The organism is Microbacterium sp. Ld4, assembly GCF_045066555.1.
Lineage (GTDB): Bacteria > Actinomycetota > Actinomycetes > Actinomycetales > Microbacteriaceae > Microbacterium.
Genome location: NZ_JBISHE010000011.1, coordinates 444,561 through 502,231, shown reverse-complemented (window position 1 = coordinate 502,231; position 57,671 = coordinate 444,561). Strand labels below are relative to the sequence as shown.

At 71.3% G+C, this 57,671-nt stretch carries 50 protein-coding genes (2 of these 50 cut by a window edge); 24 read left to right on the top strand and 26 right to left on the bottom strand.

Features of this window, described 5'->3' with window-relative positions:
* From ACJJV7_RS09750 to ACJJV7_RS09725, 6 genes are all read left to right on the top strand, one after another.
* A protein-coding gene (locus tag ACJJV7_RS09750) for an Ltp family lipoprotein (protein WP_405375272.1) crosses the window boundary here: on the top strand, positions 1-24 show its 3' end. It extends 798 nt beyond the left edge of the window; the window shows 24 of its 822 coding nt (coding positions 799-822); the start codon falls outside the window, past its left edge; it ends in the stop codon at positions 22-24.
* A gap of 336 nt (positions 25-360) precedes the next feature.
* Positions 361-930 carry a dihydrofolate reductase family protein gene (locus ACJJV7_RS09745; RefSeq protein WP_405375274.1) on the top strand — a complete coding sequence of 190 codons (570 nt, stop codon included), beginning with the start codon at positions 361-363 and terminating at the stop codon, positions 928-930.
* A gap of 281 nt (positions 931-1,211) precedes the next feature.
* Positions 1,212-1,526 carry a DUF2277 domain-containing protein gene (locus ACJJV7_RS09740; RefSeq protein ID WP_405375276.1) on the top strand — a complete coding sequence of 105 codons (315 nt, stop codon included), beginning with the start codon at positions 1,212-1,214 and terminating at the stop codon, positions 1,524-1,526.
* A gap of 63 nt (positions 1,527-1,589) precedes the next feature.
* Positions 1,590-2,015 (top strand): MarR family winged helix-turn-helix transcriptional regulator, encoded by a 426-nt coding sequence (locus ACJJV7_RS09735; RefSeq protein ID WP_405375278.1) that lies wholly within the window; start codon positions 1,590-1,592, stop codon positions 2,013-2,015.
* Between the two features lie 5 nt (positions 2,016-2,020).
* On the top strand, positions 2,021-2,401 hold the full coding sequence (locus ACJJV7_RS09730) for a hypothetical protein (RefSeq protein WP_405376170.1): 381 nt from the start codon (positions 2,021-2,023) through the stop codon (positions 2,399-2,401).
* A 29-nt stretch (positions 2,402-2,430) separates the two neighbouring features.
* Complete coding sequence (locus ACJJV7_RS09725) at positions 2,431-2,892, top strand: DUF3817 domain-containing protein (RefSeq protein ID WP_405375280.1); 462 nt, start codon at positions 2,431-2,433, stop codon at positions 2,890-2,892.
* Between the two features lie 15 nt (positions 2,893-2,907).
* Here ACJJV7_RS09725 and ACJJV7_RS09720 read toward each other — a convergent pair whose 3' ends face one another.
* On the bottom strand, positions 2,908-4,035 hold the full coding sequence (locus ACJJV7_RS09720; RefSeq protein WP_405375282.1) for a class I SAM-dependent methyltransferase: 1,128 nt from the start codon (positions 4,033-4,035) through the stop codon (positions 2,908-2,910).
* A gap of 53 nt (positions 4,036-4,088) precedes the next feature.
* Between ACJJV7_RS09720 and ACJJV7_RS09715 the strand changes: the two genes are divergently transcribed.
* Positions 4,089-4,469: a hypothetical protein gene (locus ACJJV7_RS09715; protein ID WP_405375284.1), complete on the top strand. Its 381-nt coding sequence runs from the start codon at positions 4,089-4,091 to the stop codon at positions 4,467-4,469.
* A gap of 64 nt (positions 4,470-4,533) precedes the next feature.
* Here the strand turns inward: ACJJV7_RS09715 and ACJJV7_RS09710 are convergent, their stop codons facing one another.
* The 9 genes from ACJJV7_RS09710 to ACJJV7_RS09670 form a co-directional block, all read right to left on the bottom strand.
* Entirely contained in the window at positions 4,534-5,802 is a 1,269-nt protein-coding gene (locus ACJJV7_RS09710) for a sugar ABC transporter permease (RefSeq protein ID WP_405375286.1), read from the bottom strand.
* The gene (locus ACJJV7_RS09705; RefSeq protein WP_405375288.1) at positions 5,799-6,587 is read right to left on the bottom strand and encodes an ATP-binding cassette domain-containing protein; all 789 of its coding nucleotides are present in this window, start codon (positions 6,585-6,587) and stop codon (positions 5,799-5,801) included. The genes ACJJV7_RS09710 and ACJJV7_RS09705 overlap by 4 nt, the downstream gene beginning before the upstream one ends.
* A gap of 85 nt (positions 6,588-6,672) precedes the next feature.
* Positions 6,673-7,767 (bottom strand): sugar ABC transporter substrate-binding protein, encoded by a 1,095-nt coding sequence (locus ACJJV7_RS09700; RefSeq protein ID WP_405375290.1) that lies wholly within the window; start codon positions 7,765-7,767, stop codon positions 6,673-6,675.
* 103 nt (positions 7,768-7,870) lie between these two features.
* Positions 7,871-9,022: an ABC transporter permease subunit gene (locus ACJJV7_RS09695; protein WP_405376172.1), complete on the bottom strand. Its 1,152-nt coding sequence runs from the start codon at positions 9,020-9,022 to the stop codon at positions 7,871-7,873.
* Positions 9,023-9,039: 17 nt separating this feature from the next.
* The gene (locus ACJJV7_RS09690; protein WP_405375292.1) at positions 9,040-9,903 is read right to left on the bottom strand and encodes an ATP-binding cassette domain-containing protein; all 864 of its coding nucleotides are present in this window, start codon (positions 9,901-9,903) and stop codon (positions 9,040-9,042) included.
* A gap of 7 nt (positions 9,904-9,910) precedes the next feature.
* Positions 9,911-10,957 carry a substrate-binding domain-containing protein gene (locus ACJJV7_RS09685; protein ID WP_405375294.1) on the bottom strand — a complete coding sequence of 349 codons (1,047 nt, stop codon included), beginning with the start codon at positions 10,955-10,957 and terminating at the stop codon, positions 9,911-9,913.
* Complete coding sequence (locus ACJJV7_RS09680; protein WP_405375295.1) at positions 10,954-12,135, bottom strand: ROK family transcriptional regulator; 1,182 nt, start codon at positions 12,133-12,135, stop codon at positions 10,954-10,956. The genes ACJJV7_RS09685 and ACJJV7_RS09680 overlap by 4 nt, the downstream gene beginning before the upstream one ends.
* Before the next feature lie 28 nt (positions 12,136-12,163).
* Positions 12,164-13,033, bottom strand: coding sequence for an NYN domain-containing protein (locus ACJJV7_RS09675; protein WP_405375297.1), 870 nt, complete (start codon positions 13,031-13,033; stop codon positions 12,164-12,166).
* Positions 13,034-13,045: 12 nt separating this feature from the next.
* A complete protein-coding gene (locus ACJJV7_RS09670) occupies positions 13,046-14,023 on the bottom strand; it encodes a Gfo/Idh/MocA family protein (RefSeq protein ID WP_405375299.1) in 978 nt (325 codons plus the stop codon).
* A 55-nt stretch (positions 14,024-14,078) separates the two neighbouring features.
* On the opposite strand from ACJJV7_RS09670, the gene ACJJV7_RS09665 reads away from it, so the two are divergent.
* Positions 14,079-15,413, top strand: a complete 1,335-nt coding sequence (locus tag ACJJV7_RS09665; RefSeq protein WP_405375301.1) for a M20/M25/M40 family metallo-hydrolase — start codon at positions 14,079-14,081, stop codon at positions 15,411-15,413.
* 17 nt (positions 15,414-15,430) lie between these two features.
* Here ACJJV7_RS09665 and ACJJV7_RS09660 read toward each other — a convergent pair whose 3' ends face one another.
* Positions 15,431-15,934 carry a hypothetical protein gene (locus ACJJV7_RS09660; RefSeq protein WP_405375302.1) on the bottom strand — a complete coding sequence of 168 codons (504 nt, stop codon included), beginning with the start codon at positions 15,932-15,934 and terminating at the stop codon, positions 15,431-15,433.
* Between the two features lie 165 nt (positions 15,935-16,099).
* Here ACJJV7_RS09660 and ACJJV7_RS09655 point away from each other — a divergent pair, with 165 nt between their 5' ends.
* The 6 genes from ACJJV7_RS09655 (at position 16,100) to ACJJV7_RS09630 (ending at position 22,188) form a co-directional block, all read left to right on the top strand.
* Entirely contained in the window at positions 16,100-17,110 is a 1,011-nt protein-coding gene (locus ACJJV7_RS09655) for a LacI family DNA-binding transcriptional regulator (RefSeq protein ID WP_405375304.1), read from the top strand.
* A 148-nt stretch (positions 17,111-17,258) separates the two neighbouring features.
* Entirely contained in the window at positions 17,259-17,972 is a 714-nt protein-coding gene (locus ACJJV7_RS09650; RefSeq protein ID WP_405375306.1) for a class II aldolase/adducin family protein, read from the top strand.
* An 80-nt stretch (positions 17,973-18,052) separates the two neighbouring features.
* Entirely contained in the window at positions 18,053-19,177 is a 1,125-nt protein-coding gene (gene chvE / locus ACJJV7_RS09645; protein WP_405375308.1) for a multiple monosaccharide ABC transporter substrate-binding protein, read from the top strand.
* Between the two features lie 104 nt (positions 19,178-19,281).
* Positions 19,282-20,811, top strand: coding sequence for a multiple monosaccharide ABC transporter ATP-binding protein (gene mmsA / locus ACJJV7_RS09640; RefSeq protein ID WP_405375310.1), 1,530 nt, complete (start codon positions 19,282-19,284; stop codon positions 20,809-20,811).
* Positions 20,812-20,828: 17 nt separating this feature from the next.
* Positions 20,829-22,061 (top strand): multiple monosaccharide ABC transporter permease, encoded by a 1,233-nt coding sequence (mmsB, locus tag ACJJV7_RS09635; protein WP_405375312.1) that lies wholly within the window; start codon positions 20,829-20,831, stop codon positions 22,059-22,061.
* A 1-nt stretch (position 22,062) separates the two neighbouring features.
* Entirely contained in the window at positions 22,063-22,188 is a 126-nt protein-coding gene (locus ACJJV7_RS09630) for a hypothetical protein (protein WP_405375313.1), read from the top strand.
* 38 nt (positions 22,189-22,226) lie between these two features.
* On the opposite strand, the gene hrpA is transcribed toward ACJJV7_RS09630, so the two are convergent.
* From hrpA to ACJJV7_RS09585, 9 genes are all read right to left on the bottom strand, one after another.
* A complete protein-coding gene (gene hrpA, locus ACJJV7_RS09625; protein ID WP_405375314.1) occupies positions 22,227-26,123 on the bottom strand; it encodes an ATP-dependent RNA helicase HrpA in 3,897 nt (1,298 codons plus the stop codon).
* Positions 26,124-26,202: 79 nt separating this feature from the next.
* Entirely contained in the window at positions 26,203-26,961 is a 759-nt protein-coding gene (locus ACJJV7_RS09620) for a hypothetical protein (protein ID WP_405375315.1), read from the bottom strand.
* Between the two features lie 2 nt (positions 26,962-26,963).
* On the bottom strand, positions 26,964-27,542 hold the full coding sequence (locus tag ACJJV7_RS09615; protein WP_405375316.1) for a hypothetical protein: 579 nt from the start codon (positions 27,540-27,542) through the stop codon (positions 26,964-26,966).
* Positions 27,535-28,392, bottom strand: a complete 858-nt coding sequence (locus tag ACJJV7_RS09610) for a PP2C family protein-serine/threonine phosphatase (protein WP_405375318.1) — start codon at positions 28,390-28,392, stop codon at positions 27,535-27,537. The genes ACJJV7_RS09615 and ACJJV7_RS09610 overlap by 8 nt, the downstream gene beginning before the upstream one ends.
* Positions 28,389-28,676, bottom strand: a complete 288-nt coding sequence (locus ACJJV7_RS09605; protein WP_405467847.1) for an FHA domain-containing protein — start codon at positions 28,674-28,676, stop codon at positions 28,389-28,391. The genes ACJJV7_RS09610 and ACJJV7_RS09605 overlap by 4 nt, the downstream gene beginning before the upstream one ends.
* Complete coding sequence (locus tag ACJJV7_RS09600; RefSeq protein ID WP_405467845.1) at positions 28,673-34,801, bottom strand: Ig-like domain-containing protein; 6,129 nt, start codon at positions 34,799-34,801, stop codon at positions 28,673-28,675. Before ACJJV7_RS09600 ends, ACJJV7_RS09605 begins: the two co-directional genes overlap by 4 nt.
* Positions 34,802-34,832: 31 nt before the next feature.
* Positions 34,833-35,978 carry a serine/threonine-protein kinase gene (locus ACJJV7_RS09595; protein ID WP_405375326.1) on the bottom strand — a complete coding sequence of 382 codons (1,146 nt, stop codon included), beginning with the start codon at positions 35,976-35,978 and terminating at the stop codon, positions 34,833-34,835.
* A gap of 8 nt (positions 35,979-35,986) precedes the next feature.
* Entirely contained in the window at positions 35,987-37,132 is a 1,146-nt protein-coding gene (locus ACJJV7_RS09590) for an FHA domain-containing protein (protein WP_405375328.1), read from the bottom strand.
* A gap of 39 nt (positions 37,133-37,171) precedes the next feature.
* The gene (locus ACJJV7_RS09585) at positions 37,172-38,758 is read right to left on the bottom strand and encodes a dolichyl-phosphate-mannose--protein mannosyltransferase (RefSeq protein WP_405375330.1); all 1,587 of its coding nucleotides are present in this window, start codon (positions 38,756-38,758) and stop codon (positions 37,172-37,174) included.
* Between the two features lie 39 nt (positions 38,759-38,797).
* Between ACJJV7_RS09585 and rsmI the strand changes: the two genes are divergently transcribed.
* Positions 38,798-39,616, top strand: coding sequence for a 16S rRNA (cytidine(1402)-2'-O)-methyltransferase (gene rsmI / locus ACJJV7_RS09580; RefSeq protein WP_405375332.1), 819 nt, complete (start codon positions 38,798-38,800; stop codon positions 39,614-39,616).
* Positions 39,617-39,652: 36 nt separating this feature from the next.
* On the opposite strand, the gene ACJJV7_RS09575 is transcribed toward rsmI, so the two are convergent.
* The 4 genes from ACJJV7_RS09575 to ACJJV7_RS09560 form a co-directional block, all read right to left on the bottom strand.
* The gene (locus ACJJV7_RS09575; RefSeq protein WP_405375333.1) at positions 39,653-40,576 is read right to left on the bottom strand and encodes a sugar ABC transporter permease; all 924 of its coding nucleotides are present in this window, start codon (positions 40,574-40,576) and stop codon (positions 39,653-39,655) included.
* Positions 40,576-42,183 carry an ABC transporter permease subunit gene (locus ACJJV7_RS09570; protein ID WP_405375335.1) on the bottom strand — a complete coding sequence of 536 codons (1,608 nt, stop codon included), beginning with the start codon at positions 42,181-42,183 and terminating at the stop codon, positions 40,576-40,578. The genes ACJJV7_RS09575 and ACJJV7_RS09570 overlap by 1 nt, the downstream gene beginning before the upstream one ends.
* 67 nt (positions 42,184-42,250) lie before the next feature.
* The gene (locus ACJJV7_RS09565; RefSeq protein ID WP_405375337.1) at positions 42,251-43,495 is read right to left on the bottom strand and encodes an extracellular solute-binding protein; all 1,245 of its coding nucleotides are present in this window, start codon (positions 43,493-43,495) and stop codon (positions 42,251-42,253) included.
* A 139-nt stretch (positions 43,496-43,634) separates the two neighbouring features.
* On the bottom strand, positions 43,635-45,656 hold the full coding sequence (locus ACJJV7_RS09560) for a beta-galactosidase (RefSeq protein WP_405375338.1): 2,022 nt from the start codon (positions 45,654-45,656) through the stop codon (positions 43,635-43,637).
* 168 nt (positions 45,657-45,824) lie between these two features.
* Between ACJJV7_RS09560 and ACJJV7_RS09555 the strand changes: the two genes are divergently transcribed.
* Genes ACJJV7_RS09555 through ACJJV7_RS09545 form a run of 3 tightly spaced genes read left to right on the top strand, consistent with a single transcriptional unit; the run spans position 45,825 to position 49,334 of the window.
* Entirely contained in the window at positions 45,825-46,838 is a 1,014-nt protein-coding gene (locus ACJJV7_RS09555; RefSeq protein WP_405375340.1) for a LacI family DNA-binding transcriptional regulator, read from the top strand.
* A gap of 46 nt (positions 46,839-46,884) precedes the next feature.
* Entirely contained in the window at positions 46,885-48,453 is a 1,569-nt protein-coding gene (gene metG, locus ACJJV7_RS09550) for a methionine--tRNA ligase (protein WP_405375342.1), read from the top strand.
* Positions 48,450-49,334: a TatD family hydrolase gene (locus ACJJV7_RS09545; protein ID WP_405375344.1), complete on the top strand. Its 885-nt coding sequence runs from the start codon at positions 48,450-48,452 to the stop codon at positions 49,332-49,334. Before metG ends, ACJJV7_RS09545 begins: the two co-directional genes overlap by 4 nt.
* A gap of 3 nt (positions 49,335-49,337) precedes the next feature.
* Here the strand turns inward: ACJJV7_RS09545 and ACJJV7_RS09540 are convergent, their stop codons facing one another.
* Together ACJJV7_RS09540 and ACJJV7_RS09535 are read right to left on the bottom strand one after the other, a co-directional pair.
* Positions 49,338-50,345, bottom strand: a complete 1,008-nt coding sequence (locus ACJJV7_RS09540; protein WP_405375346.1) for a LacI family DNA-binding transcriptional regulator — start codon at positions 50,343-50,345, stop codon at positions 49,338-49,340.
* Positions 50,342-51,616, bottom strand: a complete 1,275-nt coding sequence (locus ACJJV7_RS09535; protein WP_405375348.1) for a glutamyl-tRNA reductase — start codon at positions 51,614-51,616, stop codon at positions 50,342-50,344. The genes ACJJV7_RS09540 and ACJJV7_RS09535 overlap by 4 nt, the downstream gene beginning before the upstream one ends.
* Positions 51,617-51,729: 113 nt before the next feature.
* Between ACJJV7_RS09535 and hemE the strand changes: the two genes are divergently transcribed.
* The 6 genes in view from hemE to ACJJV7_RS09505 are tightly spaced (each overlapping or abutting the next) and all read left to right on the top strand, a layout consistent with a single transcriptional unit that may run on beyond the window.
* On the top strand, positions 51,730-52,800 hold the full coding sequence (gene hemE, locus ACJJV7_RS09530) for a uroporphyrinogen decarboxylase (RefSeq protein ID WP_405376176.1): 1,071 nt from the start codon (positions 51,730-51,732) through the stop codon (positions 52,798-52,800).
* The gene (locus tag ACJJV7_RS09525) at positions 52,797-54,161 is read left to right on the top strand and encodes a protoporphyrinogen/coproporphyrinogen oxidase (RefSeq protein ID WP_405375350.1); all 1,365 of its coding nucleotides are present in this window, start codon (positions 52,797-52,799) and stop codon (positions 54,159-54,161) included. Before hemE ends, ACJJV7_RS09525 begins: the two co-directional genes overlap by 4 nt.
* Positions 54,151-54,837 carry a hydrogen peroxide-dependent heme synthase gene (hemQ, locus tag ACJJV7_RS09520; protein ID WP_405375352.1) on the top strand — a complete coding sequence of 229 codons (687 nt, stop codon included), beginning with the start codon at positions 54,151-54,153 and terminating at the stop codon, positions 54,835-54,837. The genes ACJJV7_RS09525 and hemQ overlap by 11 nt, the downstream gene beginning before the upstream one ends.
* On the top strand, positions 54,834-56,063 hold the full coding sequence (locus ACJJV7_RS09515) for a ferrochelatase (RefSeq protein WP_405375354.1): 1,230 nt from the start codon (positions 54,834-54,836) through the stop codon (positions 56,061-56,063). The genes hemQ and ACJJV7_RS09515 overlap by 4 nt, the downstream gene beginning before the upstream one ends.
* Complete coding sequence (gene hemC, locus ACJJV7_RS09510; RefSeq protein ID WP_405375356.1) at positions 56,060-56,974, top strand: hydroxymethylbilane synthase; 915 nt, start codon at positions 56,060-56,062, stop codon at positions 56,972-56,974. Before ACJJV7_RS09515 ends, hemC begins: the two co-directional genes overlap by 4 nt.
* Positions 56,971-57,671 carry the 5' portion of a uroporphyrinogen-III synthase gene (locus ACJJV7_RS09505; RefSeq protein ID WP_405375357.1) on the top strand. The gene runs 82 nt beyond the window's last position, so the window shows 701 of its 783 coding nt (coding positions 1-701); it begins with the start codon at positions 56,971-56,973; its stop codon lies beyond the right edge, outside the window. Before hemC ends, ACJJV7_RS09505 begins: the two co-directional genes overlap by 4 nt.

Genomic DNA, 57,671 nt, shown 5'->3' with positions numbered 1-57,671 from the left:
GGCGCCGCCGCGGTCGGCTTCTGAGCTCTTCTGCGCAAGAATCGCTGTTTACACGTTCGGGCGATCCGTTCTCTCGGATGTCCGTTCAAACTGGCGCGCGGCCGCCATTCCGCGCGCGCGTTTTTCCCACGGTGGCGTGGGTCGGGTAGATGGATGACCGGCATGCGGTCGCGAACGCGCGACCCGACCTGCGAAAGGCCCCCGGCATCCGCTCTTCTGAGCGGGTCGCCGGGGGCCTTCCGCATTCGCGGCGGGGCGCTGGTGACGCTGGCGTCGCCGCCCGACGAGCGCCATACTCGATCCCCACAGGCACCGACGCCGCGTGAACGCGGTGCGGATGGATGCCGGAGGGACGCCGTCATGGGAATGCTCCGCTACTCGATCAACGTCACGCTCGACGGCTGCTGCCACCACGAGGCGGGCCTCCCGCCCGACGAAGAGTCGATGGGTTACTGGGCGGCGGCGATGGAGCGGGCCGAGGTGCTTCTCTTCGGCCGCGTGACCTACGAGATGATGGCGTCCGCGTGGCGCCGGCCCGATTCGGGGGAGTGGCCGGACTGGATGGAGGACTGGGAGGTCCCCTTCGCCGAGAACATCGATCGGGCGAAGAAGGCGGTCGTGTCGAGCACGCTGCGCACCGCTTCGTGGAACGCCGAGCTGATTCGAGGTGACCTCGCCGACGCCGTGAGGCGACTCAAGCGGGAGTCGACCGGCGACGTGTGGGTGGGCGGCGTCACGCTGCCCACCGCCCTGGCCGGGCTGCGGCTCATCGACGAGTACGAGTTCGTGGTTCATCCCGTCATCGCCGGGCACGGCCCGACTCTCCTCGCCGGCCTGCCCGAGCGCCTCCCGCTGGAGCTCGTCGAGCGACGGGAGCTCCGCTCCGGCTCCGTCGTGACGCGGTACCGGCCCGCGGCGTCTGCGAAGTGAGCCCGAAGCCTCGGGCGTCGTCGTACGTGGAGCGGTCCGAGGAGGTGGCGAGATCGCCCTTTCGGCGCGTCTCGTTCTGTGGCACGCTCAGCGTGTCACCGACCCAGACTCCGTCGGCGATCCCAGGAGCCCCTCCGAACGGTGTGACACCCGACCGGCACCCGTTTCGGAATGGGTGGACCCTCCTGCGATGCCGGGGGGTGCTCGCAGGGGGGTCCTGTCCGCCTCGTCCTGTCCGCGTCCTCTGTCCACGCGGATCCGACGGGCGTACCCTGACCCGCATGTGTCGCAACATCGTCCCGCTGCATAACTTCGATCCGCCGGCGACCGACACCGAGTGTCACGACGCCGCCGTGCAGTTCGTCCGCAAGATCGCGGGCACAACGAAGCCGTCCCAGGCCAACCAGGCCGCCTTCGACCGCGCCGTCGAAGAGATCGCCGAGGTGACCCGGCGACTGCTCGACGACCTCGTGACGACCGCGCCGCCCAAGAACCGCGAGGACGAGGCGGCCAAGCGGCAGGCTCGCTCCGCCGACCGCTACGAGGCGATCCGCGTGTATCAGCAGCGCAGGCGCGCCGAGCGTGCGGCATCCTGATCGCCGTTCATCCGCGCGTGTGCCTGCTGACCTCGGTGCGCCGTGCCTCCTAGACTTCTTGCCGTGACCGATACCCGCTCCACCGACGCACCGCGTTTCAGCCCTGTCATCGCGCTGCTGGCGGTGTCGGCGTCGTGGGAGGCGCAGCTCGCAGCAGAACTGCGGGGTCTCGGCATCTCGACCCGGAAGTTCGGTCTCCTCGGGCACATCTACGCCGAACCGGGGATCTCGTTCTCCGAACTCGCCCGCCGATCCCGCATCACGGTGCAGTCTGCCCATGCGGCGGTGCACGCGCTCGTCGATGACGGCCTCGTTGCGGATGCCACGGCGCAGGCAGGAGCGGCCAGCGACCTGCGGGTGACGGTCGCCGGCGAGAAGGTCCTCGCCGACGCGCAAGACCGACTCGCGGCGCTCGACGCGTCGCTTGCCCGGTCGCTCCCACGAGTGGCGGAATCCCTCGACGGCATCCGAGCGGGCGTCATCGAGTGAGTGCCCTGCGCGTGGCCGCGCGGTGGGCCCTGGCGGCGCTGCTGACGGCAGCTGGCGTCGGGCACCTGACGACTCTCCGCCGCGGGTTCCGCATCGCCGTGCCCGACTGGGCAACGTCGCTCCTGCGCACCGACAAAGACACCATCGTCGTGGTGTCGGGAGTCGTGGAGATCATGCTCGGGCTCGGACTCGCGCTCCTGCCGGCGGAGAAGCGGCGCCTCGGCGTCGCCGTCGCCGCCCTTTTCGTCGCCGTCTTCCCCGGCAACATCCACCACTGGCGAACGGGTCGCGACGTTCCGGGGCTCGACACCGATGCCCGGCGGTTCGGGCGCCTCTTCCTGCAGCCGGTCCTCGTCGCCTGGGCCCTCTGGGCGACGCGGCGCTGACCGGCGTTCCCTTCAGTTACACTGAAGGCGTGTTCCACACCCCCGCACGCCTCTTCCGCATCCTCGCCATCGCCGAGGTCTTCTCCTGGACCCTCCTCATCGGCGGACTCATCATCCGAGGCGTGGGCGGTCCCGCCGTCGCCGTGACCATCGGGGGTGGCATCCACGGATTCGTCTTCCTGTCGTACGGCGCCACCGCGATCCTGGTCGCACTCAACAACCGGTGGGGGATCGGCACGGCCCTTCTCGCCGTGGCATCCGCCGTCATCCCGTATGCCACCGTGCCGGTCGAGCGGTGGCTGCACCGCACCGGGCGGCTCGACGCCGCCTGGCGCCTCGACGCGACCGACGACCCTCGCGACACGCGGCCGATCGACCGGCTGCTGCGCTGGTTTCTGCGCCACGCGGCCGTGCTCGTCGTGCTGCTGGTGCTCGCGATCGTCGCGCTCTACGTCGCCCTGCTCATCGTGGGCCCGCCGGGCGGCAAGTGACCTGGCGCACGCCGGTCAGTGCCGCGTCGACACCGAGACCGTGAACTTCGTGTCGCGCGCGGCCTGACGGGTCGGACCGACGAGGCGTTCGAGCTGGGTGCGGTACTGCAGCGCCGAGTTCCAGACGCACCACAGTTCGCCGCCGGGTCGCAGCACGCGCGCCGCGTCAGCGAACAGTCGCGGCGCGATGAGCTCGCTGATCGCGCCCCCGCTGTGGAACGGCGGGTTCAGGGCGATGAACGAGGCCGAGCCGTCGGGGCGGAGGCTCAGCGCGTCGTCGCGCACGACCTGCACCCGATCGGCCACGCCGTTCGCCGCCGCGGTGGCGAGCGACGACGCCACCGCCGCCGCAGACTGGTCCGACGCGTAGACGTGCGCCGACGGATGCCGCAGCGCAAGGTGAGCGGCGACAGCGCCGGTGCCGCTCGCGAAGTCGATCAAGGGGTCTTCGGCCGAGCCGCCGGTGATCTTCTCGGGCAGTGTGGCGATCAGCATCCGCGTGCCGATGTCGAGTCGTGCTCCGGCGAAGACGCCGCCGAACGCCCGCAGCTCGAGGTCGCCGTCCCGGCCGCGGAGAGGCACCGGATCGCGCCCGTCGTGCGGGTCGCGAGCCACGAGCACGCGCGACTTCTGCCGGGCGTGGGTGACGTCGAGGCGGGCGAAGAACTCGCCGAGCACGTCGTTCATCGCGAGCGTCATGTGCTTGATGCGTCCGCCCGCGAAGACGGTCACGTCGGGAGCCGCATGGGCGGCGATGAGTCCGGCGACCTCGCGGAGCTCGTCGAGCGACCGGGGGAGCCGGACCAGCACGACCCGCGCCCCGGCGACCGCGCTGCCCTCCAGCGGCATCGAGCGGACATCCCGGATGCCGAGCGCCTCGGCGTTCGCGGCGAGGGCGCGTTCACCGACCAGCGCATCCTGCTGCACGCGGATGTCGGCTCCGCCCTCGTGGGCGGCCGCGAGCGCCAGCGCTCCGTACGTGTCGCCGATCACCGCGATCTCGCCCGCCGAGACGGCGGCGCGTGCGGCGCGGGACTCGTCGACGATGAGGCGGTCGGCGGCATCGGAGGCCTCGAGGCCCGGGCCGACGGCATCCGGCCTGCGCGACAGCCGCTCGAACGGGAACGGCGTCGAAGAAGTCATCGTCCCAGGCTATCCGGCGCGCCGGGCCCCGCCGGCAGGGGGATACTCGAACGATGAAGACAATCGCTCGCTGGGCCCTCGCCGGCGCCATGGTGTTCGCCGGACTCGGTCATCTGTTCTGGGCTCGGAAGGAGTTCCAGGACCAGGTTCCGGATGTCGTGACCGAGGTCCTGCCGATCGACAAGGACGGCGTGGTGGTGGCCTCGGGCGCCGTGGAGATCATGCTGGGCGCCGCGCTGATCGTGCTGCCGAAGGAGCGCCGCCGGGTGGGCGCGCTGCTGGCGGCGTTCTTCATCGCGATCTTCCCCGGCAACATCGCCCAGGCGCTGGGGGAGCGCTCGGGGTTCCGCCTCGACAGCGACCGCAAGCGCTGGGGGCGCCTGCTGTTCCAGCCGGTCCTCGTCGTGTGGGCGCTCTGGAGCACCCGCGACTGAGCTGCACCACAGAAGACGGCGCCGCCCCGAAGGGTGGCGCCGTCTCTGCGTGGTCGCCGGGTGGTCAGCTCCGGGCGCCCCCGCTCCGCAGGCGCGACACGGCGTCGACGGTCGCCGCGAGGATCAGCACCCCGCCGGTCACGAGGAGGTTCACCCCGGCATCCATGCGCAGCAGGCCCAGGCCGTTGATGATCACCGCGATCACCAAAGCGCCGATCGCCGCGTGCACCAGACGGCCGCGGCCGCCGAACAAGCTGACACCGCCGACGACGGCCGCAGCGACGCCCGACAGCACGATGTCACGTCCGACGGCGCCGTCGACCGAGCCGATGCGCGTCTGGGCGAACAGCAGGGAGACGACGGCGAGCCCCGAGGCGATGACGAAGCACCACCACTTCACCCACCGGACCTTGATGCCCGAGCGGCGGGCCGCCTCGGCATTGCCCCCGATCGCGTACACGTAGCGGCCGAACCGGGTGCGATCGAGGACGAACGTGCCGACCCAGAGGATCGTGAGGACGACCGGCACGATGACCGGAACGCCCTGCACGGGGATGACCGACTGCGACCGGTCGAGGTTCAAGACCGCGACCACGGCGCCGCCGAGTGCGGCGATGACGCCGAGCTTGATGAGCACGAGCGCCAGCGGCCGGTTCGGCACCTCTGCGCGGCGTCGCCGGGCGCGGTCCCAGAACGACGTCGCCGCTGAGACGCCGACGATGACGGCCAACATCACCCAGCCGCCCCACACCGGCAGTCGGCCGTTCTGCAGCGCGATGAGCTCGGGCGCCTGGATCGGGTAGAGCCCGCCCGCCCCGATGATGAGCAGGGCGAGACCCTGATATCCGAGGAACAGGCCCAGCGTCACGACGAACGACGGGATGCCGACCCGGGCGACCAGGAATCCGATCATCGCTCCGGTCGCGAGGCCGAGACCGAATCCGGCGGCCAGCGCGAGCGGCCAGGGGATGTCGTACTTGACGTTCAGGACGACGAACAGGGCCATGCCGACACCGCCGGTGACTCCCGCGGACAGGTCGATCTCGCCGAGGAGGAGCACGAAGACGAGCGCCATGCCGAGGACGACGAGCGACGCCGACTGGTTCATGAGGTTCGCGAAGTTGACGGCGGTGAAGAAGTAGGGGCTCAGCGACCCGAAGAGGATCGCGAGGAGGACGAGGCCGCCGACGGCAGGAAGAGCGCCCATCTCTCCGCCTCGGACTCGCTGCAGCCAGGCCTTGACCTGGTCGCCGACGCCGCCTTCGACCCCGCTGCCGATGAGGTCGCTGACGACCGGGTCGGGCGCGGCGGCGGTTCGGGTGCTGGTGCTCATGCGTCTCCTCCGACGGGGATGGTCGATGTGCCGACGAGTTCGACGCCGGGAGGCACCTTGGTGCCGGTGATGTAGCCGACGATCTCGTCACGGGTGGACTCGGATGTCGCGACCTGCGCGACCATCTGGCCGAGGTAGAGCACGGCGATGTCGTCGGCGACCTCGAACACGTCGGCGAGGTTGTGGCTGATGAGGACGACCGCGACGCCCTGATCGGCCAGCCGGCGGACGAGGTTCAGCACCTGCTCGGTCTGCGCCACGCCGAGGGCGGCGGTGGGCTCGTCGAGGATCACGACGCGGGCCTTCTTGAGCACTGCGCGCGCGATCGCGACGGTCTGCCGCTGACCGCCCGACAGGCTCGAGACCTTCTGGCGGACGCTCTTGACCGTGCGCACCGAGAGCGACCTCAGGGTGTCGGACGCCTCGCGCTCCATCCGACCCTCGTCGAAGGTGCCGGCCGAGAGCTCCTCGCGCCCGAGGAACATGTTCTGGACGATGTCGAGGTTGTCGCAGAGGGCGAGGTCCTGGTAGACCACCTCGATGCCCAGCGCGCCGGCCTCCCGCGGGCTGCGGAGGGGGTGGGACTCTCCGTCGACGAGCACGTCGCCGGAGTCGTAGGGCTGCACGCCGGCGAGGCCCTTGATGAGGGTGGACTTGCCGGCGCCGTTGTCGCCGACGAGGGCGGTCACCTGGCCGGGGCGGACGCTGAGGTCCACGCCCTTGAGGACGCTGACGGGGCCGAACGACTTGGTCACGCGGCGCAGCTGGATGATGGGTTCGCTCATGCGGAGCTCCTTGCAGTCAGGGATCGGAGTCGGTTCGCAGGAGTGCGGGGATGCCGCCGGCGGCGACACCCCCGCACTCCTCAGCTCACTCGACGCCGAACTCGGCGCACTTGTCGGCGAGGCTCACGCCGTTGATGTCGCCCGAGCAGATGTCATCGGCCGACGCGTCACCGGCGGCGACGACATCCTTGACCTGCTCCGGACCGACCAGCTGCGGGGCCACGGAGATGTACGGCGTGCCGTCCTCGAGCTCCTGATCGGCCGTCGGCTTCTCGCCCGACAGCAGCGCGGTCGCGACCTCGACGGCCTTGTCGGCCTCGTCCTTCACGGGCTTGTAGACGGTCGCGGTCTGCCATCCCGTGAGGATGTTGCGGAGGCCTTCGAGGTTGGCATCCTGACCGGAGACCGCCACGCCCTCGATGCCGCGATCCTGCAGCACCTTGATGACGCCGTCGGCGTTCGTGTCGTTCGCCGCCCAGACGCCGTCGACCGTGCCGCCGTTGGCCGTCAGCGCCTGCTCGAAGTTGGTCTGGCTCTTCGCGCCGTCCCACACTCCCGGAGGCTCCGCGATCGCCTCGACGCCCGCCGCCTCCATGACCTCGACGGCGCCGGAGCGGAACATCGCGGCGTTGCCGTCGGTCGGGTCGCCGCCCATGTAGAACACCGCGGCGTCGCCGGGCTCCTTGCCGGCGGCCTTCAGGCCGTCGAGGACGGTCTGCCCCTCGAGGCGCCCGACCTCGACGTTGTCGAAGGAGACGTAGTAGTCGGCGCCTGCGAACGGACGGTCGTAGGCGATGACGGGAATGCCCTGGCCCTTCGCCTTCGTCGCGACGCCGGCAGCGGCGCCGTTGTAGTCGACGAGCAGCATGACGCCGCAGCCCTGCGTGAGCTGCTGATCGGCGATGGTCGTGTACTTCGACGTGTCGCCCTGTGCGTTCTGGATGTCGACGTCGAAGCCCGCCTCCTCGAGGCCTTCCTGCAGGTACTTGCGGTCGAAGTTCTCCCATCGGGGGGAGGAGGCGGCGTCGGGCAGGATGACGCAGGCGCGCCCGGCTTCGGCAGCGGGTTCCTCGCCTCCGCCGGTGCCGCCGGGAGCGGGGCTCGAGGTGCTGGCGCAGCCAGCGAGCAGAAGCGCAGCGGCGCCGGTCAGGGCGGCTGCAGCGGACAGGGACTTCTTCATCGGTCGCCTTTCAACAGTGAAATCGAACGGGCGCATCGTCGCGCTTGACGATGATCCTGATGTGTTCACTAATTGAAGTCAAGACATGAACATAACGCTTTCGTCACTGCTGCGAGCGGCGACCCAGAGCGTCGAGGGCCACGGCGAACACGAGGACGAGACCGGTGACCACGTATTGGACGGCCGACGTCAGGTTCAAGAGCGTGAGCCCGGAGGAGATCGCCTGGATCACGAGCACGCCGATGAGGGCGGCGAAGGCCGAGCCGCGACCGCCGAACAGCGAGGCGCCGCCGATGATGGCCGCGGCGATCGCGTTGAGGTTCGTGTCGGCGGCCCCCGAACTCTGGTTCGCGGCGGCCAGCCTCGCCGCCGCGAGCACCCCGCCCGCTGCCGCGAACGTCGAGCAGAGGACGAACACAGAGATCACGACCCGGTCGACGCGGATGCCGGCACGCCGGGCGGCCTCGATGGAGCCGCCCACGGCGTAGACCGATCGGCCCCACCGGGTGCGGGTCAGGGCCAGGTGCATGACCACCACGACGAGCACGAACATCACGAACATGATGCCCACCCCGCGCGACCGGTTGAGGTACCAGGCGGCGCCCACGAGCCCGGCGAGCAGGAGGGCGCCCTGCACCAGCACCCGCGAGGTCGTCATGCTGTCGAGATCTGCGTTCCGACGTCGCCGGGCGCGGCGGAGGAGGGTGACGGCGTACGCCAGCGCTCCGCCCACGGCGACGACGTACGAGGCCCAGGGGGGCAGGTAGAGGTGCTGCGCGAACAGCACGAGCCAGGAGTCGAACGGGAGGTTGATCGAGCCGGCGTCTCCGAGCACCCACAGCTGCACGCCGAGGAGGGCCAGCAGGCCGGCGAGCGTGACCACGAAGCTCGGCAGGCCCCACCGCGCGCGAAGGAAGCCGTAGCCGGCGCCGACGACGGCGCCGGCTACCAGAGCCGCCGCGATGGCGACCGGGACCGGCCAGCCCGACTGCACCGAGCCCACGGCCAGGATGGCCGCCGCGACCCCCGACATCGAGCCGACCGAGAGGTCGATCTCGCCGAGGAGGAGCACGAGGACGACGCCGAGCGCGATCATCCCGATCGCCGCGCACTGCATGGTGAGGTCGACCAGATTGCGGCTCGAGAGGAACACCGGATTGAGTGCCTGGAAGACGACGGCGATCACGACGAGGGCGGCGAGCACCGGCATCCGTCCGAGGTCGCGTGCCTGCAGGCGCGACCACGACCGGCCCATGATCCCGCGCTGGGCGTTCACCGGCGCGTCTCCGGAGGCCGCCGCGTGCCGGCGAGAGGGATGACCGGCGCCGCGGGTCGGTCGTCGCGCGAAGACGCCGCCCGGGGCGGCGCCGAGGGAGAGGGTGCCGGGCCGATCGCGCCGGTGATGGCCGCGATGAGGAGCTCGCTCGTGGCATCCTCGGCGTCGAAGTCGCCGTTGTTCCGGCCCAGCCGGAGCGCGACGATGCGGTCTGCGACGGCGAGCACATCGGTCAGGTTGTGGCTGATGAGGATGACGCCGTGACCCCGGTCGCGCAGCCGTTCGATGAGGTTCAGCACCTCGGCGGACTGGGTCACGCCGAGGGCCGCGGTCGGCTCGTCGAGGATGACGATCCTCGGATCGCCGATGAGGGAGCGCGCGATCGCGACCGTCTGACGCTGACCGCCCGACAGCGTCGAGACGGGCACCCGCACCGACGGCAGGGTCGCACCGAGCTCCCGCAGGAGCAGCCAGGTGCGCTGCTCCATCTCGACCTCGTCGAGCCTGCCCTGCACCGTCAGCTCTCGCCCGAGCCACAGGTTTCCGACCACATCGAGGTTCTCGCACAGCGCGAGATCCTGGAAGATCGTCGCGATCCCGAGCGCCTGGGCGTCGGCGGGATCGGTGATGTGGACGACGTCGCCGTCGAGTTCGATCGTGCCGGCGTCGAGCGGGTGCACCCCCGCGAGGATCTTGACGAGCGTCGACTTGCCGGCGCCGTTGTCGCCGACGAGGGCGACCACCTCGCCCTCGCGGACGTGGAAGTCGACCGACGTCAGCGCGCGCACGGCCCCGAAGCGCTTGTCGACGCCGCGCATCGTCAGCACGTGGTCGTGCGGTCGCCGCGGAGAGGGTGTCATCGCCATCTCACGGCAATCCGGCGGCGGCGCAGGCCGGCGCATAGGCGGGGGTGCAGATGTCCGCGACGCGCCAGAAGCCGTCCGCCACCACGGTCTCGGCGATCGTGTCGACGGTGACGGCGACCGGCTCGAGGAGCGTCGTCGGGACGCCGTCGACGACCGTCTGCCCGACCGGCTCCTCGCCGTCGGCGAGCAGAAGCGCCGCATCGGCGGCGATGGTGGCCTGCTCGCGCAGCGCCTTGTAGACGGTCATGTACTGATCGCCCGAGACGATCCGCTGCAGTGCGGCGAGTTCGGCATCCTGCCCGGTGACGACCGGGAACGGCGAGACCGCCGCCGCCCGGAGCGCGGCGATCGCGCCGCTCGCCGTGCCGTCGTTGGCGGCGTAGACGCCCACGATCTCATCGCCGTACTGCGCGATCTGTCCGGCGACCCACGCCTGCGCCTTGTCAGGGCTCCAGTCGGGCGTGTCGTATTCGGCGAGGACCCGGAGACCCGCCTCGGAGACGACCCGCTGCGCGCCGTCGCGGAATTCCGCGGCGTTGCTGTCGGTGGGAGCGCCGTGGACCATGAGGATGCCGCCGCCCGATTCACCGCGCTCGGTGAGGGCGTCGACGAGTGCATCTGCCTGCAGCTCGCCGACCCGCTCGTTGTCGAACGAGACGGCGAAGGCGGGGGCGCCGCCGCCGACGATCATGCGGTCGTAGGCGATCACCGGGACTCCCTCCGCGGTCGCGGAGGCGAGGATGGATGCCGCTGCTCGCCCGTCGACCGGATCGAGGACGAGGACGGCGGCGCCCGAGGCCAGCGCCGACTCGGCCTGCTGCTGCTGGCGCGCCGCATCCTGATCCGCGTTCATGTACAGTACGTCGCGGTCGCTCATCTCCGCGATGCGCGCCTCGAAGACGGGGCGGTCGAAGGTCTCGTACCGCGCGGTCTTCTTGTCGGGGAGGAGCAGTGCGATCGCGCCGCTCCGCTCGGCTCCGGCGTCGCATCCCGCCAGGGTCACTGCAGCGAGGGCTGCCGCGACGAGGCCGGCGATCAGCCGTCTCATGCCGAGAACGCGACCAGGTCGGAGTCGGCCGCCACGTGGTCGAGCGCAAGTGCGATCGCTCCGCGGGTCTCGGCCCACTCCTCGAACGATGCCGCCACGATCTCGGGCACGTCGTCGCCGAGGATCGCCCGCTCCAGGGCGTGGCGGAGCGGTGCGAGCAGGATCTCCCCGGCAGCGGCCAGTTCGCCCCCGACGACGATCCGCTCGGGGTCGATCAGGTTGCACAGCCCCGCGGCCGCGACGCCGATGTGCCGTCCGGCATCGGCGATGACCCGCTGAGCCGGAGCGAGCCCGTCGGCGGCGGCGGCGACGAGATCGCGGAGGCGGTGGATGCCGTCGTCCTCGGAGAAGCCGCTCAGCAGAGCGGGGCCGGCAGCCACGGTCTCGAGGCAGCCCCGGTTGCCGCAGCGGCAGCGGTCGCCCTTCTCGTCGACGGTGACGTGACCGATCTGACCGGTGCGTCCGCTCACCCCGCGGAAGAGCTCGCCGTCGACGAGGAGTCCGGCGCTGATGGAGTGCCCGACGCGAAGATAGACCGACGTGGCGGCGCCGCGTGCGGCACCTTCGCGGGCCTCGGCGAGCCCGCCGAGGTTGGCTTCGCTGTCGACGTACACGGGCCGGCCGATCCGGGCCGACAGGCTCTGCGCCAGATCGACGCCCTCCCAGCCGGGGAGGAGCCCGGGCGTCGAGATGACCGACGTGCGGGGGTCGACCGGCGCGGGGACGGCGAGTCCGACGGCGAGGAGGTCGGCGAGGCTTCCGCCGAGCCCGTCGACCATGTCGCCCAGCAGAAGGCTCAGTCGGTCGAGCTCGGCGTCGTAGCGGTGGTCGGCGGCGAGGGGGAGCGACGTCTCGGCCACAATGGTCCGGGTCGCGTCGGCGATCGCCACGTGCAGCTTGCGGGTCGAGAAGTGCGCGCCGGCGACGAGGCCGGCCTGCCGAGCCAGCGAGACGAGCGTCGCCCGGCGGCCGCTGCGCGAGGTGAACGACGTGTGCAGGACGCCCGTGGCCGTCAGCTCCTTGACGATGTTCGAGATCGTCGCGGGCGACAGTCCGGTGGTGCCGGAGAGCTCGATCTGCGTCAGGCGGCCATGGCGCTTGAGCGAATCGAGCAGGCGCGCTCGATTCGCTTCTCGCAGCGAGGACTGCGAGCCGGGCGGTGTTGACCGGCGTGGCATGCAGTCACTGTACCGGTGCGGCCGCCGACTAGGCCGCCTCTGTCTCCACGGCGCGCACACGGACGATGTTGGTCGACTCGTCGAGCTCGGCGACCTTGGGATACGCCTTCACGAAGTCGGAGAACGAGCGGTGCCCGAGGGCCTTCTCACTGAAGGACGGATCCATCCGCTTCAGGAGGTTCTTGACCGCCGACAGGTGCACCCATTCTTCGTCGGTGCGCTCGTACTCGAGGCGGAGGGCGCGCGAGAGCAGCTGCGCGGTGGGGTCGACCGCCTTGCGGCGACGACGGCCCGACGTCTGCGGGGCCTCGGTCGACGGCTCGGGCTCGGCGACGGCGACACCGGGGAGGGAGTCGTAGGCGTCGAACTGGTCGCACGCGGCGGCGAGCGACTTGGCGGTCGAGCCGGCGACGCCGACGGCGACGACGAAGCGGCCGAGGCGCTTGCAGCGCTGTGCGAGCGGCACGTAGTCGCTGTCGCCGGCGACGATCACGACGTGGCTCAGATCCTGCAGGCGGAAGAGGTCTTCGACCGTGTCGACGGCGAGGCGGATGTCGGCACCGTTCTTGGCGTACGCCGCCGCGGGGAACAGCTGGACGAGGTCGACGGCGCGGGCGACGAGCTGACTGCGGTACAGCGCGTTGACCGGTGACGACCAGTCGGCGTAGGCCCGCGTGAGGACGAGCGTGCCGAAGGATGCCGCGTAGTCCATGATCGCGCCGACGTCGATCGTCGCGGCGGCGAGGCGGGCGGCGATCTCGGGCTCGTCGGGATCGGCGGCGATCCGCGTGCGGTCCCGCGAGTAGCTGTTGCGACCGTGGACGCGGTCGTACCAGCTCATCACGATGTTATCGAAGTCGAGGTAGACCGCGACGCGGGGGCTCTGGGAATCCGGCATGGTTCCAGTCTCTCAGGTGGGGTAGACGACGCCGAGCTGAGCCCGGATCTCGTCGAGGGTCGACATGATGGCGACGCTCTCATCGAGGGGGAGCAGGTCGCTGTCGGTGGCGCCGGCCTCGATGAGCTTCTCGGCGTACGAGGCCTGGAAGTGCATGCCGCGGCCGGGCACCTCGGAGCGGAACTCCTCGACGACCGTGCCGTCGCCCGCGTGCAGGCGGAAGCTCGTCGGGGTGTACCAGACGGCGTCGATCGAGATGCGACCCTTCGTGCCGATGATCTCCGCCGTATTGGGGCCGACCGCGCGCGAAGAGGTGAGGAGCGACGAGACCGCGCCCGACTCGTGGCGGAGAGAGATCGCCGCCTCGGTGTCGGCTCCCGTCTCGCCGAGGCGGCCCACGGCCCGCACCTCGGTGGGCGCTCCGAGGATGTCCCAGGCGAACGACACCGGGTAGATGCCGAGGTCGAGCAGGGCTCCGCCGCCGAGCCCGAGGGCGTTCAGGCGGTGGGCGGGATCGGTGGGCAGGCTCTGGGTGTGGTCGGCGCTGAGCGCACGGACCTCGCCGATCGCCCCGTCGGCGATGAGCTCGCGGATGCGCGCCATGTGCGGCAGGTACCGGGTCCACATGGCCTCCATCGCCAGCAGACCGGTCGATGCGGCGCTGTCGCGGATGGCGGCGGCCTGCGCCGCGTCGAGGGTCAGCGGCTTCTCGACCAGCACGTGCGTGCCGTTCTCGAGTGCCAGGACGGCGTTGTCGCGATGCGCGCTGTGCGGCGTCGCGATGTAGACGATATCGACCTCGGGGTCGGCGACGAGGTCTTCGTACGAGCCGTGCGCGCGGGGGATGCCGTACTGGTCGGCGAATTCCTGAGCCGCCTCCACACGGCGGGATCCGACCGCCGTCACCGTCTTCCCCGCCGTCTTCAGGTCATCGGTGAACGAGTGGGCGATCCCGCCCGTGGCCAGGATTCCCCAACGGAGTGTCGTCATGACTCCGAGCGTAGCGGCGCAGCTCGCCCCGGGCCGCGGGACGTAATGTCGAAGGGTGCACCCCGAACGCGCCGTCTCCCGGTTCCAAGAGCTCCTGCGCCTTCCCACGGTGTCGCACATCGACGAGTCGCAGACGGATGCCGCGGTGTTCACCGCCTTCCGCGAGTCCGTCGCCCGGCTGTATCCCGCACTGCACGCCGCCGTCGACCGGGAGGTCGTCGACGGCCACTCCCTGCTCTACCGCTGGCGCGGAGCGGATGCCGCCGGCGCACTCGTCCTCATGGCGCACATCGACGTCGTCGACGTCGTCCCCGCGGAGTGGGATCACCCACCCTTCGCGGCCGAGGTCGTCGGCGACGGTGCGCGCGCCGCGATCCATGCCCGCGGCGCCGTCGACGACAAGGGCGCGCTCGTGGCGATCCTCGAAGCCGTCGAATCGCTCATCGAGGAGGGTTTCGTCCCGGCATCCGATGTGTACCTCGCGTTCGGTCACAACGAGGAGACCGCCGGCGGCGGTGCCCGCGCGATCGTCGCGGCGCTCGCCGAGCGGGGAGTGCGCCCGGCCCTCGTGCTCGACGAGGGCGGCGCCGTCGTGGAGAACGCCCTGCCCGGGGTGCGCGTGCCCACGGCCGTGATCGGCGTCGCCGAGCGCGGCGTGATGACACTGCAGCTCACGGCGCGGGAGCTCGGCGGCCACGCGTCGACCCCGCCGTCGCATCCGGCGACCGCCCAGCTCGCGCGGGCGGTGCTGCGACTGCACCGCCGGCCCTTCCCGACCCGGCTCGTGCCGCCGGTGCGAGCGATGCTCGAGACGGTCGCGCCGCACACCCGCGGCCCGCTGTCGACCGTCTTCCGCTCGCTGGCCGTCACCGGACCTCTGCTCGCGCGCATCCTCCCGCGGCTCGGCCCCGAGCTCAACGCCCTCGTCCGGACCACCGCCGTCGTCACCGAGCTGTCGGGCGCCGCAGGAGCGAATGTGCTCGCGACCGCCGCCCGCGCGAGCGTGAACGTGCGCCTCCTGCCGGGCGACACGGTCGCGTCGGCCTACCGCCGCATCGAGAAGGTCGTCGCCGACGACGACATCGAGATCGCCGTCATCTCCGCCTCGGAGGCGTCGCCCGTCTCGCCGTGGCGGGGGAGCGCCTGGGACCGCCTCGGCGCCGCGATCCACGACGTGCTGGGCGCGGACGTGCTCCCGACCCCCTACATCCAGCTCGGGGCGAGCGACAGCCGGTGGTTCTCGGACATCAGCGACCACGTCTATCGCTTCACGCCGTTCCACCTCACCCTCTCCGAGCGCGAGGCTCTGCACTCGCACAACGAGCGGATCCGGGTCGACGTCTGGCTGCGCGGCATCGAGTTCTACCGGGCGCTCGTCCGGGGCCGCTGAGGCGGCATCCCGCCCGGTCAGCTCCGGAGCGGCGGGGGAGTGTCGCTGAGACCGAGGATGAACTCGAGCGCCTCCCGGGCGGTCGTCTCGCGCACCGGCCCGCGCCCGACCGTCCACCCGGCGTCGGTCGCCCTGACGGAACTGCCGCGCATCGCCGCGCGCCGCTCGAACGCCATCCGCGGGAACTCCGCCAGGGCGACCGCACCGCTCGCGATCGGCGACAGGGCGACCGCGCGACCGTCCGCCAGTCGGAGGAGCGCACGCACACCATCGGTCAGCGCGCGGATCCGGCGCCGCGGTCCGGTGCGGACGGCGGTTGCCAGCTCGCCGAGGGAGAGGCCCGGGTATTCCGCAGCCAGCTTCGCCTCCGCGGCGAAGGCGAGGGATGCCGCGTCGTCCGGCTGGAGCGTGGCTGCGAGCTCGATCACGGCCGCCAGCTCGACGCGCCAGTCGCCGGTGACAGCGGATTCGTCGCCGCGCGGCCGATTGCTCAGCGGAAGATGGCGCGAGAAGTCGGACATGGCGTCAGCATAAGCGTCTGGCGGAATGTGACAAGGCGACGTCGTCACATCGGCAGCAGCACCCCGATGTGACGTCACATCCGCTCGCCCCTTCCCCTTCGGGTTCCAACCGGCATAATGGGGTTTCGATGATGTGACCGTGCACATCCCGTTCCGGGGAGTCCGATGAGCGAAGACGCCGTGGCCCGCAGGCCCAGCATCCGCGACGTCGCCCGACTCGCCGGGGTATCGCACCAGACGGTGTCGCGCGTGCTCAACGACCACCCCAGCATCCGCCCGGAGACCCGAGAGCGCGTCGAAACGGTGATGGCGGAGCTGTCGTACAGCCCGAACCGCGCCGCTCGTGCTCTCGTGACGAGTCGATCACGCACCATCGGCATCCTGGCCGCATCGGCCACGCAGTACGGCCCCGCGTCGTCGATCGCCGCCATCGAGGCGGCCGCGCGAGCACGCGGCTACTGGGTGACCACGGCCAACATCGACGCCGCCGACCCGCAGTCGATCCCCGACGGCCTCGCCCACCTCATGGCCCAGTCCGTCGAAGGACTCGTCGTGATCGCCCCGCAGGTCCGGGTGGGCCGCGCCCTCACGGCGCAGCGCGTCGACGTGCCGTACGTCACGCTCCAATCGACCGACGTCGATCCCGGTCACACCCTCTCAGTCGACCAGATCGCGGGCGCACGACTGGCGACACGGCACCTCATCGAGCTCGGGCACCGGTCGATCTACCACCTCGCGGGCCCCCAGGACTGGATCGAGGCCGAAGCGCGCATGCGCGGATTCCTCGAGGAGATGAGCGCGTGGGACATCGGGACGACCGCCCCGATCCTCGGCGACTGGTCGGCGGATTTCGGCTACTACGCCGGCCGGGAACTGCTCCGCTACCGCGACTTCACGGCGATCTTCGCGTCGAACGATCAGATGGCGCTCGGGTTGCTGCACGCCATCCGTGACGAGGGGCTGGACTGTCCGCGGGACATCAGCATCGTCGGCTTCGATGACATCCCGGATGCCGGACACTTCTGGCCTCCGCTGACCACGGTGCGGCAGGACTTCGCCGAACTCGGCCGTCGCTGCGTCGATCTGCTGCTCGACGGCAGCACGGCCGCGGCGCTCCCGGCCCTCGTTCCCGAGCTCATCGTGCGCGCGTCGACTGCCGCCGTTCCGCGGGTCTGAGCCCTCCGGGGGCGACACTCCGGGTCTCGGGTTGACAGAGACCGGGGGATGGGTCCATAGTTTCTCGATGTGAACGGTCACATCGACCTCACCCGCTTCGGGTGATCGAGGAGACCGCATCGGACAAAGGAGTCGGACAGTGGTGTCGATGGGCGACGCGGAGCGGTACGTCAGCGGGGTGAAGACCGAGGTGGCGATCGCGCGCACCCGGGCTCGCGTCGCGGCGCTCCACATCTCGCTCGCCCGCCACGGCGTCATCGTCTGGAACGTCGGGGCCGTGTCGGAGCGGGTCCCCGGATCCGACCTTTTCGTCATCAAGGCGAGCGGCATCCCCGAGGACGAGCTCGCTCCCGAGAACATGGTCCTCTGCGACGCCGACGGCTCGCCGGTTCCGGAGACCCCCGGCAGCGACCGGGCGCCGTCGAGCGACGCCACCATGCATGCCGAGCTGTACCGCGCGAGCGCCGAGATCGGCGGCATCGTCCACACCCACTCGGGCTACGCCGCCGCCTGGTCTGCGCGGGGCGAGGACGTTCCGTGCGTCACGACCGCGATGGCGGAGGAGTTCGGCGGCCCCGTTCCCGCCATCACCGCAGAGGACGACCGCCCGGCGGCCGCGATCAGCGCGGCCCTCGCCACGCAGCCGTCCCGGGCCGTTCTCGTGCGCGGTCACGGGTCGATCTCGGTCGGACCGAGCGCGAAGGCGGCCGTCAAGACCGCCATCGCCCTCGAGGACGCCGCCCGCACCGTCCAGCTCGCCCGCCAGGGCGGCGACGTCGCCCCGCTCGCCCCTGCCGCCGTGGAGCGGCGCTTCGCGGAGTCGCGAAGCCGGGACCTTCAGATCACCGACGACCGCCGGTAGCCCGATACCGGGCGCGGTCACCTCTCAAAACCGAATACCGAACACCAAGACACTGCTGTCCCCGTGAAAGGAACCCCACAGTGAAGTTCAAGAAGATTCTGTTCGCCGGCGTCGCCGCCGGTGCACTTGTGCTCACCGCATGCGCAGGAACGAGCACGCCCGGCGCCGGTGGCGAGGGTGAAGGCGATGGCGGCCTCATCGGCGTGGCCATGCCCACCAAGAGCTCCGAGCGCTGGATCCAGGACGGCGACGCCGTCAAGAAGGCCCTCGAGGACCAGGGCTACACCGTCGACCTCCAGTACGCAGAGGACGACATCCCCACCCAGGTCTCGCAGATCGAGAACATGATCACGAAGGGCGCCGAGGCGCTCATCGTCGCATCGATCGACGGCACCACCCTCACCGAAGCGCTCCAGAACGCCGCCGACGCCGACATCCCCGTCATCGCGTACGACCGCCTCATCAAGGGCACCGAGAACGTCGACTACTACGCGACGTTCGACAACGAGCTCGTCGGCAACCAGCAGGCCTGGTCCGTCCTCAACGGTCTCGGTCTGACCGACCTCGAGGGCAACCCGACCGACGGCGCCCCCGAGGGCCCCTTCAACGTCGAGCTGTTCGCCGGTTCGCTGGACGACAACAACGCGTTCTTCTTCTTCAACGGCGCGATGGACATCCTCAAGCCCTACGTCGACGACGGCACGCTCGTCATCAAGTCGGGCCAGACGTCGATCGAGCAGGCCGCCACGCTCCGCTGGGACGGCGAGACCGCTCAGAGCCGCATGGAGGACATCCTCACCGCGAACTACTCCGACGGCACGCAGGTCGACGCGATCCTCTCGCCGTACGACGGCATCTCGCGAGGCATCATCTCGGCCCTCTCCGACGCCGGCTACTCCAAGGGCGAGGACTGGCCGATCATCTCGGGCCAGGACGCCGAGGTCGACTCGGTCAAGGCGATCCTGAGCGGCGAGCAGTACGCCACGATCTTCAAGGACACGCGCGAGCTCGCGAAGGTCGCCGCCGACATGGCGGTCGCCGTCCTGAAGGACGAGACCCCCGAGGTCAACGACGAAGAGACCTACGACAACGACGTGAAGATCGTTCCCTCGTACCTCCTGGCACCCGTGCCGGTCGTCAAGGACAACGTCGAGTCGGCTCTGGTCGACACCGGCTACTGGACGGCGGCAGAGCTCGGCCTGTGAGCCGGCTCTCCCACTGACCGACCGCGTCGGCGGCGGGGCCCCGCGCCCCGCCGCCGACGCACCCCTCATCCCCCTCACATCCCCCCAACAGGAAGTCGGAGATCGTGACCGAGACCATTCTCGAGATGCGCGGCATCACCAAGACGTTCCCGGGCGTGAAAGCCCTGTCGAACGTCAACTTCGCCGTGGAGCGTGGCGAGATCCACGCCATCTGCGGCGAGAACGGCGCCGGCAAGTCGACCCTCATGAAGGTGCTGTCGGGGGTGTACCCGCACGGGACCTACGACGGCGAGATCCACTACGCCGGCGACGTCGTCGAATTCAAGAACCTGAGCGACAGCGAAGCGCGCGGCATCGTCATCATCCATCAGGAGCTCGCGCTCAGCCCCTACCTCTCGATCGCCGAGAACATCTTCCTCAACAACGAGCGCAAGGGCTTCGGCGGCCTCATCGACTGGAACCAGACGAACTACGAGGCGGCAGCCCTCCTGAAGCGCGTCGGACTCCGAGAGAACCCCACCACGAAAGTCAGCCAGATCGGTGTCGGCAAGCAGCAGCTCGTCGAGATCGCCAAGGCGCTGTCGAAGGAGGTGAAGCTCCTCATCCTCGACGAGCCGACCGCCGCGCTCAACGACGAGGACTCCGACCACCTGCTCGACCTGATCCTCAGCCTCCGCGAGGAGGGGATCACGTCGATCATCATCAGCCACAAGCTGAACGAGATCAAGAAGGTCGCCGACACCGTCACCGTCATCCGCGACGGCAAGACCATCGAGACGATCGCCAAGAACGACGTCACCGAAGACCGCATCATCAAGGACATGGTCGGCCGCGACCTCGAGCACCGGTACCCCGACCACGAACCCCACATCGGCGAAGAGCTGCTGCGGGTCGAGGACTGGACCGCGTACCACCCCCAGGACCCCTCGCGCGTCGTCGTCGACGGCGTCTCGATCACCGTCCGCGCGGGCGAGATCGTCGGCATCGCCGGCCTCATGGGCGCGGGGCGCACCGAGTTCGCGATGAGCCTGTTCGGGCACAGCTACGGCACCCGCATCTCCGGCAAGGTGTTCCTGCGCGGCAAGGAGATCCGCACCCGCACGGTCTCGGAAGCGATCGCGAACGGCCTCGCCTACGCGACCGAGGACCGCAAGACGTTCGGCCTCAACCTCATCGAGGACATCAAGCGCAACGTCTCGATGGCGTCGCTGAAGAAGCTCGAGAAGGCCGGGCTCGTCGACGACAACGAAGAGTTCAAGGTCGCCAACGAGTTCCGCAAGAGCATGAACATCAAGGCGCCCAACGTGCTGGTGCCCACCGGAAAGCTGTCGGGCGGAAACCAGCAGAAGGTCGTCCTGTCGAAGTGGATCTACTCCGACCCGGAGGTGCTCATCCTCGATGAGCCGACCCGTGGCATCGACGTCGGTGCGAAGTACGAGATCTACACGATCATCAACAAGCTGGCCGCGGCCGGTAAGGGCGTCATCGTGATCTCGTCCGAGCTCCCCGAACTCCTCGGCATCTCCGATCGGGTCTACGCCCTGTCGGAAGGCCGCATCACCGGCGAACTTCCCATCGAAGACGCCACCCCCGAACACGTCCTCAAGCTCATGACCATGGAGAAGCCCCGCTGAGCGGGCAGGAGAAATTGATGTCCAACGACGCTCTCACCCCCGAAACCGCCGCCGGCGGGGGGATCAACCCGACCGAGAACCGCTTCACGCGCTGGCTCGCCACCGTGCTGTCGGACCTCGGCAAGAACGGCATCTTCATCGCGTTGATCGCGGTGGTCGCCCTGTTCGCGATCCTCACCAACGGCATCCTCCTGCGCCCGCAGAACCTGTCGAACCTGGTCGTCCAGAACGGCTACATCCTCGTCCTCGCCATCGGCATGGTGATGATCATCATCGCCGGCCACATCGACCTGTCGGTCGGCTCCGTCGCGGCCTTCATCGGCGCCGTGTCGGGCGTGCTGGCGGTGGACTGGGGACTGCCCTGGTGGCTCGCCCTCATCCTCTCGCTGCTCATCGGAGCTCTGGTGGGCGCCTGGCAGGGATTCTGGGTCGCCTATGTCGGCATCCCCGCCTTCATCGTCACCCTCGCGGGCATGCTGATCTTCCGAGGACTCGCGCTCGTCGTGCTCGGCAACCAGAACATCGGCTCGTTCCCCACCGAGTACCGCGCCCTGGGCAACGGCTTCCTATCGGGCCTGTTCGGTGAGACCGATCCCGACATCTTCACCCTCGCCGTCGGCGCCGTCGCCATCGTCGCCCTCGCCGTGCAGCAGGTGCGCACCCGCCGCGGACGCGCGAAGTACGGCCAGCAGGTCGACCCGATCCTCTGGTTCAGCGCCAAGCTGGCGCTGATCGCCGTCGTCATCGGCTGGTTCTCCTTCGCCCTCGCGTCGTACAAGGGGATCCCCGTCACCCTGATCGTCCTCGCCGCGCTCGTGCTGATCTACGGCGTGGTCATGAACCGCACGGTCTTCGGCCGCCACATCTACGCGATCGGCGGCAACCGTCACGCGGCGGAGCTGTCGGGCATCAAGACGCGTCGGGTCGACTTCTGGCTCTTCGTCAACATGGGCGTCCTCGCGGCCCTCGCCGGCCTCATCTTCACGGCCCGACTGAACCTCGCCGGTCCCAAGGCCGGTGACGGCTTCGAGCTCGAGGCGATCTCCGCGGCCTTCATCGGTGGCGCGGCGGTGCAGGGTGGTGTCGGCACGATCGGCGGCGCCATCATCGGTGGCCTCATCATCGGTGTGCTCAACAACGGCATGTCCATCATGGGCATCGGCATCGAGTGGCAGCAGGCCGTGAAGGGCCTCGTGCTGCTGCTCGCGGTCGCTTTCGACGTCTACAACAAGCGCCGGGCCGGGCACTGAGATGACCGACCGCAAGAACGACCTCGAGCGCCCCGGTCCGACGACCGCGCGCATCACGATGTGGATCATGGGAGGCGCCGTGGGCGTCTACATGATCGCCAGCGGCCTCATCGGGGCACTCACCTGACCTGACCGGATGATGGTGGGCCTCGCGGGCACGGACGATCAGTCCGTGCCCGCGAGCGCTTTCGAGATCCGTTGCAGGGAGACCGGCTCGGCCGTGCCGAGCCGCTGGGCGAACAGGCTGACGCGCAGCTCCTCGAGCAGCCACCGTGCGTGCGCGATCCGCGCGGGCGCACCCGCGGGCAGGGGCAGCGAGCCACCGGCATCCGTGAACAGCGCCGCGGCGCGCTCGTACTCGGTCATCCGCTGCCGGTCGCGGCCGGGATTGTCGGAGAGGGCGTCGACCCGCTCCTTCGCCCCCTGCAGGTACCGGGGGAGGTGCGCGAGACGATCCATGCCGGTGCGCGAGAGGAAGCCCGGGTGGATGAGCCCCGAGACCTGCGCTTTGACGTCGCCGAGCGCGGCCAGGAGGGTCATCGAGTTCTGACCGCGCACCGCGCGCTCGACGTCGCGCTGCAGCGTCAGGATGTGCGCTGCGAGCGAGACCGTGCGGAAGAGGTCGTCGACGATGCGCGCCGACAGCGCGTCGCGAGCGGCGGCGAACGCGGCCGCGCTCCGGACGGGCGCTCCCGACAGCACGGCGTCGGCGACGGCGACGCGGGCGTCTTCGACCAGCGCCTTGGCGGAGGCATACGGGGACGCCGCCAGGGCGAGCTTCTCGGAAGCGGTCAGGTGCTCCATCACGTATGACGTCGGCGACGGCACCGCGAGGAGCAGGAGCCTCCGCACGCCGGCGTGCGAGAGCTCGGCGGCCCGCTCGGCCGTCGCCTCGATGCGGAGGGCGACGGAGTCCTTCTCGTCGACGAGGGCCGGGTAGCCCCGCACCACGCCGCCGGCGACCCTGGTGTCGACGACATCGGGCAGATCGGCGAGGTCCCAGGTCGTGATCCCGCGTCGCTCCGTCGGCGCCGCGGCGGCGGCCGGCGCGGCGGCGTCTCGCGCCGGTGCGGGCTGCGGGCCCCGGCGCGGGGCGAGGGAACGGGCGACGGACTCGCGTGCGCGGCCCGCCAAGCGCTCCTGCAGCTCGACCAGGTCACGCGATGACGCGACCGCGCGCCCGCGGTGGTCGACGGCGCGGAACGACACCGTCAGATGGGCCGGAACGCGCTCCAGGTCGAAGTCGGCGGCCGAGACGGGCTGGTGGGCGACCCGCTGGATGCGGGCGGCGAGGGCGGCGCGCAGCGACATCGCCGGCAGGCCGCCGTGGTCTTCGGGCCCGGCACCGGTGAGTTCGTCGCGGAGCGTCGCGGCCCAGTCGGCGGCGGGGACGACGTGACGGCGGATCGGCTTCGGAAGGGCCTTCAGCAGCGCCGCGATCAGGTCGTCGCGCATTCCGGGCACCTGCCAGTCGAACCCGTCGGGGCGCAGCTGCGCGAGCAGGGCCAGCGGAATGACGATACTGACACCGTCGTCGGGCGCGCCCGGCTCGAACCGATAGGCGACCGTCAGCACCTGATCGCCCTGATGCCACCGCGTCGGAAAATCGCGCTCGTCGGTGCGCGCGCTCTCGCCGAGGAGGTCGGCCTCGGTCATGTCGAGCAGCTTCGGCGTGGCGGCCTGCGTCTCACGCCACCAGGACTCGAACGAGCGCACGTCGACGACGTCGCGGGGGAGGCGGGCGTCGTAGAACGCGTAGACCGCCTCATCGCCGACCAGGATGTCGCGCCGCCGCTCGCGCTCCTCGATGCGCTCCAGCTGACGCCGCAGCTCGCCGTTGCGGCGCTCGAACGCCGTCAGGCGCTTGTCGAGGTGCTGACTGTTCCATTCGCCCTCGACGAGCGCGTGGCGGAGGAAGAGCTCGCGGGCGAGCTCGCGGTCGAGACGCGCGAGCTGCACGCGCCGCCGCGGGATGATCTCGACGCCGAACAGGGTGACCTTCTCGGCGGCCACCGCCGCACCGGCATCCTTCGACCAGTGCGGGTCGCTGATCGTTCGGTGCGCGAGGTCGCCGGCGAGGTCCTCGGCCCACGCGGGGTCGATCGCGGCGACCGTGCGTCCATAGAGCCGGGAGGTCTCGACGAGTTCCGCGGCCATGACGGCATCGGGAGAGGCCTTCCGCAGCCCTGATCCGGGAAAGATCGTGAACGAGGTGCCGCGTGCGCCACGGTACTGCGGCAGCTGTTTGCGGGCGTTCTTCTTCTGCGGGTCGCCCTTGTGCAGCGACCGGGTGTCGAGGATGCCGATCTGCGAGAGGAGCCCCGACAAGATCGCGCGGTGGACGGCAGCGGGCTCGGCTGCCCCGGTCGCCGCGCTTTCGCGTGCGGCAGCCCCGCGGTCACCCTTCGACGGGCGGGAGAGAGTGCTGAGCTGACGGTGCACGTCGAACCACTCGCGCACGCGCACGTAGTTGAGGTGCTCGGCGCGGCACAGGCGGCGGAACGCGCTCGACCCGAGCTCGCGCTGCTGTTCGCGCAGGTGGTTCCAGAGGTTCAGCAGGCTGAGGAAGTCGCTCGTCGGGTCGGTGAAACGGGCGTGCAGCCGGTCGGCCTCCTCGCGCCGCTCCTCGGGACGCTCCCGGACGTCCTGGATGGACAGCCCCGAGACGATCGCGAGCACCTCGCGGGAGACGCCGAGCTTCTCCGCCTCGAGCAGCATGCGCGCGAACCGCGGATCGATCGGCAGACGCGCGATCCGGCGGCCGAGGCCGGTGAGAGCGAGCGCGCCGGTGGTGCCCGCGACCGCGCGGAGCTCGGTGAGGAGCTCGACGGCGGCTTTCACACCGCGGGAGTCGGGCTTGGTCAGGAACGGGAACTCGGTGACATCTCCGAAGCCCAGCGAGAGCATCTGCAGGATGACCGAGGCGAGCGAGGTGCGGAGGATCTCCGGCTCGGTGAACTCGGGCCGGCCCGCGAAGTCCTCCTCACTGTAGAGACGGATCGCGATGCCCGGCGAGGTGCGGCCGGCACGGCCCGACCGCTGCTGCGCGGATGCCTGCGAGATCGCCTCGATCGGCAGTCGCTGGATCTTCGACCGCGCGCTGTACCGCGAGATGCGCGCCGTGCCGGTGTCGACGACGTAGCGGATGCCGGGAACGGTGAGGCTCGTCTCCGCGACGTTGGTCGCGAGGATCACGCGGCGGCGGAGACCGGGCACGGTCGACCGCTCGAACACCCGGTGCTGCTCGGCCGAGGACAGTCGCCCGTACAGCGGGAGCACCTCGGTCGGGCGGGCATCATGCGCATACATGCCGCGCACGGCATCCGCGGCATCTCGGATCTCGGCCTCGCCAGGGAAGAACACGAGCACGTCGCCGCCCGTCTCGCGGTCGAGTTCGCGGAGTGCCGCGACGAGCCCGTCGACGTCGTCTTCGGCGGCCTCGTCGTGCGGCCGGTAGCGGACCTCCACCGGGTAGGTGCGCCCCGACACCTCGATGACGGGAGCCGGCACGCGCTCACCCGAGGCGGTCGTGGCGGCGAAGTGGGCCGCGAAGCTCTGCGGATCGATCGTCGCCGAGGTGATGATCACCTTCAGGTCAGGGCGCTCGGGCAGGATCCGGGCGAGGTAGCCGATGAGGAAGTCGACGTTGAGCGAGCGCTCGTGGGCCTCGTCGACGATGATCGTGTCGTACCTGCGGAGCAGCCGGTCGCGGTGGATCTCGTTGAGCAGGATGCCGTCGGTCATCAAGGTGACCTGCGTGTCGGCGGTGACCTCGTCGGTGAAACGGACCTTGTACCCGATCGTGCCGCCGAGAGGAACCTGCACCTCCTGCGCGAGGCGCTCGGCGATCGAGCGAGCGGCGATGCGCCGGGGCTGCGTGTGGGCGATGCGGGTGCGGCCGAGCTCGAGGCAGATCTTCGGGAGCTGGGTCGTCTTGCCCGAGCCCGTCGCCCCCGCGACGATGACCACCTGGTTGTCGGCGATGGCGCGCGCGATCTCCTCCCTCGCGGCGCTGACGGGCAGCTCCGGGGGATAGGAGATCACCGGCGTGAGAACGGACACAGCCTTCGATGGTATCGCGGCCTGACGTCGCCGGCGCGCGTCCGTTCAGTGGGGTGTGCGGCCCAGCGGAGCCGGCGCGTCAGCGCTCGGCGGGCTGGTCGAGCAGCGGCAGGTCCGCCGACGTCACGAGGCGCGACAGGATCGCATGCTCGACGAGGCGCGCGCGGCGATTGGTGGCGAGCTTGCCCGCGCCGCCGCGGAGGCCCTGCACGCCCTCACGGTCGAACTTGTCGCAGACATTGTCGAGCTTGCGGTTGAAGGTCGTGAGCGGCCAGCCGAGCCGCTCCGCCGCGGCCGCAGAGGACGGGATCTGGCTGGAGCCCATCATGCCGCCCCGGAGGATCGGCTCGCACAGCGCGATGAGCAGCTGACGCTGGGTGACCGTCAGCGGCACGGCGCCGATCGTCGTGCCACCGTCGGCGTCGGCATCGGACGGCAGTGCGCCGCGGCTGACGAAGCGCGCCGCCTCGTTGTGGATCGTAAACTCGTAGGTGAACGACCCGGCCGTGAACATCACGAGCAGCTCGGGGAACACGAGCGGAACCCGGGTGCCCGGGCCGAGCATCGCCTGATACGCGCCGTCCGCGGTGGCCAGAGCGACCGAGATCGAGCGCCCGGTGTTCGCCAGCCACCACATCTCGTTCGAGGATTCGATCTCGAGCAGGCGGCGATGGAGGTACGGGTTCGTGTCGACCACGAGATCCGCGTCGCGACCGATCGAGTACGTCTCGCCGGGCGTGGGGTGGAACCATTCGCCGCAGAACTCGATCGAGAGCTCCGCTGCCGCTGTCTCCGCCGTCTGGGCGGCTGCCCCCGGCTGCTGGGTGTCTTCCGTCACCGTCATCCCCCTCCGACGAACATCATGATGAGTGCGATCCCCGCGCCGACGATCAGCACGGTGCCTCCGAACAGCGTGGCCACGAGCACGCCGCGACCTGTCCGGCGGGAGCCCGAAACGCCTGTCGGCGCGATGCGCGGCGGCGGCGGCGTCACCGGCGCCCGCGTCACGGGAGCCGTGCCCGACGGTCCCCGCGGCGGATAGACCGACGACGCTCCCGGCGGAGGCGGCGTCGAGGCGCTGCGCGGCGTGTCGGCGCGGCCGTGCGCGATGGACGTCGCCGCCGCCGGGGCGTCCGTCCGCGGAGCGATCATCGTCGCGTCGTCGGCGTCGAAGACGCGGCCGGCCGCTTCGTCCCGGCGCCGGTTCGACAGTGCGTCGGCTTCGTCGCGCAGCCGGTCGGACCGGCCCGCCGCCTCGTCGCGGCGGCGGTCGGATCTGGTGGTCGCTTCGTCCAGGCGACGGTTCGACAGCGTCGTCGCCTCGTTCAGGCGACGATCTGAGAGCGTGGTGGCGTCGTCGAGCCGGCGGTCCGGCTGCATGTCGGGCACGTCCTCCTCCGGAGCGTCGGTGTCACCCACGGCCGCGCCTCCGCGACGAGGGCATCGTCGACACCTCGATCGTGCCCGTCACCGACTCGCTCGTCGGGAACCCGCCGGTCGTGTCCTCCAGACGCGGGTGGATCCCGCCGCCCACCACATCGACGACGATCACCGTGACGTTGTCCCGCCCGCCGTGCGCGAGCGCCTGACCGATGAGCGAACCGGCGGTGTGCGTCGGTGAGCCGCCGACGAGCAGGCCTGCACGGATGGCCTCGTCGGTGACCTCGCCCGACAGACCGTCGGAGCAGACCAGCAGTCGCTCGCCGGTGACGACGGGCAGCAGCCAGTAGTCCGCGGGGCTGTGCTCGCTGCCGACCGCTCGGGTGATGACGTTGCGACCCTCGTACTGCGACATCTGATCTCGGGCGAGCTGGCCGGCATCCACCAGCTCCTGTGCGACGGAGTGGTCGATCGTCAGCTGCTCGAGCCGCTCGGCCAGCAGCCGATAGACGCGCGAGTCGCCGACGTTCAGCACGAGCCAGCGCTTCTCGCCGCCCTGCTCGACCGACACGACGCCGGTCAGCGTGGAGCCGGCCCCGCGGGTGGTCCCCTTCGCGATCAGGCCGACCGCGTCGTGGGCGGCCGTGACGGCGGCTGCGACCTCTTCGGGCTGCACGTCGTCGCGACCGATGAACGGCCGGAAGGCGTCGACCACGGCGGCCGACGCGAGGTCTCCGGCTTCGTGGCCGCCCATCCCGTCGGCGACGACGAAGACCGGGTAGTGGGCGAGGAACGAGTCCTCGTTGGCGGCGCGCCGAAGACCGGTGTCGGTCTGCGCCCCGCTGATCACCTCGAGGTGAGCGGGGCCGGCGTCGCGTCGCGTGGTCATCGCGGGTCGGTCGCCAGGCGGAGCTCGGCGTCGCCGAGGAGGAAGCGGCCCGCGAGCGGGGCGCGACCGCTCACTTCCGCCTCGTCGTCGGCGTCGCCCACGAAGACGCCGTTCGTGGAGGCGAGATCGGTGATGGTCCAGCTGCCGCCCTCGAGGCGGAGCAGCGCGTGCGTCTTGGAGACGGTGCGGGTCACGTCGTCGATCGCGATGCGCTGGGCGTCGGGGGAGTCGCTCGGGGCGACGGGGTTGCGACCGAGGACGGCGGTCTCGCCCGTCAGCGTCACGACGGCGCCCCCGGGCAGGTGGAGCGTCGCGCCGGGGCGCCGGTGGGCCGCCAGGACGGTGTGCTCGTCGAGCTCGTCGTCGGCGGCCGGGGCGGCAGCGGGCGCCGGTGCGGCGTACGGCGGCGGCGTGGCAGCGACAGAGGCGGAGGCCGGCGGCGCAGCCTGGGCCGAGGCCGGCGGCGCAGCCAAGGGAGAGACGGGCGGGGCGGCCAGGGGGGAGGCCGTTCCGGCTCGGGGGGCGGCGGGAGGGCGCAGGTGAGGACGAACTCGGCGCGGCCGAATGTCGCGAGCGAGCCGGTGAACTCGACCGCGTAGGTGTAGCGGCGCTGGAGGACGCCCTCCTCCACCACCACGTCGAGAACGCGGTAGTCCTCCGCGGCGGCCTGCACGGTGGTCGTGCCGGTCGGAGCCTGTCCGAGCTCGCACCGCTGGCCGAAGTCGACGCGCGCCGGGTAGACGGCGCCGACGTTCTCGGGACGCACGGTCACCGCGGTCGCCTCGCCGCAGCCGAAGGCCTCCGCGCAGGATGCCGCGCGGATCGGGCCGGGGTTCACCCCGGAGCGGAAGAGCGAGCGGAAGTCGGTCGTCCACGCGCCGCTGTCACCGGCGCGGTAGCGCACCTCGAAGGGGGGAGCGGCACGCAAGCCCGTCGGCGCGGAGACGTCCTGCCAGGCCCAGACACGATCGCCGTCCGACACCTCCGCCCGCGAGTCGACGCGGTACACGGCATCGCCCGACGGCGCCGCGATCGGTCCGGTCGGCGTGATCTGCTGCGTCACCGGTCCACCGTCGCCGAAGCGCTCACCGCCGTCCTCGGTGACGGCGCACGCGCGGATCGTCGCCGGGGTCCACAGCGCCAGCTCGCCGCGGAACTCGCGCGTCACCACCCCGCCCGACGCCGAGGTCCGCTGGGTCGGCGTGCAGGCCTGTGTACCGGTGGAGAAACCGTAGAGCACGGCGTCGCCCGCGCCGTTCGGGCGGATCGTCGCCCGCGCGGTGACGACGGAACCGTCGTCGTTCTGGGAGACGGCGAGGTCGACGCGCGGGGCGCCGATGCCGGCCGCACGCAGCTCGAGCGCCCGGCCCTCCGTCGAGCCGCCCGCGACCGGCGGAAGCTCGAACTCGGTCAGCGGGGTCGCGACGAGGGCGACCGGCTCGTTCGACCCGACGCGGTAGTTCGCGAACGTGGCTGCGCCGCCCACGACGGCCTGTGTCGCGCTCCCGGCGGCGCCACCGGAGAGGCGCACGCTCCCGGTCGTGTCGTCGAGGCCCGTGACGACCACGGTCGCCACGCCGCCCTCGTTCCCAGACGGAACCGGATCGACGCTCGCCCCGCCCGGCTGCGCCGGCGCGCGGTACGCCCATGCCTCGGTCCGGACGCTGCCGCGGGAGCTGCCGACCGAGCTGATCGCCTGCGCCTCGTAGACGCGCTGCTCGCCGACCGGGGCGGAGAGGGGCGCGCAGGCGCCGGACGCCGGACACGTGGCGACCTCGCGGCCGCCGGTGGTGATGCGGTAGCGCTCGACGGCCGGGTAGGAGCGCGAATCCGAGGTCACGCGAAGGGTCACCGAGTTCTCGGTGAAGGCGGTCCACTCGACGCGGGTCGGATCGGCGGGGAGGCCCCGCAGGTCGAGGATGACCTGACCGTTGCGGTCTCCGCTCGACTGCCGGCCCTGAGCATCCTGCACCGTGAACGATCCCGTGCACTCGGCGGCGCCCTCGGCATCCGAGGACCAGCTCGCCCGCACCGACGACGCGCCGGCGGGGGCGAAGGAGACGCCGGGGCAGTTGGCCGGGCCCGCCGCGCCGGTGACCCGCAGCGGGGTTCCCGGGAGCGGGTTGACCTCGCCGGCGGCGCCGATGACGTCGATCGTGCACGAGGAGGTGCCGCCCGACTGCGAGCACGTCTGCACCGCCGATCCGCCGCGCGGAAGCGCCGACGGCGCGGGACCGACCGTCAGCACGAGGCTCGCGGCGGCGGCATCCGGATGACTCGGCAAGGAGACGGCCACGGCCTCCTCGCGGCCGGGACGGGCATCGTCGGCGGCCGTCACCGTCACGACGCCGCGCGAGGTCGTGACGTCGAACTGGTCGCCCCGATAGGCGGCGGCGAAGCGGAGCGACGCGGGGTCCTCCGCCCCCGCCCACTGCACCATCTGCGACAGGTCGTACTCGGCCGACTCGCCCGGCCGGACGGCCAGCGATGCGCTCCGCACCGACGGCTGCGGCGTCTCGGCCTCCACGGCGACGCGGAGGGTCAGGAAGGTGAACTGCTCCTGCACTCCGAGGCGTGCCGGCACGACGCAGGTGTCGTTCCACGGCGCACCCGATCCCGCCGTGTAGCGCACGACGGTGCCGGAGAGCACGCGGCACGAGGCCTCGGGCCGGGCGCCGCCGCTGCGGACGCCGGCGCCGTCGAGCACGAGCGTCTGCCCCTCGGGAAGGACCACGGTGTCGGCCACGTCGACGTCGACCTGCTCGTTCTCACGGACGGCCAGCGGATCGAGGCCGGCACGCAGGGACAGTCGGATGTCGGCGGTACCCGGAACGCGGAGGAAGCCGTAGGAGGTGACCTCGGCGCCGTCGAACGCGGTGCCGGAGACTTCGAAGGGGATGAGGCGCGAGCGTTCGGGGAGGGGGCCCGAGATGCTCCAGCCGTCGGAGTCGACCCCCTCCGGGTCGCCCCACAGGCGCAGCTCGAGCCCGGCGGGATCGCCCGTGTTCCACGACACCATCCCGCTGAGCACGTCGACGCCGCCCGGGAAGTCGCCGCGATCTTCGAGCGTGAGCACGGTGTCCCGGATGACGGGGTGATCGGGCACGGGGTCGCGGACGACCTTCACGACGAGGAGTCCGATCGCGCTGTCGCCCTCGGCGTTCTCGACCGCGTAGCTGTATGAGAACGTCCCGAGCGCCGCGCCGGCGCGCACCGTGACGGCGCCGTCGTCGACGGCGCTCAGCCGCTCGGCGAGCGCGTCGAACTCCGCACTGCCCGCGGCCGCGTTCGGCACGACCTCGATCAGCTCCAGCTCGCTGCCGAGGGGATCGACGTCGTTGTCGGCCGGTCGCACGACGACGGTGCTCTCCGCGCCCGCCTGGACCTGCACGTAGTCGCTGAACGTCACCGGGCTCGGGTCGCTCTGGGCGGTGATGACGCCGACGCGGACCTCGGCCGTGCCGGTCGCCCCGCGGTCGTCGCGCACCTGATAGCGGAAGCGCACCTGCCCGCTGAAGGCGTCGGGACTCGTGTAGACGATCGCCTGCCCGTCGGCGGAGACCGCCGCCGATCCGTTCTCGGGCTGCGACGCGACGGTGTCGAGCACGACGGTGTCGCCGTCGGGGTCGACCGCGTAGGCCTCGAGGGGGATCGTGACCGCTTGTCCCGCCACGACCCGGCCCTCGAGCGTGCGGGGCAGCGGCGCCCGGTTCTCCTCGTCACCGGTCACCGTCACGGTGACACGAGCGGTGTCGGTGACCTCGGGGAAGCCGAGCCGGTAGATCGTGTAGCTCAGCGCGTACGTCCCGGGGGCCTCGGGCGCGAGATAGCGCACCAGCCGCCCCGACGCGAAGGCGAGCCCGCCGCCGGTCTCGTTCGTGATCGACGACGGATCGATCGCGACCTGTGCGCCCGCCGGCGCGCGGTCGTTGTCGAGCACCGGGATGTCGATCTGCGCGCCCGCCCGCACGGTGACGGCATCGTCCACGGCGATCGGGCTCTCCGCCGCGCCGGCGGGGAGCAGGATGACGGTGACCTCGCCCTCGGCGGACGCCGCTTCGGCCCCGCTGCCGTCGGTCAACCGGTAGCGGACCACGCCGAGACGGCCGGGCTCGCCGTCGTCCGTCGCACCGCTGACCCGGAGGAGGCTCTGTCCCACCAGATCCACCGAGAGGGCCGCCCGCGGGTCGCTGTCGGGGCGGATGTCGTCGAGCAGGAGCACGAGACCGGCCGGATTCGCCGCCGCCGCCGAGACGTCGATCGTCGCGTCCTCGTTCGGGCGGACGAACGCCGTGAGCGGGGGAGTCGAGACAGGGGCGTCCTCGCGGGCGCGCATCGTCACGCGGACCGTGGCCGACACCTCCCCGACACCGTCGCGCACGCCGTATTGGACGACGTAGGAGCCCGGTTCGGTCGCGGAGAACGACATGCCGAGAGCTGCCGGGTTCGCTGTCGCCGTCGAACGCGCCGTGTCGAGGGCGACGAGGGAGCTGAGAGTGACCGGGCCGCTCGCCCCCGTCACATGGTCGGCGACCGAGATGGCGAGCGGCTCGCCTGTCACGCCGGTGACGGCGAACGACTCGGCGCTCAGCTCCGGCGCCGGGGTCACCTCGATCGTCAGGGGCTGCACGGTGCGTCCGCCGAGTGCGTCGGCGACGACCACTCCGACCTGGACGCTCGTGGCATCCGTGACACTCGGATCAGGATGCTGGTAGGTGAGCTCGCCCTCCGGCGACGTCGTCACGGTGCCCACGCTGGGCGCTCCCTCGATGCCCGCGAGATACAGCGGGTCGCCGTCGGGGTCGACCCAGCCGGTCAGGACGTCGGCGGTCACGGTCGCGCCGGGAGCGACGCTGAGCACCGGCCACGTGGCCAGGCACCCTTCCGTCCCGCACCATTCCGGGGCGCGGTTCTCGTCTTCGGCGACCACGCGCAGCGTGACCGTCGCCACCTCGGAGACCAGGCCTCCGGCGGACGTGCCGTCGGTGACGCGGTATCGGATGCGGGCGGTCCCCGTCGCATCCGGAGACACCGATACCGCCAGCTGCTGCTCGGCGCCGGTGATGGTGGCCACGCCGAACGTCGCGTCGACGCCCTCGAAGGAGCCCACGTCGATGCTGAGGACGTCCTCGTTCGGGTCGTGGTCGTTCAGGAGCACGGGGAGGAGGGCGACCGATCCCGCGCGCACCCCGAAGGCGTCGTCGACGGCGACGGGCGGCTTCGGGTCGAGCACGCGGTCGGCGGTGACGTCGTTCTCCTGCTCGACCTCGGCAGCCGGCTCGAGCTGCCACTGCTGAGACGACGCGACGAGCTCGCCGGTGGGAACGCGCCACACCCAGCCGGAGCTGCGGTCGTTGAGGGCGAGCCGGGCGCCGTTGCCGACGAACGCCGGGTCGACGCCGTCGCCGATGTCGGCGCCGGCGTAGTCGAGGGGGGCGGTGGCATCCGGATCCGCGCTCGACCACAGCGTGCCGCCACCGGTGCCGTCGCGGAGCCACCCGGCGTGCACCTGGTCGCCGAGGGCGGTGGGGGCGGCGGGGATGCCCAGCCCGTCCTGGTCGAGCAGACGTTCCGGGCCTCCGTCGCCGAGGGGCACGCTCGTGACGCCGGCAGGGTCGGCGATGACGACGTCGGCTCCGGCGGTCCCCGCCCGCTGGATGATCGCCCCGGCAGCCGGTGACGTCTCGGCGATGGCCTCCCGCTCCTGCACGGCGAGCTGTCCCGTCGGGGCGTCGTAGAGGGCCCACCGCCCCGCGACGGAGGTCAGCTGGGCGTCGGCGGGGGAGATCGGCGGGGTCTCCTGGTCGGTGACGCGTCCCGTCGCCGCCTCGCCTTCGACGATGAGCCCTTCGGATGCCGAATAGGCGAACACCAGGCCGTCGGCGTCGACCGAGACGGCGGTCGCAGTGAAGCGCGGCGCGTCTTCGCCCTCCGCCGGCGCAGCACCTCGGTAGGGATCGAAGGGGAGTGGCGCCCCGCCGCCGGAGAGGGTCGCGGTGAACACCGCGCCGCCCTCGGTGCGGTAGACGATGTAGTCGCCGGCGGTCACGATGTCGACCGTTCCCGGCGGCGTCGGTGAGAACACGTCCTCCGCCTCGGCTGTCAGGTCGGCGGGCCGGGCCAGGTCGACGTTCGAGAACTGGGCTCCGCCGTCGCTGTAGACGAACAGGCGGTCGGCGGTCTGCGCGAGCTGCGTGCCGTTCTCGACCTGCTTGACGGTGTCGATCTCACCGAGTTCGAGGTTGACGCGCGCGTAGCCGCTGCCGGTGCCGTTCTGCAGGGCCCAGACGGTGCCGTCGTCGAGCGGTGTCTGCTGCGCGTCATAGCCGGGCCAGACGACGGCGAGGGTCGTGACGAGGCCGATCACCGCCGTGACCGCGCCCGCCCCGATCCAGGTGGGGGGGCGCACGCGGCGTCGCTCGGTCGAGGGGCGCGCCATCTCAGCCCGCCCCGCCCAGCAGGAGGTACGAGGTCAGCGCGCCGCCGAGCGCGAGCACGACACCGCCGCCGACGATCAGGGCGATCATCGCGGCCCGGCCGAGGCCCGGTCGCGGCTCGGATCCGGAGAGGACCGTGCCCTCGTCGGGGCGGCGGGGCGGGGCGTTCCGGGCGCGCGCCGGACGCCGGGACTCGTAGGCGACGGTGGGGCGGACGGGTCCACGGGCCGCATCGTCGGCGAAGTCGACGCTCGCACCCGCTGACGCCCATTCGTCGACGGCGACCTCGAGCGGGGTGTGCGGCAGGCCCAGCTGATGCTGGATCAGCTGCAGGTCGTGCGCGAACGCCGCCGCCGACGGGTGCCGCGCGGCGGGATCGCGGCTGAGAGCGCGGGCAAGCACGTTGTCGAGCTCCGGCGGGACGTCGTCCCGGCCGATCGGGGTGTAGACGGCGCGGGCGATGCGGGACTTCAGCAGGTCGCGCGAGTTCTGGCCGCGGCCGGGCTTCTCGAACGGACTCCGCCCGGCGAGGAGCGAATAGATCGTCGCGCCGAGTCCCCACACCTCGGCGGCCACCGACCCGGAGACCCGCTCGTCGACGATCTCCGGCGCGCTCCACGGCACCGACATCGCGAACACCTCGTCGGCGCCGGGCCGAACGTCGACGGCCGCGGCGATGCCGAAGTCCGAGAGCACGGGTGACCCGAACGTCGTGATGAGCACGTTGGACGGCTTGATGTCGCGGTGCAGCAGGCCCGCACGGTGAGCGGTCTCGAGCGCCGAGCCGATCTTCACCCCGAGCTGGAGGACCTCCGCCACCGGGATGACCTCGCGTCGATACCGGTTGGTCAGCGACGTGGGGCAGTACTCCATGACGAGGTACGGGCGTCCGTCGGCGGAGATGGACGCCTCGTAGATCGTGAGGATCGAGGGGTGCGCGCTCAACCGGGCCATGACGTCGGCTTCGGCGTTGAACATCCGCAGCAGGTTCTCGTCGACGATGTCCTCCAGGAGCACCTTCACGGCGACGGGGCGACGGGGGAGGTTCTGCTCGAAGAGGAAGACATCGGCGAAACCGCCCGCACCGAGCGGACGGACGTACGTGAAGCCCGACAGCCCCGGGGGCGTCGACGGCAGCCTGCTGGACACTCCGGGCGTCACCGTCCCCGGCGCGGGGGTGAGGAGGGGCTCTGCGGCGACGCGCTCTCGGGCGACGCCCCGCTCTCGAAGCGCGCGGTCACGCCGTCGCCGAGGTCGAACACGGTGCCGACGGGCACCCGCACCGACGCGCCGCCCCGAAGCAGCACCGCCTCGGCGCCACGGGGGCGGACGATGGTGCCGTTGGTCGAGTCGAGGTCCTGCGCCACGAGGTGATCGCCGTCGAGGCGCACCTCGAGGTGTGCTCCCGAGACCTCCTTCGCCGGCGACGGCACGGCTTCGAGCCGCGCGCCGGGATGCCGCGCGGGCCGAGGGCCGCGACCGAGCACGACGGGGCGGTCGAGGGGAAGATCGCGCCCGGGCGTGACGCGGAGCACGTAGGAAGCGGCGGGCGCCGGAGCGGGGGCCGCGCGGCGTCCGCCGAAGAGCGTGCGGTCGTCGGGCAGGTCGATGGAGCCGGAGTCGTCGCTCAAGAAGGCAGGAAGCTCGATGTCGTCGTCGAGCGGCCTCGCGAACAGCGAGCGGTCGACGGCCAGCGTCTCGAGCACGTCCACGTCGTCGGGAAGGTCGGCGAAGGCGCGCAGGTCGGGCACGGACGGCAGATCGTCGGCCGTGCGCACACCGGCGGCCGTGCGCGGCGCGGCGACGGAGCGGCGGTCGGGTGCGGACGGCTGCGACAGCGGGGCCCCGGAGACGGGGCGGCCCCAGGCGAGATCGTCGGCACGGGTCACGCCGAGCCCCAGCGGGAGCGCATCGCGGATCGGCTCGTCGGTGCCCTCGTCGGGACGGAGCGTGAGGCGGATGCCGTCGGCGTCCACGGACGTCTCCGTCCAGGTGCGCGCCTCGCGACCGGCCACGATCGAGGTCGGAGTGAGGATCGCGGCGTCGCCGCGGACGGCGACACGCAACTGCAGGGGCGACCCGCCGGAGAACTCGACGACGGCGAACGAGGGGAGCGCGTGGACTCCTCCGGCGACGAAGACGCTCAGCACGTCTTCGAGGAAGGCGTTCTCCGCGGCCGCGGCGTTCCAGAGCCCCGCGACGAGGCCGGCGTCGATGCCCGGCGCGACGAGGATGGCGAAGCGGTCGCCCGCGATCGCGTATCCGGCACGCGAGGGCTCGGTCGGAGTCGGATAGCGGAACACGATCTCAGCCTAGGTCCGCGCCCGCCGAACGCGTGTCGCTCAGATCCAGGTGCGCAGCCATGCGTGCATCCAGTAGAACTCCATGGGCACCTGGACGGCGGTCCACAGCGGCATCCAGAACACCGAGAGCCCCACGATGACGGCGAGGATGACACCGGCGATGCGGGTGCCCACCGCGCGGCGGTGCTGCGGGGCGTGCGCCTCGCCGGCGATCGCCCGGAGCGCGAAGGTGAGCGCGAGGATCACGAAGGGGAGCATGAGCACGGTGTAGAACTGGAAGATCGTCCGCTCCGGGTAGAGCAGCCACGGCACGTAGGTGGCGACGATGCCGAGCAGGACCACGCCGTCACGCCAGTGGCGCGAGCGGACGAACCGCACCGCCAGCCAGAGCACGGCCGCCATCCCGCCCCACCAGATGAGCGGGTTCGGCATGCTGTAGAGGACTTCGATGCATCCGGATGCCGACGCGCACCCGGCCGTCCCGTCGGCCGTGTTCGCCGCATACATCGAGGTGGGGCGGATCAGCAGCGGCCACTGCCACGCCGGGCTCGAGTACGGATGGGCGGTGGTGATCTCGGCCGTGGCGACGTAGATGGACTGGTGGTAGGCCCAGAGGTTCTGCGCCCACATCGGAACCCAGGCGAAGAACCCGGTCGCGGGCGAGTCGTCGGCGGCGTGACGGTCGTATCCGCCGTCGCTCAGCAGCCATCCCGTCCACGACGCCAGGTACACGGCGAAGGCGAGAGGGATCATCAGCACGAACGAGGCGGCGCCCTGCCGGACGGCGTCGACCGGCCAGAGCGCGATGCCCAGTCGCCGGCGCGCGAACGCATCGGTGATCACGACGTACAGCCCGAGAGCGGCGAGCACCCAGAGGCCCGACCACTTCACGGCGGATGCCGCGCCCCCTGCGGCGCCGGCGGCGAGCAGCCAGGGACGGTTCCACAGCACGGGACCCCACCACGGCGGGGCGCAGCCTTGCGGCCGCGCCGTGAGGGCCGCGGCGAGGCGGTCGAGATGGCGCCGCCGGTCGAGGAGGACGAACCAGAATGCGAGCAGGACGAACGCGGTCAGGATCATGTCGAGGATCGCGACGCGGCTCATGACGATCGCGAGACCGTCGATCGCGAGGAGACCCGAGGCGACGACGGCGAACACCAGCGACCCGGTCAGCTCCTTGGCGATCAGATAGAGCAGCAGGACGGCGGCGGTGCCCGCGAGAGCGACGGCGATCCGCCAGCCGAACGACGACTCGGCGCCGAACAGCGCCATGCCGGCGCCGATGAGGTACTTGCCGAGCGGGGGGTGGACGGCGAAGCTCGCGCCGTCGTCGAAGATGTCGGTCTCGCCGCCCGCGAATCTCTCGTTGGCGTCTTCGGGCCAGGTCGCCGCGTATCCGAGGAGCCACTGGCTCCAGGCGTCCTTCACGTAGTACGTCTCGTCGAAGACGATCGCGTGCGGGTGGCCGAGGCCCGTGAGCCGGAGGAGCGCGGCCAGGAGAGTGACCAGGAGGGGCGCGAGCCAGCCCATGCGGCGCTGGAGAGCGAGGTCGCCTGCCATCCGGCGGCGCCACGCCTCGTACCGGGTCGGGCGCGCCGGCAGCAGCGGGTCGGCGGTCGAGGTCACGGCGACCAGCCTAAGCCGCGCGCCGCCTAGGCTGAGGCGGTGCTCATCCTCGCGGCGACCCCGATCGGAAACCTCGGCGACGCGACGGCGCGCCTGAAGACCGCGCTCGACGTCGCGACGATCGTCGCCGCGGAAGACACGCGCACCGCTCAGCGCCTGCTGCAGGGTCTGGGCATCGCGAACCGGCCCCGGTTGATCGCGCTGCACGACCACAACGAGAAGCAGCGCGCCGCGGAGCTCGTGACCCTGGCCGCGGACGGCGACGTGCTGCTCCTGAGCGATGCCGGCATGCCCACCGTGAGCGACCCGGGGTACGCGGTCGTCGCAGAAGCCGTCTCCCGGGGCGTCGACGTGACGGTGCTGCCCGGTCCAAGTGCGGTCATCACCGCGCTCGCCCTCGCGGGCCTGCCGACCGACCGCTTCACCTTCGAGGGCTTCGCGCCCCGCAAGGCCGGGGAGCGGCGCACGGTCTTCGGGGCGCTCGCGTCGGAGCCGCGCACCATGGTGTTCTTCGAGGCGCCCTCGCGCCTGGCGGAGACCCTCGCCGCGATGGCCGAGGCCTTCGGGCCCGACCGGCGCGGCGCCGTCTGCCGTGAGCTGACGAAGCTGCACGAGGAGGTCGTGCGGGGTCCGCTCGGCGAACTCGCGTCGTGGGCCGAAGGCGGCGTCCGCGGCGAGATCGTCGTCGTCATCGCCGGCGCACCCGTCCGCACCGTCTCGGAAGCCGACGCGGTGGCCCAGATCCTGAGCATGGTGGCCTCCGGCATCCGGTTGAAGGATGCCGCGGCGGAGGTGTCCCGCGAGACGGGACTGCCCTCGCGCGATCTCTACCGAAGCGCCGTGGCCGCCCGCTCCTGAGCGGAACGGACGGCCACGGTGAGCTCGGGCGGCCGGTCAGCCCTTGACGGATCCCGCTGTCAGACCGCCCACGATGTAGCGCTGCAGCGACAGGAACAGCACCAGCACGGGGATCGAGGCGAGGATCGCCCCGGCCGCGAACAGGCCCCAGTTGCTGGCCAGCTGGTTCGAGACCCACTGGAACATCCCGACCGCCAGCGTCCAGTTGTCCTCCGACACCAGGACCACCTTCGCGATGATGTAGTCGCCGAACGCCGCGATGAAGGCGAGGAGCGACACCACCGCCAGGATCGGAGTGACGAGCGGGATGATCAGCTGCCAGAAGATCTGCGCGTGCGTTGCACCGTCGATCTTCGCGGACTCGTCGATCTCCATCGGGATCGTGTTGAAGAACCCGTACATCAGGAACGTGTTGACCCCGAGCGCGCCGCCCAGATAGATGCAGATGAGCGCGATCTTCGAGTTGAGCCCGAGCACCGGGAACACCTCGCCGAGCGCGAGCAGCATGAGGAAGATCGCCACGAAAGCGAGCGCCTGCGGGAACATCTGGACGATCAGCAGCGTCGTGAGTCCGGGCCGGCGACCGGCGAAGCGGAAGCGCGAGAAGGCGTAGGCCGCCGCGGCGCCCATGAGCACCGCGCCGATCGCGGATGCGCCGCCCACGATGAGCGTGTTGGCGTACCACGACCAGTAGCTCGTGTTCGTGAGCGCGGTGTAGTTGCCCATGTCGAGCACCGAGAACAGCGAGTTCGATGCGGCGAGGCTGCCACTCGGGTTGAGCGAGGCCGAGACCACGTACACGAGCGGGAACATCGCGTAGAACAGCACGACGACGGCGAGCAGGTACTTCCAGCCCACCTCGACGAGCCAGCGGCGACGCTGGGCAGGCCTCGGGGCGGATGTCGTGCGACGGGCGCGCGCGGTGCCGGTCGTGACGGTGGCGGTGGTGGGAGCGGACATCACTGGTACTCCTCCAGCTTCTTGGTCTGGCGGAAGGCGAGGGCGGAGATGAGTCCGACCACGATGAACACGAGGATCGACAGCGCACTCGCCAGGCCGTAGTCGGCCTTGCCTCCCGAGACACCGGAGATGTCGTAGATGGCCGAGATGAGGATGTCGGTGTACCCGAGGGCGTACGGTGCGCCGGGTATGGCCGGCCCGCCGTTGTTGAACATGTAGATCACGGTGAAGTTGTTGAAACTGAACGCGAACGACGAGATCAACAGCGGAGCGGTCGACACCAGCACGAGCGGCAGGATGATCGAGCGGAGCTGCCGGAACCGGCCCGCGCCGTCGATCGACGCCGCTTCGAGTGCATCCTGCGGCAGGGCCTGCAGGGCGCCCGTGCACACCAGGAAGTAGTACGGATAGGTCAGCCACACGTTGACGAACAGCACCGCGCCACGGGCGAGCCACTGATCACCGAGCCAGTCGATGTTCGCACCGCCGAAGAAGAACTCGTTGATGACACCGAACTCGGCGTTGAACATGCCGCGGAACAGCAACGCGGACATGAACGCCGGGAAGGCGTACGGGAGGATGAACAGCGTCCGCAGGATCTTCCGGCCACGCACCCGCGGGTCGTTGAAGATGAGCGCCATGACCAGGCCGAGCGCGAACGGGACCGCGACCGACAGGATCGCCCAGGCGAACGTCCACCCGGTCACCATCACGAGCGGCTCCACGATCGCCGGGTTGGTGAACAGGGTGATGAAGTTGTCGAATCCGACGTGCACCATCCACCCGGTGGGGAGGGCAGTGCCGTCGTCGGCGACGAAGCGGCCCTCGGCGGTCGCCTCGTAGACGAGGCCGGTCGCGCTGTCCGTGATCGTCTGCGCCTCGGCATCCCACGACAGCGTGGAGAGGTAGACGGATCCGCTCGAGCCGTCGCGGGTGCGGATCGACCCGTCGTTCGGGTCGTCGGAGACGGGCACGCGGAGGTCGACCACGGCCGCCTGCGTGGCCTGGTCGCTGAGGATGGCGTTGCGGGGGACGACGGTCCAGCCCGGCACCTCGGTGGGGGCGCCCGATGCGGGCGCGGCGCCGGCCGAGCTGAGCGGCTCATCGGCGCTGCCGACGAGCGTCTCGCCGTCCTGCACCACGGCGAAGCCGTACTCGCCACCGCGCTCGACCACCGTGAGCGGAAGCGTGGGGGAGCCCTCGACGCGTCGTTCGCCCTGGCTGAGCGATGCGCTGACCGCCTGCTCCTGCGAGCCGACGTGTCCGGCACCGTAGTTCGTGAAGGCGATGTAGCCGGTGTACAAGAAGATGAAGACCTGGAAGATCAGCAGGAACGACAGTCCCGGCAACAGGTACTTCAGCGGCAGGGACTTCTTCGTGAAGTAGACGACGTCGGCTGCGAGGAGCAGCGCGACGGCGACGCCGAACACGATCCAGGACTGCGCCTGGAAGGCCGCGATGATGCCCATGAGGCCCACCGCGTTGACCACCGCCATCAGCGCGAGCTTCACGAGGAAGCCGACGCCCAGACCCGACCAGCGCCGACCGTGCGGTTCGGCGGGTGGCGGGGTGGATTCCGCGGCGAGTGTGCTCTGCGGAGCCGTCATGTGCATCTCCCTTTCGAGGAAAGTGGTTCCCGGGGGCGAGGAGGATCTCCTCGCCCCCGGGAGGCTGTCAACCGATGGTCGCCTCGAGGTCGCTGACCATCTTGGTCCACGTCTGCTCGGCGTCGGCGCCCTTGATGATCTGCACCTGTGCGGCGTTCCACAGATCCCAGACGGAGCCCATCTCGGGGATGGACGGCATCGGAACGCCGTTCTCCGAGGAGGCGACGAACCCGGCGATCACCGGGTCGGCGGAGACTTCTTCGGCGAGGCTGGTCCACGCGGGGATGCGCGGGTCGGCTTCGTAGAGAGCCTTCTGCGCCTCATCGGTGGCCAGGTACTCCGTGAGGAATGTCTGGGCGATGAGCGGGTTCTCGCTCTCGGCGCTCAGGTAGAAGCCCTGCACGCCCACGAAGGGCGCTGCCGTCTCTCCGCCGGCGGAGGGGATCGGGTTCACCTTGATGTTGGCGCCCTGCGCGGTGAGCGCCTCGACGGCCCAGGGTCCCTGGATCGTGAAGGCCGCGTCGCCCGAGGCGAAGAGCTCGTTGTTGGTGTCGTAGTCGATCGTGGTCGAGACGTAGCCGGTGCCCTTCTCGCCGTTCTCGCCGAGCCAGGTCGCGAACGCGTTGCCGGCGTCGCCGCCCATGCCGACCTCGCTCGTGTACGAGCCCGAGTCGTCCTGGACGAAGACCGGAGCCCCGAAGGAAGTCTGCAGGCCGTACATCGTGTACGCGTCGCCGGTCTGGCCGACCGTGTTGATGACGAAGGGACGCTCGGCGTCCGACTCCTCACCCGCGGCGATCATGTCGTCGAAGGTCGCCGGAGCGTCTTCGCCGACGAGGTCGGTGTTCTGGACGAGGGCGATCGTCTCGAGCGCGTACGGCATGCCGTAGAGCTGACCGTCGTAGGTGAACGCCTCGGTCGCGACCGGAGCGAACTTGTCGGTGTTCTCGCCGAGGTCGAGCGTCGAGACGACACCCGCCTGGACGAGGCCGCCGAGCCAGTCGTGTGCGCCGATCGTGAGGTCGGGGCCTTCACCGGTCGGAACCTGGTTGGTGAAGTCGGTGCGGATGTCGTCGAAGTTCTTCTGGACGAGCTCGACGGTCGCGCCGGTCTCCTCCTCGAACGCGGCGGCGGCGGCCTCGATGGCCGGCGCGCGGTTCTCGTCGGTCCACACCGTCAGGGTGACGCCGCTGGCGTCGATCGGAGCAGCCTCAGACTCCTGGGGTGCCGCGGGGGTGGTGCTGCTGGCGCAACCTGCCAGCAGCAGGGATCCGGCCGCCAGTGCAGCGACGCCGATGCCCATCTTGCGCATGATGTTCCTTCCGGATGTGGTCGATGCGGCGGGGCCTCGCGGGGAGGTCGCGCCGTCACGACCGGTGATGTGCCTCGGCCGGGTGGCCGAGACGGTTTCTCTCAGTGCTGTCGGCGGTTGCCCGCCGGTGAGCGATCGGTCATCGATTGCTCGTGTCGGCTGTGTGCGGCAGACGGACGACGGCGACGTCGCCTCCTGCCAGCACCAGCGTGCCCCGGATCTCTTCCTGTGTCAGCAGGTCGACTCCGGACGTGGGGATCGAGGCCTCATCGGCCCCATGGTTGATGGCGACGAGGAAGTCGGCCTCCTCGCCGTGGCGGACGATGGTCTCGACGCCCGCGGGGGTTCCCCGGGGCGCGATGCCGGCGTCGGCGTAGACGTCGGACATGATCGCGCGGAGGCCGTCGGCATCCGGTCGCGTGCTGACGTACCAGGCGACGCCGTCGCCCAGTTCATTGCGGGTCACGGCGGGGCCGGAGGCGGCCGGACCGCTCAGGTACGAGCCGCGGATCTCGGCCGTGGTGACCGAGACGTCCTCCTGCCAGATGTCGCTCGTCAGACGGCGATCGCCATAGGCGACCTCCGCGGTGGCGCCTTCGCGCAGCGGCAGGTGCTCTTCGACGCGGATGCCGAGAGCCTCGGCCAGGGGAGCGGCGAAGCCGCCCGCGTGGACGGCGTCGTTCTCGTCGACGACGGCGGAGAAGAACGAGACCACGAGGGTTCCGCCGCCTCGGACGTAGTCGGTGAGGTTGGCGGCATCCGCGGTGCGGAGAAGGTACTGAGCGGGGACGACGACGAGGCGGTAACCCGACAGGTCGTGGCTCGGGAGGGCGAAGTCGACCGTGATGTCGTCGCGCCAGAGCCGCTCGTAGTAGGCGCGGATGCGCTCGTCGTGGGTGAGGTCCTCGGTCGGACGCCACTCGAGGTCCTGTGCCCAGAACGACTCGAAGTCCCACAGCATCGCCACATCGGCGTGCACGCGGGAGCCACGCACCGCGCCGAGGCGGCCGAGCTTCGCGCCGAGGTCGACGACCTCGCGGAACACCCGGGAGTCGGTGCCGGCGTGGGGGAGCATCGCCGAGTGGAACTTCTCCGCTCCCGACCGTCCCGCGCGCCACTGGAAGAACAGGATGCCGTCGGCGCCGCGGCCGAGGTGCGAGAGCGAGTTCCGCGCCATCTCGCCCGGACGCTTCGCGATGTTGCGGGGCTGCCAGTTCACCGCGGAGGTGGAGTGCTCCATCAGGATCCACGGCTTGCCGCCGCCGACCGAGCGCGAGAGGTCGGCCGCGATGGCCAGGCCGATCTCGCCCTCTTCGTCAGCCGCCCACAGGTAGTGGTCGTCTGAGACGATGTCCACCTCGCGCGCCCAGGCCCACAGGTCGACCCCGTGGTGCTGGTTCGCCATGAAGTTCGTGGTGATCGGCTGCGTGGCGTGCGCGCGGATGGCCTGCTTCTCGATGCCGAAGCACGCGCGGAGCTGGTCGTCGGTGAAGCGCGCGAAGTCGAGCTTCTGCGCCGGGTTGATGATCGAGGGTGCGGCGGCCGGGGCGCCGACGTGCGCCCACTCCTCGTAGTGCTGACCCCAGAAGGCGGTGCCCCAGGCGGCGTTGAGTCCGGCGATGGTGCCGTAGCGGCGCTCGAGCCACAGCCTCCACTCACGCACCGAGTGCGCGGAGAAGTCCTCGCCGACGGGAACGCCGTACTCGTTGTGGATGTGCCACAGCACGACGGCGGGGTGGTCGCCGTACCGCTCGGCGAGGGCACCGGCGATGCGGGCGATCGCGGTGCGGTACTCGGGGGCGGAATGCGAGACCATGCCGCGGGCGCCGAAGCCGAGCGGCACGCCGTCCTTCGTGACGGCGCGGGCGTCGGGGTAGGCCGCGAAGAACCAGGCGGGGGGAGAGGCGGTCGGAGTGCCCAGGTCGACGGCGATGCCGCCGGCGTGGAGCAGCTCGATGATCTCGTCGAGCCAGGTGAAGTCGAACTCGTTCTCGCGGACTTCGATGAGGCCCCAGGAGAAGATGCCGATGCTGACCATGGTGACGCCCGCTTCGCGCATGAGGCGGACGTCGTCCGCCCAGACCTCGCGAGGCCACTGCTCCGGGTTGTAGTCACCGCCGTAGGCGATGCCCTCCAGTCGTGGCCATTCTGCGGTCGTCATTCCGGGCTGCCATCCTCATCGATCTCGGCGGTCGGTCGTGTCGCTGTGTGCGACTGTGACCGGTAACAGGTTCGCCGGAAAGTCTACGTGCCGCCTCTTCGCGGGAGCGGTCCCGTTATCGAACTGTGACCGGTCCCAGGGGGACGCCCTCAGGTATAGAGTCAGCGCGTGGTTCCTCCTCCTGAGCGCAGACGGCCTACCATCCGCGACGTGGCGGAGGTGGCCGGCGTGTCCCACGGCACGGTCTCACGCGTCATCAACGGGGGCCGCTGGGTCTCCGAGGAGTCTCGCGCCGCGGTCGAGGACGCCATCACGACCACCGGCTACACCGTCAGCCACGCCGCCCGGGCCCTCGCGACGGGCCGGGCCAGCTCCGTCGCGTTCCTCCTCACCGAGCCGCAGCACCTGCTGTTCGCCGACCCGACGTTCGCCCTGCTTCTCCGCGGGGCGACCGAAGCCCTCGCACAGCGCGACATGACGCTCGTGCTCCTCATCGCCGAGCACCCCTCCCAGTACGAGAACATCGAGCGCTACGTGCGCGCCGGGCACGTCGACGGGGTCCTGCTCATCTCCTCGCACGAATCGAACCCGCTCCTGGCGTCGCTCACCGCGGCCGGTGTGCCGACCGTCTGCACCGGCGTCCCGCTCGGTGACCGGGCGAACGTCCCCACCGTGTCGGTCGACGAGGAGGAGTCCGCCCGCGCGATGACCCGGCATCTGCTCTCCGGTGGATACCAGCGGATCGCCGTCATCACCGGCCCCAATGACACGCCCGGCGGCCGCTACCGGCTCGTCGGCTTCCGTGAGGAGATGGGGGACCGGTTTGATCCCCGGCTCGTGGAGCAGGACGTCTACTCGAGCGAGGCGGGAGCCGCGGCCATGGCCCGGCTGCTCGAGCGCGCGCCCGACATCGACGCGGTGTTCGCGGCATCCGACATCATGGCGGTCGGCGCGATCGGAACGCTCCGCAAGGCCGGCAAACGCGTCCCCGAGGACGTCGCCGTGGCGGGCTTCGACGACTCCGGCCTCGCCGCCACGACCGACCCGCCCCTCACCACGATGCGCCAGCCGTGGTCGGAGATTTCACACCGCATGGTGGAGGTGCTCCTCGACCTGATCGCGGGCGGCCCCGGTGAATCGGTCGTGCTGCCCACCACGCTCGTCGCCCGCGAGAGCGCCTGAGCGTCACAGGCTCCGCAGTCGCCGCCGTCCCGCATAGGATTCCAGGGTGACTTCCGGCGGCTCCTTCTACATCACCACCCCCATCTACTACCCCAGCGATCTGCCCCACATCGGGCACGGGTACACGACGGTGGCGGTGGACGCCCTCGCGCGCTGGCACCGCCAGGCCGGCGACGACACCTGGATGCTGACGGGCACCGACGAGCACGGGCAGAAGATGCTGCGCGCCGCGACCGCGAACGGCGTCACGCCGCAGGAGTGGGTCGACAAGCTCGTCGAGGAGTCCTGGTTCCCGCTCCTCGAGACCCTGGAGGTCGCCAACGACGACTTCATCCGCACGACGCAGTCGCGCCATGAGGAGCGCGTGCAGACCTTCGTCCAGGCGCTCTACGACAGCGGCTACATCTACGCCGGCGAGTACGAGGCGCTCTACTGCGTCGGCTGCGAGGAGTTCAAGCCCGAGGCGGAGATCGTCGACGGCACCGGCGCGTTCGAGGGCCTCAAGGTCTGTGCGATCCACTCCAAGCCGCTCGAGCTGCTCCAGGAGAAGAACTACTTCTTCAAGCTGAGCGAGTTCCAGGACCGCCTGCTCGAGCTCTACAAGACCGAGCCCGACTTCGTCCGCCCCGACTCCGCCCGCAACGAGGTCGTCTCCTTCGTCAAGAGCGGCCTCAAGGACCTCTCGATCTCGCGCTCCGCGTTCGACTGGGGCATCCGCGTGCCGTGGGACGACTCGCACGTCATCTACGTCTGGGTCGACGCGCTGCTCAACTACGCCACCGCCGTGGGCTACGGCGACGATCCCGCGCAGTTCGAACGCCGCTGGCCGGCCTATCACGTCGTGGGCAAGGACATCCTCCGCTTCCACGCCGTCATCTGGCCCGCCATGCTCATGGCGGCGGGCCTCGACGTCCCTCGCGGCGTGTTCGCGCACGGGTGGCTGCTCGTGGGCGGCGAGAAGATGTCGAAGTCGAAGCTCACCGGCATCGCGCCCACCGAGATCACCGACGTCTTCGGTGCCGACGCGTACCGGTTCTACTTCCTCTCCGCCATCTCGTTCGGCCAGGACGGGTCGTTCTCGTGGGAGGACCTCTCCGCCCGCTACCAGGCCGAACTCGCGAACGGCTTCGGCAACCTCGCGTCGCGGACGATCGCGATGATCGAGCGCTACTTCGACGGCGTCGTTCCCTCCTCCGGTGAACCCACCGAGCGCGACCTGCGCGTGCGCGGGATCGTGGCGGATGCTGCGAGCGCCGCCGATACCGCGATGGGCGCCTTCCGGCCCGACGAGGCGATCGAGGCGATCTGGACGATCGTCGACGACCTGAACGGGTACATCACCGAGAACGAGCCGTGGGCCCTGGCCAAGGACGAGGCGCAGCGCGAGCGGCTCTCGACCGTCCTCTACACGGCGGCGGAGGGCCTCCGCGCCCTCGCCGTGCTCCTCTCGCCCGTGATGCCGGTGGCCACCGGCAAACTGTGGACGGCGCTCGGCGCACCGGGCGTCCTCCAGGAGCAGCCGCTCCGCGAGGCGGGCCGGTGGGGGCAGCTCCCCGCAGAGAGCCGCGTCAGCTCGCTCGCGCCGCTCTTCCCGCGCGTCGAGCAGAGCGTATGACGGTCGATCCGAGTCAGTACGTCCGGCGGCGGGAGCAGTCGTCTCGCGACGTGCGCTGGCCGGCACCGCCCGAACCTCTCCGCGTCGGCGTCTACGACAACCACACCCACCTCGAGATCGAGGACGGCGACGAGCCGCGCTCGCTCGCCGAGCAGATCGAGCTCGCGGCATCCGTCGGCGTCCTCGGCGTCGTGCAGGCGGGGGGCGACATCGAGTCGTCGCAATGGTCGGCGTGGGCCGCGACCCAGAACCCGCGCGTCCTCGCGGCGGTCGCGATCCATCCGAACGAGGCCCCGGCGTACAAGGCGGCGGGCCGCCTCGACGAGGCGATCGCCGTGATCGACGGGCTCGCCGCGGAGCCGCGCGTCCGGGCGGTCGGCGAGACGGGGCTCGACTTCTTCCGCACCGACGACGAGGGTCGCCCGGCGCAGTTCGAGAGCTTCGAGGCGCACATCGACATCGCGAAGCGCCATGGGATCGCGATGCAGATCCACGACCGCGACGCGCACGACGACGTCCTCGCGACCCTCGAACGGGTGGGCGCACCCGAGCGGACGGTCTTCCACTGCTTCTCGGGCGACGCCGACATGGCGCGCTACAGCGCCGACCGGGGCTACTGGCTGAGCTTCGCCGGGAACGTGACGTTCTCGAACGCGCAGAAGCTCCGGGACGCCCTCGCCGTGACGCCGCTCGAGCGCCTCCTCGTCGAGACCGACGCACCCTTCCTGACGCCCACGCCGCACCGCGGCCGTCCGAACGCGCCGTACCTCGTGCCGGTCACGGTGCGCTTCATCGCAGCCGAACTCGGCGTCGACGTCGACGAGCTCTCGCGGCAGATTGCGCGGAACACGCTCGAGGTCTACGGCGCCTTCGAGGACTGAGTCCTACGAGGCGCTCGCGGACTGGAGTGCGCGGAGAGCGGGCCGGGTCGTGGCTCCCAGGATGAGCTCCCACGGCAGGTCGACGACGCGGGGACCGTCTTCGAGGAGCGCTGCCGGAAGGGTCTCGAACATCGCCTCGGCCGCGAGGTCGGGTCGCACGCACACGTGGGTGATGTCGAGGCGGCGGTTCATCGTGCAGTCGTTCGCGCAGAGGGCGACCAGCTGCACGTCGCGGGGGATCACCAGGCGCATCTCCTCGAGCTGCAGGTAGACGTCCGGGCCATCCTCCGCGCCCGCGAAGATGGCGTCGGCGCCCAGGGCGAGGGCTTCGGTGAGCGCGCGGGGAAGGCTGCGCCGCGACGGGTCCACCGTGCGGACGAGCGCCTCACGGCCGCGCACCGCGCTCCAGATCTCGAAAGCGGTCCGTGTGATCTCGGTCCGCGGATGGCCGCCGTCCTCGGTGAGGAACACGATCCGCTCCGCGCCGCCGGCCGCGAGCACGTCGAGGCCCGCGCGCACCGCGGCGTCGTAACCGGTGCGGATGCTGAGGCCGCGGGTGCCGTCGATGAACTGGTCGTCCGCGATGACGGGGATGCCGCGAGCGATCGCCGCCCGCAGGAGCGGTTGGCTGCCGCGGGCGTCGGGCACGTAGAGCGCGTCGATGACGGTGCCGGCCAGAAGGTCGGGTGTCGATTCGGGGAGCACCGTGACTGTGAAGCCGTGCTCGGCGGCCGAGCGCACGAGGGAGGTCAGCTTGCGCGTGCGCTCGAGCTCCCAGCGCCGATCGGGGGCGGCCTCGTCGGACATGACGAAGCCCACCGTCATGGTGCGTCCGCTGCGGAGGGCGGCCGCGTGACGGTTGGGCACATAGCCGAGTTCGGCAGCGACCGCCTTGATCCGTTCACGGGTCTCGGCGCGCATGCTGCCGCGGTCGTTGAGCGCCTGGCTGATGGCCGCCGTCGACACACCAACGGTGCGGGCGATGTCCTTCAGCGTGACGCTCGGGTTCACGCGCGTTCGCCCTCGTCGTTCGGCGCGAGCGCCGCGGCGGCGGGCAGGATCGTCGCCACCGCGTCGGCCCACGCCGAGCCGGAACCGGCGGAGGCGAGGGTGTGCCCGCGTGCGATCAGCTGGTGCATCAGGACGCCGGAGAAGTGCCTGAGCGCGGTCTCGACCTCGGGGGAGTCGCCGCGGCGGCGGGCCCTGGTGAGCTCCTCGTCGAGGAGGCCCTGGACGAAGTGCCGCAGGTCGACGACGGACGGAGCGACCTCGTGCACGCGACGGGCCTGGGCGTGACGCTGCGCGGCCGCGCCGACGATCTCTCGCGCCTGCCCGACCGTCACGGCCTCATCGACGGGGGCGTGCAACCGGATCGTCTCGAGGTCGAGCAGGTCGATGCCGGGCAGCAGCGCGACGTCGGGGTCGACGTTGCGCGGCAGTCCCAGGTCGATGACGACCTGCGCCTTCGTGCTGCCTGCACGGGCGCCGGCGTGGGCGGATGCCTCGAGGGCGAACGTGTCGGAGGTCGCCGTGCAGGTGACGACGACGTCGGCCGCCGCCGCCTCGGCGGCGTAGTCGTCGACGCCGATGTGCACGAGGTGCTCGCGGTTGGCGAACTTCTGGCGGCCGGAGCGCGAGTGCACGCGGATGTCCTGCGCGCCGACGGCTCGGAGGGCGGCGAGGGCGGCCGCCGCGTAGCGGCCGGTGCCGACCAGGAGCACCCGGGTCGTCGCCCAGTCGTCGAGCCGCGGGGAGACGAGGTCGACGGCGAGCCGCACGAGGGATCGTCCCGACTCGCCGAGGCGAGTCGTGTTCTTCACGGTCCGCGAGGTCTCGGTGGCCCGCTGGAAGAGGTGCTCGAGCGGTGCGGTCGTGACGCCGTGCTCACGGGCCGACTCGAGGGCGCGGCGCACCTGACCGGCGATCTCGTCCTCGCCGACGGCGACCGAATCGAGACCCGAGGCGACGGAGAAGAGGTGATGGGCCACCTGGTTGCCGTGCGCGAAGTCGACGTGCTCGCGCAGCGAGCGGTAGGGCAGGGCGGCGGCGTCGGCGATGGCTTCCATCGCGGCATCCATCGCGGGGATGGGAGAGGCGAGGTCGGGGTCTTCGGCGAGGTCGAAGTAGGCCTCGAAGCGGTTGCAGGTCGCGAGCACGACCGCTCCGCGGACCGAGTCGTGCACGGTCGAGAGCTGGGTCGCGAGGTCGTCGCCGACGCTCGAGAGCCGTTCGAGGGAGTCGAACGGAGTGGAGCGCTGATGAGCGGTCAGACAGACGAGCACAGTGCGGAGAACCCCCTCGGATCGGGACTAGTATATCGATTAACCGATTCGAGGAGTTCATCATTCCGGCTTCCCGCCATCCCCTGATCGCCCACCGCACCGCGCAGTCGCGACTGGTCCGGGCCCTCCTCGGGGACCGTCCCGACACGACCCCGGTGTGGTTCATGCGCCAGGCCGGTCGCTCGCTGCCCGAATACCGGGCCCTGCGCTCGCAGGGGAGCATGATCGACGCCTGTCTCGACCCTGCGCTCGCGAGCGAGATCACGATGCAGCCCGTCCGCCGCCACGGCGTCGACGCGGCCATCTTCTTCAGCGACATCATCATCCCGCTCGCTCTTCTGGGCATCGATGTCGAGATCGTCGCCGGACGCGGGCCCGTGTTCTCCTCGCCGCTGCAGACCTCCGCCGACATCGCGGCCGCCGTGAAGATCGACCCGGCCCTCGTGACCGAGCGGGGCGGTGCGATCGCGGATGCCGTGAGCCGGACGACCGGCATGCTCGCCGAGCTCTCGGAGGAGCGCGGGGAGCCCCTGCCGCTCATCGGCTTCGCCGGCGCCCCGTTCACGCTCGCGGCGTACCTCGTCGAGGGCGGCCCGTCGAAGGACCACCTCGCGGCGCGCCGCCTGATCCACGACGACCCCGCGGCCTGGCACGACCTCACGATGTGGCTCGCCGAGGTCACCGGGCGCTTCCTCGCGCTGCAGATCGAGGCGGGCGCGAGCGCCGGTCAGCTGTTCGACTCGTGGGCGGGCGGGTTGCACCCCGACGACTACCGGTCGTCGGTGCTGCCGGCATCGGTCGCCGCGCTCGGCCACGCCCGCGCTCTGCCGCTTCCGGACGGCATCGACCGCCTCCCGCTCGTCCACTTCGGTGTCGGCACGGGAGAGATCCTCGCCGACATGGCGACGCCCGACATCGACGCGCTCGGCGTCGACTACCGCGTACCCCTCGACGAAGCGCGCCGCCGCATCGGACGCGACCTCACCCTGCAGGGCAACCTCGACCCCGCCCTCCTGTTCGCCCCCGAGCACGTCCGCACGGCGGCGATCCACCGCATCCTCGAAGCCGGACGCGTGCCCCGGGCCCATGTCTTCAACCTCGGCCACGGCGTGCCGATGGAAGCCGACCCCGACGCGATCTCCGCCGTCGTCCGGACGGTGCACGACTGGCGGCCTCAGCCGTGACGGTGCACGACCTCGTCGTCATCGGCGGCGGCATCGGCGGACTCACCGTCGCCTGGGAGGCGGCACGGGCCGGCCGTGACGTCGTCGTGCTCGAGAGCGACGATCAGATCGGCGGGATGCTGCGCCGCGGCACGATCGCCGGAGTCGGCCTCGATGTCGGCGCCGAGTCGTTCGCGATCCGCACCAGCGGGGTGGCAGACCTCGTGGCCGATGCCCGGCTGCCCGTCCAGCTCGTCGAACCGCGGCGCGGGGGCGCGCACCTGGCGTTCCGAGGGGCCTTCGGCCGCACGCGCCGCGCGCCGCTGCCCCGCCGTGCGCTGATCGGACTGCCCGCCGACCCCACGGCATCCGACGTCGTCCGCATCCTGGGTCGCGGAGGTGCACGGCGCGCCGCGCAGGAGCGCGCGCTCCCCGGCCACACCGGCGACGAGCCGTCGTTGGCCGCGCTCGCGACCGCCCGGTTCGGGCCTGCCGTCACGGCCCGTCTGGTCGAACCGCTGTGCCGGAGCGTGTACTCGCAGGATGCCGGCTCGGTCCGCCTCTCGGCGCTGCATCCGGCGCTGTGGGCCGAGTTCCTGGTCCGGGGCTCGCTGACGGCCGCGGTGGACGCCCTTGCGCCGGCCTCGCAGGCCGGGTCGGCCGTACGCGGCGTCGAGGGCGGCCTCTGGCGCCTGGCGACCGAGCTGCAGGCGGCGGCCCTCCGCGCCGGCGCCGCCATCCGCACGGGCGCCCACGTCACCGCCGTCTCCCGCAGTGCGACGGCGGTCGAGGTGAGCATCACGGGGGCTCCCACCCTCGCTGCCCGCGACGTCGTCATCGCGACGGGCCCCGCCGCCGCAGCGCGGCTGCTCGGAGTCGACATCACCCCGGCCGACCCCGTCCGTCTCACCGTCGCCGAGATCGTCGCGCCCGCCCTCGCCGCCCGCCCGATCGGGTCGGGCGTGATCGTCGCGCCCGATGTCGCCACGCCCGCCAAGGCGCTGACGCACGTGGACGCCAAGTGGGACTGGCCGTCGGCGGCGCTTCCGCCCGGATCCCACGTCGTCCGGCTGTCCGCGCGCGACGCCGCCGCGGGAGGACTCGACGACGAAGCCGGCGTCGCCCGCGCGGTGCGCACTCTCACGGGCGTCGCCGTCTCCCCGGCTGCCGTCCGGTCGGTGACGGCCGTCACCTGGCCCGATGCCGTCTGCCCGCCGGCTGCCCGCACCGCCCTGCTGGCGGCGGCGACCCCCGGCATCCACGTCGCGGGAGCCGTCGCGGCCGGAACGGGACTCGCCTCGGTCATCCCGCACGCCCGCGCCCTCGCGGCTGACCTCATCGCACGCCCCACCCCTCACGAAGGAGAACGCCATGTCCGCTGACGCACCGTCAGCCCCCGGCCTCGGCTACACGCTGTTCGCGATCCTCGCCGGCCCCCGGCCCCGCGCGGCGGCTCCGACGTCCGACGACCTCGGACAGCTCGGCGCCGTCATCGACACGTTCGCGGCCGACGGCGTGACCCTCCGGGGCCTGTACGACGTGACCGGCATGCGAGCCGAGGCAGACCTCATGGTATGGCTGTTCGGCGAAGACCCCGCGGCCCTGCAGGCCTCGCTCCGTGCGCTCCGCCGGACCGCGCCGCTCGCATCGTTCACGGCCGTGTGGAGCGCCATGGGAGTGCACCGCGACGCCGAGTTCAACAAGCGCCACGTGCCCGGGTACCTCCGCGGTGAGCACGCTCGCGAGTGGCTCTGCCTGTATCCGTTCGTGCGCAGCTACGAGTGGTACCTGCTGCCCGAGGCCGACCGCGGGCGCATGCTCGCCGAGCACGGGCGCAAGGGCGCCGTGTTCACGGATGTCGTCGCGAACACCGTGTCGACCTTCGGCCTGAGCGACTACGAGTGGCTGCTGCCGCTCGAGAGCGACAACCTGGTGAGCCTCGTCGACATGATGCGCGAGCTGCGCGCCACCGACGCCCGCCGCCACGTGCGCGAAGAGGTGCCGTTCTACACCGGACGGCGAGTGGAGATCGACGAGCTGGCGGAGGTGCTGTCATGAGTGCGGAGAACATCGGCGGAGAGTTCCGTCCCAAGCCGCCCCGGGCATCGGGCACCGTGATCGCCGACGGCTGCAGTGTGGCCGGGGCGAGCGAGGCGGCGTGCGCGGGCGACCCCCACGTGAGCGTCCCCACCCCCTACGACGGGATCCTGCTGCTCGGCTTCGGCGGTCCCGAGGGGCAGGACGACGTCATCCCGTTCCTCCGGAACGTGACCGCCGGTCGCGGCATCCCCGACGAGCGCCTCGAGGAGGTCGCGCACCACTACCGCCACTTCGGCGGGGTGTCGCCGATCAACGAGCACAACCGTGAGCTGAAGGCCGCGCTCGACGAGGAGCTCCGCGCCCGCGGGCTCGACCTGCCGGTCTACTGGGGCAACCGCAACTGGATGCCCTACGTCACCGACGCGGTCGAGTCGGCGCACGCCGCGGGCAAGAAGACCCTCCTCGCCGTCGCGACCAGTGCGTACAGCTCGTACTCGTCGTGCCGTCAGTACCGCGAGGACCTCGCCGACGCCGTCGAGGCGACCGGCTTGCAGCGCGAGCTGACGATCGACAAGGTGCGGCAGTTCTTCGACCACCCGGGCTTCGTCGCCCCGTTCGTCGACGGCATCCGCTCCGGCATCGCCGAGCTCGCGGAGCGCGGCATCACCGACCTCGAGAACGACGTCGAGATTCTCTTCTCGACGCACTCGATCCCCACCTCCGACGCCGACCGCTCCGGCCCGCCGGAGCGCGGGTTCGGCGCGGGCGGCGCGTACGTCGCTCAGCACACCGCGGTGGCGCAGGAGATCATCACCCGGCTCGGCATCCCGAGCTCCTGGCAGCTCGTGTTCCAGAGCCGGTCGGGCCCGCCGCAGGTGCCGTGGCTCGAGCCCGACATCAACGACGCCATGCAGGAGCTGCCGGGGCGTGGCCGCAAGGCCGTGCTGATCGTGCCGCTCGGCTTCGTCAGCGACCACATGGAAGTCATGTGGGACCTCGACACCGAGGCGATGGAGACGGCGGAGGAGCTCGGACTCATCGGCGTCCGCACGGCCACACCGAGCACCCACCCGGCCTACGTCAGCGGGCTCGTCGACCTGATCGAGGAGCGCATCGAGGGCACACCGGCCGAAGACCGGCCCGCCGCGACCCAGCTCGGCCCCTGGTACGACGTGTGTCGTCCCGGATGCTGCGAGAACAAGCGCCTCGGATTCCAGCCGGCCCTCGCGGGGGTGGTGCCGTGACCGCCCTCCGACTCGGAACGCGCGCGAGCCTGCTCGCCACGACCCAATCCCAGCTGGTCGCCGACGCGATCGCCGAGGCCGCCCAGGTCGACGTCGAGCTCGTCCCGATCACGAGCGACGGCGACGTGCTCTCCGGTCCGCTCGCCCAGCTCGGCGGCACGGGCGTCTTCGCGACCGCGCTCCGCAACGCCCTGTTGCGCGGCGAATGCGACCTGCTCGTGCACTCGATGAAGGATCTCCCCACCGCGCCCTATCCCGGCATCGTCGTGGGAGCCGTCCCCGAGCGGGCCTCGCAGCGCGACGTGCTCAGCGCCCGCGACGGCCTGACCCTCGACACCCTCCCCGCCGGAGCCCGCGTCGGCACCGGCTCGCCCCGACGGGTCGCGCAGGTGCTCGAGCGTCGTCCCGATCTGGTCGTGGACGGCATCCGCGGCAACGTCGACAGTCGCCTCCGGAAGGTCGTGGACGGCGAGTTCGACGCGGTGATCCTCGCCGAGGCGGGGCTCCGCCGCATCGGCCGCGACGCCGCCATCACCGAGATCCTCGACTGGCCCACGTCTGCGGCGCAGGGCGCCCTCGCCGTCGAGGTCCGTGAGGAGGACGCCGCGGTCGCCGCGGCGGTCGCGCGGGTCGAGGACCCGTCCGCCGCCCGCGCCGCCCACCTCGAGCGTGCCATCCTCCGGCGCCTCGAGGCCGGATGCGCCGCGCCGGTCGCCATCGACGCGGTGCCCCACGCGGAGGGGGTCTCGCTCGTGGCCCGCGTGTACTCCGAGGACGGTCGTCGCAGCGTCGGCGCGCAGCGCGAGCTGACCGGGTCGGCCGACCTGGAGGATGCCGCGGCGGACGTCGTCCGTGAGCTGCTCGCCGGAGGGGCGGCGGACCTCGCCGATCTCGCCGGATCGTCACGATGACCGGCACCGTCGGGGGGCGTCTGCGCGGTGCGCGGGTGCTCGTCCCGCGCGGGGGAGCATGGGCCGAGCGGGTGCGTGCCGAACTCCGCGCCCGGGGAGCGGATGCCGTCGTCGCGCCGCTGATCGCCTCCGCACCGCCCCGCAACACCGCCGCCCGTGACCGGGCCTTCGGCGCGCTGGCCGCCGGTGACTACGCCTGGCTCTTCGTCACGAGCGCCGCGAGCGTCGACGAGCTCCGCGCCCAGGGCATCGAGGTGCCGGCATCCACCCGCATCGCGGCCGTCGGCCGTGCCACCGCCCGGGCCGTCGCCGACGCGGGCTGGCAGGTCGACTTCGTCCCCGCGGGGGCGTCGTCGGCCGCCGCGATGATCACGCAGTGGTGCGAGGGTCGCACGCCCGCGCGCACCGGTCGGTGCCTCGTCGTCCGCAGCGACCTCGCACAGGCCGTCGTGAGCGACGAGCTCGAGGTGCGCGGCTACGCCGTCGACGTCTGCATCGGCTACCGCACCGTGGGCGTCGACCTCGACGAGAGGGTCGCCGCCGACCTGCGCTCGGGCGCCGTGGACATCGTGCTGCTCACCTCGCTCAGCGTCGGCAGGGAGCTCCGCCGTCAGATCGGCGCGCTCCCGGCCACGACCCTCGTGGCATCCATCGGGCCGGGGACGACGAGGGACGGCACGTCGCTCGGCTTCACCGT

Excerpts from the sequence above, each read along its gene's own strand:
- ACJJV7_RS09745 (WP_405375274.1), top strand. The coding sequence starts at position 361 with ATGGGAATGCTCCGCTACTCGATCAACGTCACGCTCGACGGCTGCTGC.
- ACJJV7_RS09740 (WP_405375276.1), top strand. The coding sequence starts at position 1,212 with ATGTGTCGCAACATCGTCCCGCTGCATAACTTCGATCCGCCGGCGACC.
- ACJJV7_RS09720 (WP_405375282.1), bottom strand. The coding sequence starts at position 4,035 with ATGACTTCTTCGACGCCGTTCCCGTTCGAGCGGCTGTCGCGCAGGCCG.
- ACJJV7_RS09715 (WP_405375284.1), top strand. The coding sequence starts at position 4,089 with ATGAAGACAATCGCTCGCTGGGCCCTCGCCGGCGCCATGGTGTTCGCC.
- ACJJV7_RS09710 (WP_405375286.1), bottom strand. The coding sequence starts at position 5,802 with ATGAGCACCAGCACCCGAACCGCCGCCGCGCCCGACCCGGTCGTCAGC.
- ACJJV7_RS09705 (WP_405375288.1), bottom strand. The coding sequence starts at position 6,587 with ATGAGCGAACCCATCATCCAGCTGCGCCGCGTGACCAAGTCGTTCGGC.
- ACJJV7_RS09700 (WP_405375290.1), bottom strand. The coding sequence starts at position 7,767 with ATGAAGAAGTCCCTGTCCGCTGCAGCCGCCCTGACCGGCGCCGCTGCG.
- ACJJV7_RS09695 (WP_405376172.1), bottom strand. The coding sequence starts at position 9,022 with ATGGGCCGGTCGTGGTCGCGCCTGCAGGCACGCGACCTCGGACGGATG.
- ACJJV7_RS09690 (WP_405375292.1), bottom strand. The coding sequence starts at position 9,903 with ATGACACCCTCTCCGCGGCGACCGCACGACCACGTGCTGACGATGCGC.
- ACJJV7_RS09685 (WP_405375294.1), bottom strand. The coding sequence starts at position 10,957 with ATGAGACGGCTGATCGCCGGCCTCGTCGCGGCAGCCCTCGCTGCAGTG.
- ACJJV7_RS09680 (WP_405375295.1), bottom strand. The coding sequence starts at position 12,135 with ATGCCACGCCGGTCAACACCGCCCGGCTCGCAGTCCTCGCTGCGAGAA.
- ACJJV7_RS09675 (WP_405375297.1), bottom strand. The coding sequence starts at position 13,033 with ATGCCGGATTCCCAGAGCCCCCGCGTCGCGGTCTACCTCGACTTCGAT.
- ACJJV7_RS09670 (WP_405375299.1), bottom strand. The coding sequence starts at position 14,023 with ATGACGACACTCCGTTGGGGAATCCTGGCCACGGGCGGGATCGCCCAC.
- ACJJV7_RS09660 (WP_405375302.1), bottom strand. The coding sequence starts at position 15,934 with ATGTCCGACTTCTCGCGCCATCTTCCGCTGAGCAATCGGCCGCGCGGC.
- ACJJV7_RS09655 (WP_405375304.1), top strand. The coding sequence starts at position 16,100 with ATGAGCGAAGACGCCGTGGCCCGCAGGCCCAGCATCCGCGACGTCGCC.
- ACJJV7_RS09650 (WP_405375306.1), top strand. The coding sequence starts at position 17,259 with ATGGGCGACGCGGAGCGGTACGTCAGCGGGGTGAAGACCGAGGTGGCG.
- mmsB (WP_405375312.1), top strand. The coding sequence starts at position 20,829 with ATGTCCAACGACGCTCTCACCCCCGAAACCGCCGCCGGCGGGGGGATC.
- ACJJV7_RS09630 (WP_405375313.1), top strand. The coding sequence starts at position 22,063 with ATGACCGACCGCAAGAACGACCTCGAGCGCCCCGGTCCGACGACCGCG.
- ACJJV7_RS09610 (WP_405375318.1), bottom strand. The coding sequence starts at position 28,392 with ATGACCACGCGACGCGACGCCGGCCCCGCTCACCTCGAGGTGATCAGC.
- ACJJV7_RS09575 (WP_405375333.1), bottom strand. The coding sequence starts at position 40,576 with ATGTCCGCTCCCACCACCGCCACCGTCACGACCGGCACCGCGCGCGCC.
- ACJJV7_RS09570 (WP_405375335.1), bottom strand. The coding sequence starts at position 42,183 with ATGACGGCTCCGCAGAGCACACTCGCCGCGGAATCCACCCCGCCACCC.
- ACJJV7_RS09565 (WP_405375337.1), bottom strand. The coding sequence starts at position 43,495 with ATGCGCAAGATGGGCATCGGCGTCGCTGCACTGGCGGCCGGATCCCTG.
- ACJJV7_RS09560 (WP_405375338.1), bottom strand. The coding sequence starts at position 45,656 with ATGACGACCGCAGAATGGCCACGACTGGAGGGCATCGCCTACGGCGGT.
- ACJJV7_RS09545 (WP_405375344.1), top strand. The coding sequence starts at position 48,450 with ATGACGGTCGATCCGAGTCAGTACGTCCGGCGGCGGGAGCAGTCGTCT.
- hemQ (WP_405375352.1), top strand. The coding sequence starts at position 54,151 with ATGTCCGCTGACGCACCGTCAGCCCCCGGCCTCGGCTACACGCTGTTC.
- ACJJV7_RS09515 (WP_405375354.1), top strand. The coding sequence starts at position 54,834 with ATGAGTGCGGAGAACATCGGCGGAGAGTTCCGTCCCAAGCCGCCCCGG.